Raw genomic sequence first — 47942 nt, 5'->3', positions numbered from 1 at the left:
GGTCGCCGATGCTCCGCATGGACTCCCTCCTCCGCCTTGCGATGCACGCACCCCGACGCCGCGCGCTGATCCGACGCGAATTGTCAGACACGCCCTAGACCCCCTCCCCCGGCGCTGCGGGCGGCCCGCCCGCAGCGCCCCTTCCCCCTCGGAGAGGAACTCCCCCACATGTCATGGTCCTTGAGCAGACGCCCCAGGCGGCGCCCCAGCACCCGCCGGGGCCTGCCCCTGCTCACCGCCGCCCTGCTCACGGTCGGCTTCGCGACCGCCCAGACGGCCGTCGCCGCCCCACCGGCCCCCGCCTCCGGCGCGTCCGGCAACTGGGTCACCTGGGACGGCAGCAAGCTGTCGTACGCCGCGGACGCCCAGGGCAACCGAGTGCCCGACTACTCCTTCGCGGGCTACGCCGGCGGCGGCGTGCCGCTGCCGCAGGTCGCCACCAAGGTCACCGTGCCGCCGCCGAGCGGCGGGGACGACACGGCGGCCGTCCAGAGCGCGATCGACCAGGCCGGCGCCCTCCCGCTGGACGCCGACGGCTTCCGCGGTGCCGTCCAACTCTCGGCCGGTCAGTACCAGTTGGCGGGAACCCTGAGCATGGGCGTGAGCGGGGTGGTGCTGCGCGGCGCCACCGCCGACTCGGCCGACACCAGCCTGGTCGCGACCGGCGCGACCTCCCGCACGCTGATCCAGCTGGGCAGCACCAGCGCCAACTACACCGTGGTCGGCAGCGCCCAGAACGTCACCGACTCCTACGTCCCGGTCGGCGGCACCGTCCTCACCCTCGCCGACGCCGGCGGCTTCGCGGTCGGCGACCAGGTGGTGGTGGAGCGCCCGACCACCCAGGCCTGGATCGACGCGATGGGGATGACCTCCTACTGGAGCCCCAACTGGAGCCTGCGCAGCGAGCGGACCGTCAAGGCCGTCAACGGCAACCAGATCACCATCGACGCCCCGCTGACCACCGCACTTGAGTCCCAGTACACCCAGGCGACCGTCTACCACTACACCTACCCGCGGATCAACCACGTCGGCATCGAGAACCTCAGCGCCGACGGCCAGGCGATGACCGCCGACCCCGACTACGCGACGGACTTCTACAACTCCAGCCTCTCCGAGGTGAACGCGGTCGAGGACGGCTGGATCACCAACGTCTTCACCCACCACTTCGGCCAGAACGGCGTCACCGGCCTCAACTCCCAGAGCCGGCGGATCTCCGTGGTGCACACCGGCGCGCTGGACATGGTGGTCAACACCGCCACCTCGGCCCGCTCCGACGGCTACACCCTCCAGGGCCAGGAGAACCTGATCCAGGACTGCCGGTTGAGCGGCACCAAGGTGCACGCCTTCGAGACCGAGGCCCGGCAGTCCGGGCCGAACGTGTACTCCAACTGCACCGCCACCTCGACCCAGACCTCCTTCGACTCCGGCGGCCACCAGCGCTGGGGCGGCGGCACCCTGTACGACGACGTGAGCATCGCGGGCGGCTCGCTCAACATGCTCAACTACGGCAGCCAGGGCACCGGCCACGGCTGGGGCGACGGCAACAGCACCGCGTGGAACTGCAACGTCGGCAGCTACACGATCATGAGCCCGCCGACCGCGCACAACTGGGCGATCGGCTGCACCGGCACGCTGGGCAGCGGCAGCACCGGTGAGATCCAGAACCCGGGCGCCAACGTGCTGCCGCAGAGCCTCTACAACGAGCAGCTCGCCGAACGCCTCGGCTCCACCCCGCCGCCGCCCACCGACGACTTCTCGCTCTCCGTCGCGCCCACCTCCGGCTCCACCGCCCCCGGCCAGTCCGCGACGGCGACCGTCGGCACGGCGGTGACCGGCGGCTCGGCGCAGCAGGTCACCCTGTCCGCGAGCGGCCTGCCGGCCGGCGCCACGGCCTCGTTCAGCCCGGCCACCGTCACGGCCGGCGGCTCCGCGACCCTCACCCTCACCACCGGCGCCACCACCCCGGCCGGCAGCTACCCGGTCACCGTCACCGGCACCGCCCCCTCCGGCAGCCACACCGCCTCCTACACCCTCACCGTCACCGGCTCGGGCGGCACCTGCACAGCGGCCCAGCTGCTCGGCAACCCCGGCTTCGAGAACGGCGCGACCACCGCCCCCTGGACCACCACCTCCACCCTCAACCTCAACCCGATCACGGCCGCCACCACCGCCCAGCCCGCCCACTCCGGCAGCTGGATCGCCTGGTTCGACGGCAACGGCAGCGCCGACACCGACACCATCGCGCAGACCGTCGCCATCCCGGCCGGCTGCACCGGGACGCTCAGCTTCTGGCAGCACGTCGACACCACCGAGAACACCACCACGGCGACCCCGGACACCTTCACCGTCCAGCTGCTCGACTCCGCCGGGACGGTGCTGACCACCCTCGCGACCTACTCCAACCTGGACGCCACCAGCGGGTACGTCCAACGTTCCCTGGACGTCTCGGCCTACGCCGGCCAGACCGTGACCCTCAAGTTCAGCGGCACCGAGACCGACGCCAACGGCGGTACCACGAACTTCGTCATCGACGACACCGCCCTGACCGTCCCCGCCACCGGCTCCACCACCCCGCCGCCCGCCACCGGCTCCGCGTACGTCAGCGCCGCCTCCGGCCGCTGCCTGGGCGACGCCGGCGCGAGCGTCACCGCCGGGACCACCGAGGTGATCTGGGACTGCACCCACAGCGCCGACCAGACCTGGGTCTACGACGCCACCGCCAAGACCCTGAAGAGCAACGGCATGTGCCTGGACGCCTTCGGCAAGGGCACCACCGCCGGCACCGCCGCCGACCTCTACACCTGCAACGGGCAGGCCAACCAGCAGTTCGCCGTGAACGCCGACGGCACCGTCACGGCGGTCGCCTCCGGGCTGTGCCTGGACGTGGTCGGCAACAAGACCGCCAACGGCACCGCACTCGACCTGTGGACCTGCAACGGCCGGCCGAACCAGAAGTGGACCACCGCCTGACCACCGCCCCCGGGGCCGGCCGCACGCGGTCGGCCCCACCCATGTCCCGACCTCGCCGGAGTGTCCACACCGTCGCCGCCGAGCCGTCAGTGATCGTTCAACCGCGAACCCTACGCTCCGGTAACCACCGATCATCTTGGAGAGCCATGAGCCGCCGGACCACCCGCAGGCCCCTTCGTCGCACCGCCGTCGCCGCGGCGGCGGCCGCCCTGGCGCTGAGCCCCCTCGCCCAGGGCACCGCCCTGGCCGACACTCCCGTGCGCACCGGCCTGGACAGCCACATCTCGGACAACCCGTACTCCCCGGCGCAGTTGACCGCCCAGCTGACCGCCTCGGTGGCCGCGGCGATCAAGAACCAGCAGGCGAACGGCAGCTTCGAGATCCCCGGACGGACCAAAGACGTCGGCGACAACTCGCTCGGGGTGACCTCGCTGCTCGCCTACCAGTGGTCCAGCACCGGGCAGAGCGACGCCAGCCTGGTCGGCCCGGTCCGGCGCAGCGTGGACTACTACCTGAACAACCGGGTGTACACCACCGACAACACCGGCTCCGGCAGCTGCGTCACCGTGAAGAACAGCGGCGACCCGTACGCGATCTACGGCCTGGGCTCCGACAACTCGCCGACCGGCGACTGGCCGACCACCGTCTGGGCGCTGCTGCACGCCGTCAACACCCTGCAGTACGGCCAGGGCCTGCTGACCGCCGACCAGTACGACCGGCTGCTCACCCTCGCCCAGGGCTACTGGAAGTGGCTGACCGTCGACACGAAGTTCAACTGCCAGCAGGCGCAGAACCAGGCGATCGGCACCGTCGACGGCGGCCTGCTGCTGGCCAACCTGCTGGACCGCGCGGGCAACTCCGCCGCCGCCTCCACCGTCCGTGCCAAGGCGATGGACCTCTACACCAACACCATCCGACCGGCCCGGGGCAGCGACCGCGGCTACCACTTCTTCCAGGAGCACAACTCCGGCTTCGACCAGAACTACGGCGCCATCGCGCTCTCCTTCGTCACCGAGGCCTACTTCGCCAGCGGCAACCCGGTCTTCCTCCAGGACGGCGAGGAGCACGCCCGCTACCTCGACCTGCGGATGTCCACCGACGGCTTCGACTACGGCGGCCCGCGCCACAACGAGGCGCGGGACAACTCGGCCGACGCGCTGGGCCTGCGCTTCTACAGCAACGACCTGCACGACGACCTCGGCCGCTACCTCACCATCGGCGGCAAGGCGTTCACCCCGACGGCGAGCGGCGTGCCGATCGGCCACTTCGCCTTCGACACCGTCTGGCTGCTCGCCCACCCCTCCACCTTCGCCACCGCCGCGCAGAGCCCGGTCAACTCCCCCTACAAGCTGCGCCAGGGCGCGACCAGCATCGTCTTCGACCCCAACCTCAGCCCCTACCTGGTCAGTTCGGGGCAGAGCCAGGTACTCGGCGCGGTCGACGACGGCCAGACCCACGGCATCGGCCCGTCCTACACCGACTCCACCGGCGCCACCTACCTGTTCACCCCGGTGGCCGGCCAGGCCACCTCCACCGAGCTCAACCCGGCCGGCTACTCGCTCAAGCTGGTCACCCAGCCGAGCACCGACGGCAACGGCGCCACCCTCACCACCCGCACCGCCTACCTCTCCGACGGCAGGAACCTCTACCTGGTCTCGGCCGGCGACGCCGGGACGGTCGGCAACGACGGCCAGTTCGGCTACCTGTTCGGCCTGCCGTACCTCACCACCCAGTCCGGCACCGCGGCCACCCAGCAGAAGATCCTCGGGGTCAGCTCCTCGGACGGCCAGAGCCTGTCCTTCGGCGCCGACGGCTCCTCGCTGACCACGGCGGGCACGGTCGGCGCGGGCGGCCTGCAGCTGGCCGGCCCGGCCGGCGTCACCGTCTCCAACCCGACCGTTCCCTCCGGCGGCGACCCGATGGACTACTTCAACAGCTCCGCGAGCCTGCGGATGCCCCTGGAGCAGTACAGCCTGGCGCGCGACCCGGGCAAGGACACCGACCGCGGCTGGAACACCACCCAGCGCACCAACCTGCTCCAGGCCCCCGCCCCGGCCGCCCAGCCCGGCCAGAACCTGGTCACCACCTCCGGCTGCTACGGCCCGACCGGCGGTTGCCCGGCCGCCCTCACGGCCAACACGGTGACCACCGACGCCTTCGCCTTCGGCCTCCTCGACGCGGGCCAGCAGCTGCTGGGCGTCCAGGTGTCCGCGCCGACGCTGGTGTTCATCAACCGCACCACCGGCGAGACCGTCCGCCAGCCGCTCTCCTGACGTCCACCGCGACGCCGTCGGCGGGCGGGCCACCTCACCGGCCGACGGCGTAGCCCTGCATCCCGCGCGGATTGGCGCCCGCCGACAGCACACCCGTCTCGGGATCGCGGGCGACCGCACACAGCCGCCCCTCCGACCAGGGCCCGCCGACGGTGACCTGGTGCCCGCGCCGGCGCAGCCGCTCGACGGTCCCCGGGTCGAACCGGGACTCCACGAACAGGCTTCCGGGCCGGCTGCGGCGGGGGTGGAAGGAGCTGGGGAAGCCCTCGGTGTGCCAGTTGGGCGCGTCGATGGCGCCCTGGAGGTCGAGCCCGCCGCGCACGAGCGGGCGCAGCGCGGCGGCGAGGAAGAAGTGCAGGCTCCACTGGTCCTGCTGGTCGCCGCCGGGGGTGCCGAAGGCCAGCACCGGTCGGTCGCCGCGCAGGGCGAGCGAGGGCGACAGGGTGGTGCGGGGCCGGCGGCCGGGGGTGAGGGTGCTCGGCAGGCCCGGGGTGAGCGTGGCCATCTGCAACCGGGTGCCGAGCGGGAAGCCGAGGCCGGGGACGACCGGGTTGGACTGCAGCCAGCCGCCGCTCGGGGTGGCGGAGACCAGGTTGCCCCAGCGGTCCACCACGTCCAGGTGGCAGGTGTCGCCCCGGGTGGCACCGTCGCTGCCGACGGTCGGCTCACCGGCCCCGGGCGCGTCCGCCAGGTCCTCCCCGTGCAGCACGTACTCCGCGAGGCGGGGTTCCCGTCCCTCCGGGCTGCCGGGCCTGAGGTCGTACGAGGCCTGGTCCCCGATCAGGCCGCGCCGGGCGTCGTTGTACGACGGCGACAGCAGCGCCCCGATCGGCACCTCGGCCGCGTCGCCGTACCAGGCCTCGCGGTCGGCCATCGCGAGCTTGGTGCCCTCGACCAGGGTGTGCACGTACTCGGCCTCGTCGAGCGACCCCAAGTCCTCCGGCAGCAGGGCGAGTTGCTGGAGGAACACCGGCCCCTGGCTCCACGCCCCCGGCTTGGCGACCGTCCACCCGTTCCAGCTGTACGTCACCGGACCCTCGTAGTGCGCGCTGTACCCCGCCAGGTCGTCCCCGGTCAGGGTCCCCGCGTGGCGCTCGCCCGAGCTGTCCATCGCGGGCCGGGCGGCGAAGGCGGCGAGTGCCTCGGCGATGAAGCCCTCCCGCCAGATCCGCCGGGCGGCGTCGATCTGCGCCTCGCGCCCGCTCCCGGCGGCTTCCGCCTCGCGGAGCAGCCGCCGCCAGGTCGCGGCGAGCGCCGGGTTGGTCAGCAGTGCGCCGGGCTGCGGCGCCCGCCCACCGGGCAGGTAGAGCTCCGCCGAGCTGGTCCACTCCTTCTCGAACAGCTCCCGCACCGTCTCGACGGTGGACCCGACCTGCCCGACCGCCGGGTGTCCGTACTCGGCGTAGCCGATGGCGAAGCGCAGCACCTCGGCGAGGCTCCGGGTGCCGTGGTCGCGCAGCAGCAGGAGCCAGGCGTCGAAGGCCCCTGGCACGGCGGCGGCCAGCGGTCCCGTCCCGGGGACGAGCGAGAGCCCGAGCGCACGGTAGTGCCCGACGCTCGCCCCGGCCGGGGCCGGGCCCTGCCCGCAGAGCACCCGCACCGGCCCGTCCACCGGCGCCAGGATGATCGGCACCTCCCCCGCGGGCCCGTTCAGATGCGGCTCGACCACCTGAAGGGTGAACCCGGCGGCCACCGCCGCGTCGAAGGCGTTCCCGCCGGCCTCCAGCACCGCCATCCCGGCCGCCGACGCCAACCAGTGCGTCGACGACACCATCCCGAAGGTCCCCTGCAACGTCGGTCGGGTCGTGAACATCGCCATCCCCTCCGTGCCCGTACGGCTGGTAGGAATCCTGACCCGCCACCGCCCGTCTTGTCACCACCGCCCCGCCGGCCGCGTCACCCGGTGAGCGTCTGGGTGCCCAGCACGGTGAGCAGCGCGAGCCGCTCGGCGGCCTCGGTGCCGGGCTCGGCCGTGTAGACCATGATCCGCAGGTCGCTGCCCGCCACGGTGAGCACGTCGCAGTCCAGCGTCAGCGGGCCGACCCGAGGATGGTCGATGATCTTGTGCGCGGCCTCGTGCCGCCCGACCGTCCCGGAGTCCCACAGCTCGGCGAACCGTCCGCTGCCCGCGTACAGCTCCCCGACCAGCCGCCGCAGGCGCGGGTCGGCCGGGTACCGGTCGGCGGCCGCGCGCAGGTCGGCGACCAGGGCGGCCTCGAAGGCGCGCCGGGACTCCGGCGTGTGCCGGGCCCGGCTGCCGGGGCCGAGGAAATGCCGCCACACACCGTTGCGTTCGCTGCCCCGCCACCCGCTCGGATCGCCCATCAGCGCCGCGTACGGCGGGTTGGCGGTCAGCAGGGTCCAGGTGGCGTCGTAGACCGCCACCGGTGTCCCGGCCAGCCGGTCCAGCAGCCGCTGGACGCTCGGGCCGAGGTGGGTGGGCACCGTCTCCGGGCCCGGCGGCGCCAGTCCGGCCAGCCGGAACAGGCGGTCGCGCTCGTCGTCCGACAGCCGTAGCGCCCGGGACAGGGCACCGACCACCTGGGCCGAGGGGTTGGCGGCGCGCCCCTGTTCGAGCCGGGTGACGTAGTCGGCGGAGATGCCCGCCAGCAGCGCCAGCTCCTCCCGGCGCAGCCCCGCGGCCCGCCGGTGCCCACCGCTCGGCAGCCCGGCGGCCTCCGGTGCGCACCGGTCCCGCCAGCGCCGCACCGCCCGTCCGAACTCCGCGTCCGCCATTCCTGCCATGCCCGCCAGTCTGCCCTCCGTGCGGGCCGGTCTGCCTGGTACCGCTGGTCCCAGGACCATGGGACGGCTGGCTGCCCGCGCCGCCCCGGCGAATGCTGGGGGCATGACGACAACACTGATCACCGGAGCCAACAAGGGCCTGGGCTTCGAGACCGCCCGCCGACTCCTCGCCGCCGGCCACACCGTCTACCTCGGCTGCCGGGACGCCGAGCGCGGCCGCCGGGCCGCCGAGGAGCTCGGCGCCCGGATGGTCCTGCTCGACGTCACCGACGACGCCTCGGTGGCCGCGGCGGCCCGGGCGGTCGAGGCCGACGGCGGGCTGGACGTCCTGGTCAACAACGCCGGCATCGAGGCCCGGGGCGAGGACAACGCGGTGGTCGGCCCCGCCGAGGTGACCGGGGAGCTGATGCGGCGGGTCTTCGACACCAACGTCTTCGGCCCGGTCCGCGTGCTGCACGCCTTCCTCCCCCTGCTGCTGCGCTCCGCTGCCCCGGTCGTGGTCAACGTCAGCAGCGGCCTGGCCTCGCTGACCCGGGTCAGCGAGCCCGGCACCCCGACCCACGCCTACCCGGGGGTCGCCTACCCGGCCTCGAAGACCGCGGTCAACATGATCACCGTGCAGTACGCCAAGGCCTTCCCGGCCCTGCGGATCAACGCCGTGGAGCCCGGCTTCACCGCGACCGACCTGAACGGCAACACCGGCGTCCAGTCCGTGACCCAGGGCGCCGAGATCATCGTCCGGATGGCCCAGCTGGGCCCGGACGGCCCCACCGGCGGCTACTTCGACATCCACGGCCGCCTCCCCTGGTAGGGCCGGTCCGGGCCCGGATCGCTACTCCTCGGCGTCGGGCAGCCGGTCCTGGCCGACCAGGCGGTGTCCGCGTTCCGCCGACTCCCGGACGGCGGCGAAGCCGTAGCCGCGCATCTCCTCCTCGTAGGCACGCAGTGCGGCGGTGAGCGGGCGGCCCCCGGCGGCCTCGGTCAGCCGGGCGGTGAGCACCCGGGCGTCGCGCAGGGCGGTGTTGGCGCCGACGCCGAGGGTCGGGCTCATGGTGTGGACGGCGTCGCCGAGGAGGGTGACCGGGCCGGTCGGCCAGGCGGGGACGGGGACGCTGCTGCGGACCGTGACCGGGAAGACCGAGGCCGGGTCCTGGCGGGCGACCAGCTCGGCGAGCGCCGGGTGCCAGCCGTCCAGCAGCGAGAGCGTCAGCGCCTGCCGGCCGGCCCCGTCCAGTCCGAACAACTGCTCGTCGGTGCACGGCAGTTGCTCCCGGCGGGCACCGAACACGCAGGCCAGGTAGGCGGTGTCCGGGCTGAGCGGGATCCCGGGCGCCAGCCGGGCGGCCGCCTCCTGCTGGGGTTCGCGGTAGCGCACCGGGGCGAGCCCGAGGAAGCGGCGCTGCGGGCCGAGGACGGTGGTCCACAGGCCCAGCAGTTCCGCCGGGAGCAGCTGTTCGGCGTCGGCCAGCGGCACCTTGCCGTACAGCAGCCGCAGTCCGGCGTCGACCACCCGGGCCCCGGGCAGGTGCTGCCGCCGGGTCACCGAGTTGACCCCGTCGGCGCCGACCAGGACGTCCCCCTCGGCGCTGCTACCGTCCGCGAAGTACGCGGTGACCGAACGGCCGCTCTCGTAGCGGGTGAGGGCGCTGCCGTAGTGCACGGCCCCGTCCAGCCCGGCGAGCAGGATCTGCCGCAGCGTCCGGCGGTTGACCGCGAGGCGCCCGCCGCCGGGCAGGTCGGCGGCGGGCGGCTGCTCCTGGGCGTGCAGCAGGCCGAGCCGGTGGTCGTAGGCGGCCGTCCGACCGCCGGGGGTGCCGGCGGTGGCGGCGAACAGCTCGAAGGCCGGGGGCGTCAGGACCGCCCGGAGCGCGGTGATGCCGTTGGAGTCGATCCGGATGCGGTAGCCCTGGTCGCGGAACTCGGGGCCCGGGTCCTTCTCGTGGACGGAGAATCCGATCCCCGCCCGGCGGAGCCCTTGCGCGAGGGCCAGGCCGCCCAGGCCGCCCCCGGCGATGATGACATGAAGATCCGACACAGCCGTGTCCCTTCTCGATCGTGAAAACGAGGAAGGGACGCACCGGTTGTGCCGCGACGGGCACTGTACGAGCGGCGGACCGCCGTCCGGACTACCTACCGGACCGTGGCTTTCGTACGTCCACCGGCACGGTAGCACAACCCCCGTGCTGCGGAGGCCCGTTGCGCCGCGACCGCCTCCGGGGCCGGAGTCTTACCGAAGCGTGACACGACGCCCGGAGCGGCCGTCCGGGCCGGGGTCGGGCGGTAACGTCGCCGGTCATGAGGATTCTGGTCACCGGCGGCGCCGGGTTCATCGGTTCGGAAGTCGTACGGACGCTGGTGGCGGCGGGCCACCGGGTGCGGGTGCTGGACGCGCTGCTGCCCGCCGTCCACCCGTCCGGGGTGATGCCCGGGCTGCCGGGCGGGGTGGAGGCGCAGCGGGGCGACGTGCGGGACGCGGCGGCCGTCGAGCGGGCGCTCGCGGGGGTGGACGCGGTCTGCCACCAGGCGGCGATGGTCGGCCTGGGACTGGATCTCGACGACGCGCCGGACTACGCGGGCTGCAACGACTTCGGCACGGCGGTGCTGCTCGCCGCGATGGCGCGCGCGGGCGTGCGGGACCTGGTGCTCGCCGGGTCGATGGTGGTGTACGGCGAGGGCCGCTACCGCTGCCCGCTGCACGGGGAGGTCTCCCCCGGGCCCCGGCGCCCGGAGGACCTGGCGGCCGGGCGGTTCGAGCCGCCGTGCCCCCGCTGCGGGGCGGAGCTGGCGCCCGGGCTGGTCGCGGAGGACGCCCCGGCCGACCCGCGCAACGTGTACGCGGCCACCAAGCTGGCCCAGGAGCACCTGGCCTCCGCCTGGGCCCGAGCCTGCGGGGGCCGGGTGCTGACGCTGCGCTACCACAACGTCTACGGGCCGGGCATGCCGCGCGACACCCCGTACGCCGGGGTCGCCTCGCTGTTCCGTTCGGCGCTGGCCCGGGGAGAGGCGCCCCGGGTGTTCGAGGACGGCGGGCAGCGGCGGGACTTCGTCCACGTCCGGGACGTGGCGGCGGCCAACCTGGCCGCGCTCGGCGTGCTCGGCGGCCGGCTCCCGGGCAGCGTCCGGGCGTACAACGTGGGCAGCGGCGAGGTCCGCACCATCGGCGAGCTGGCCGCCGCGCTCGCCGCCGCCCACGGCGGGCCGGCGCCGGTGGTGACCGGGGAGTACCGGCTCGGCGACGTCCGGCACATCACTGCGGACTCCGCCCGGCTGCGCGCGGAGCTCGGGTGGCGGCCCCGGGTGGCCTTCGCCGACGGGATGGCGGAGTTCGCGGCGGCGGCGCCCCAGCCGGTGTGAACCACGGCGTCTGAGCCGCGGAATCCGGGCCCCGGCGGCCGTCGCACCCCGGCGACGGCCGCAAGGCGCGGGCGGCGACCGTCAGGCGCGGGCGACGGCCGTCAGGCGCGGGCGGCGGGCAGCACGATCTCGAAGCAGCAGCCCCCGGCGATGTTGCGCACCCGGGCCTGCCCGGCGTGGGCCTCGACGATGCCCCGGACGATGGCGAGCCCCAGACCGGCGCCGCCCTCGCCCCGCTCCCGGGCCCCGCCCGGGTCGGCCGGGCGCGGGGTGCGGGCGCTGCTGCCGCGCCACCCCGTCTCGAACACCCGCGTCAGGTCCTGCTCCGGGATGCCGCCGCAGCCGTCGGCGACCGAGAGCACCACGGCGTCCTCCTCCCGGCGGGCCGAGACGGCCACCACGCCGTCCTCCGGGGTCGAGCGGATCGCGTTGACCAGCAGGTTGCCGAGCACCCGGGTGATCTCCCCGGCGTCCACCTCGACCGGCTCGGCGGCGACCTGCCGCCCCTCCAGCCGGACGCCGCGCTGGCGGGCCAGCGGGTGGGCCCCGGCGAGCGCGTCGTCGACCAGGTCGTAGACGGACACCCGGGACAGCGACAGCGAGAGCGCGCCCGCCTGGATCCGGGACAGCTCGAACAGGTCGTCCACCATGCCGGTGAGCCGCTCGACCTCGGTCCGCATCCGGTGCAGGTACTGCTCCGGATGTTCGGCCACGCCGTCCTCCAGCGCCTCCGCCATCGCCCGCAGCCCCGCCAGCGGGGTGCGCAGGTCGTGCGAGATCCAGGCGATCAACTCCCGGCGGGAGGTGTCCAGCGCCTGGGCGCGGGCCCGGGACTCGGCCAACCGGGCGCTGGTGGCGGCGAGTTCGGCGCTGAGCTGGGCCAGCTCCAGGCCGAGCGGATGCTCCGGTGCGGAGAACCCAGTGTCGCTGCCGACGGTCCGGGCGGCCTCGGTCAGCGCCCTGCTGCCGGACACCACCTGGCGGCCGAGCAGGGCGGCGATGGCGAGCGAGACCACCGACGCCATGCCGAGCACGGTGATCACCACCCCGAGGTCGTGCCGGGACAGGAACATCGCCTGGGCGACGACGAAGGTCCCGGAGGTGACCGCGAGCACGGTGACGGCGGCGACGCAGAACAGCGAGAGCGCGAGCGAGCGCCGCCGCACCAGCCGGACGGCCGCCCAGCCGAGCAGACCGGCGCCGCCCGCGCCGAGCGCGGCGTACAGGGCGATCAGCAGCAGGTCCTTCACGCCGCCCCACCCTCCTCCGCCACGGGGTCCGCCGCCGGGTCGAGCCGGTAGCCGACGCCCCAGACGGTGGTGATCAGCACCGGCGCGGCCGGGTCGTGCTCGACCTTCTCGCGCAGCCGCCGGATGTGGACGGTGACGGTGGACAGGTCACCGAAGTCCCAGCCCCAGACCCGTTCCATCAGCTCCTGCCGGGAGAACACCGTCCGCGGCTGCCGCAGCAGGAACGCCAGCAGATCGAACTCCCGTATGGTCAGCAGCAGTTGACGACCGGCGCGGTGGACCGTCCGGGCCTGCGGGTCCAACGTGATGTCGCCGCAGACCACCGGCCCACCGGAGGACCGGGCGGCACCGGCACCGGCCCCGGCACCGGCTGCCCGGGAGCGGCGCAGCACCGACTGCACCCGCAGCACCAGCTCCCGGGGACTGAACGGCTTGGTGACGTAGTCGTCCGCGCCCAGCTCCAGGCCGAGGATGCGGTCGCTCTCGTCGCCCTTGGCGGTGAGCAGTACCACCGGCAGGTCGGCGCCGTCCTCGTCGGAGCGCAGTCGGCGCAGCACCTCCAGGCCGTCGATCCCGGGCAGCATCAGGTCCAGGACCAGCAGGTCCGGGCGCCGGGCACGGGCCAGTGCGAGGCCCTGCGGGCCGTCGTCGGCCAGCTCGACGTGGTGGCCGGCCCGGGTGAGGTAACCGGCCACCACCTCGGACACGGTGGGGTCGTCGTCGACCACCAGGACGCGGCCGGGCGAGGGCGGTCCGGCGGCGCTGCTGCGGCTGTCGTTCACCTCGCCGAGGATACGGGCCGCCGGGCGCCGCGCAGCGGCCCGCCGGGACCGACGTCCGCATTCCGTAAGAACCGGCTGGGGAGCCCGCCGAAGACCCCCGGGGGCCTCCGAAGGTCCCCCGAACGGGCCCCGCCGGTCGGGCGTAGCACTTCCGTAAGGGCGCGGTTCGGCTCCACCGGGACCACCCGCGGTTAGCGTGACCGGCGTGACTCCTCCCCTCCTCCCCTCCCCGGTCGTCGACGTGGTGCTGCCCTGTCTCGACGAGGCCGCGGCCCTGCCCTGGGTGCTCGACCGGATCCCGCCCGGCTGGCGGGCGATCGTCGTGGACAACGGCTCCCGGGACGGCTCGGCCGACCTCGCCCGCTCGCTCGGCGCGACCGTGGTCGAGGAGCCCCGGCGCGGCTTCGGCGCCGCCTGCCACGCCGGGCTGCGCGCCGCCACCGCCGACCTGGTCTGCTTCCTGGACTGCGACGGCTCGCTCGACCCCGCCCAACTCCCCCGGGTGGCCGACCCGGTGCTGGCCGGCACGGCCGACCTGGTGCTCGGCCGTCGCCGCCCGGCCACCGCCGGGGCCTGGCCGCCGCACGCCCGGCTCGCCAACGCCGTGCTGGCCCGCCGGTTGCGCTCGCGCACCGGCGCCCCGCTGCACGACCTCGGCCCGATGCGGGCCGCCCGCCGGGAACGGCTGCTGGCGCTCGGCCTGGGCGACCGCCGCTCCGGCTACCCGCTGGAGATGGTGCTCGCCGCCTCGGCCGCCGGGCTGCGGATCGCCGAGACCCCGGTCGACTACCTGCCGCGCGCGGGCCGCTCCAAGGTCACCGGCACGGTGCGCGGCACCCGCCAGGCGGTGCGCGACATGCGAGCGGTACTGGCCGCGCCGCCGCCCACCCTGCTGGTGATCGCCAAGTCCCCCGTCCCCGGCCGGGTGAAGACCCGGCTCACCCCGGTGCTCTCCCCCGCCCAGGCGGCGGACCTCGCCGAGGCCGCGCTCGCCGACACCCTGCACACCCTGGCCACGATGCCGGCCGGCCGCCGCCTGCTGGTCCTGGACGGCGCGCCGGGCCGCTGGCTGCCGCCGGGCTGGGAGGTCGTCCCGCAGTGCGGCGGCGGCCTGGACCGGCGGCTGGCCGACGCCTTCGCCCACGCCGCCCGGCTGGCCCCGGCGGCGCCCGCACTGCTGGTCGGCATGGACACCCCGCAGCTGGACGCCGCCACCCTGGCCGAGCCGCTGTCCGCCGCCCGGCGGCCGGGCACCGACGCCTGGTACGGCCCGGCGGCCGACGGCGGCTTCTGGGCGCTGGGCCTGGCCCGGCCGACCCCGCAGCTGGCCGCCCGGCTGCTGCACGACGTGCCGATGTCCACCCCGGACACCGGCGCGGCCCTCCTGCGACGGCTGGCGGAGGCCGGACTCGACGTCCACCGGCTGCCGGAGCTGCGGGACGTGGACACCGTCGACGACGCCCGAAAGGTCGCCGCCGAGGCCCCCGGCAGCCGCTTCGCCGCCCGGCTCCACTCGCTCGACACCGCTCCCGAGGTGGCCAGTTGACGGTCGCCGCGCCCTGGGTGGACGACCCCTTCGCCGAAGCCGTCCGGACCGGCCGCGGCCCGCTGTGGCTGCGCCGCGAGGACGGCCGGCGGCTGCACCTGGACATCGAACGCTGGTGCGCGCCCGCCGACGGCGCCGACCACAGCCTGCTCCTGCGCTGCGCCGGCCTGGCCGCCCCCGTCCTCGACCTCGGCTGCGGCCCCGGCCGCCTGGTGGCCGCACTGCTCGCCCTCGGCGTGCCGGCCCTCGGCGTGGACGTCACCGGCGCCGCGGTGGACCGCACCCTCGGCCTCGGCGGCCCGGCGCTCTGCCGCTCCGTCTTCGACCGCCTGCCCGCCGAGGGCCGCTGGGGCGCCGCACTGCTCGCCGACGGCAACCTCGGCATCGGCGGCGACCCGGACGCGCTGCTCCGCCGGGCCCGCCAACTCATCGCCCCGGACGGGCTGTTGCTGGTCGAGGTGGACCCGGAGGAGGTGGACGAACGCACCGTCGTCCGGGTGGAGGGGCCGGACGGCCGGCTCGGCCCGGCCTTCCCCTGGGCCCGCCTCGGCGTGCTCGCCACCCTGCGGCGGGCCCGCGCGGCGGGCCTGGTGGAGGCGGAGCGCTGGACCTCGTACGGGCGGCGCTTCCTCGCGCTGCGCCAGGGGTGAGGGCTACCGCGCCTGATCCACCGGCTGCGGCTCCTCGGCCTCGTCCGCCAGCCACCCGGGGTGTTCGCGCTCCGCCCAGCCCCGCTCGACCAGGCCGGTGCGCATGCCGAGCCGCGACTCGCGGTCCCGCCAGGCCATCCGGACGTGCCCGGCGACCACGACGGCGATGGCCGCGGCCAGCCAGTCGTGCACGAAGGTCGCGCCGGTGCGCCAGGCCGGCGGGGTCAGGTGGGTCAGCCACATCAGCAACCCGGTGCCGACGATCACCAGGATCGAGCCCAACGTCCATTGGGCGTACAGCTTCTGGCCCGCGTTGAACTTGCCGGCCGGGCGGTGCGCGGCCCGGCTGCGGACGGCCCGCAGCCAATGCCAGTCCGCCGGGGTGAACCGGCTCAGCCGGGAGAGGTCCGCGCGCACCGCCCGGGAGAGCAGGCCGAGCAGCAGCGGCACCGGCAGCGCCAGCCCGCACCACACGTGGACGGTGACCACCAGCGGCCGGTTGCCGACCAGTTGGGCGAGCGGCGCGAGGTAGAGGCAGGCCGCAGTGGCCAGGCAGACGCCCATCAGCGCGGCGGTGGTGCGGTGCATCCAGCGCTCGGTCCGGGTGAACCTCCGGACCAGGTCAGCTCGTCGGTGCATCGGCCCGCCCGTTCGAACGGCCGACCCAGGCGTCGACGTCATACCCGTTGTCCTCCCAGTACCCCGGCTGGACCGCGTCGGTGACGGTGATGCCGGAGAGCCACTTCGCCGACTTGTAGAAGTACATCGGCGCGACGTACAGCCGCACCGGTCCGCCGTGCTCGTGGCTGATCGGCTTGTCCTGGAGGCGCAGCGCGACCAGCACGTCGTCGCGCCGCGCCTGCTCCAGGGTGAGGCTCTCGCTGTACGCGCCGTCGAAGCAGTCGAAGCGCACCGCCTTGGCGCCCGGCCGCACCCCGGCGGCGTCGAGCAGGTGGGCCAGCGGCACGCCTTCGAAGGGGGTGTCCGGCACCCGCCAGCCGGTGACGCACTGCACGTCCTTGACCAGCCGCCGCTGCGGCATGGCCTGGAGGTCGGCCAGCCGGTGGGTCGCGGGGCGGTCCACCAGTCCGCCGACGGTGAGGGTGTAGTCGTCGGCGTTCCGTTCGGGAACGGAGGTCACCACCGAGTAGTACCGGAACCCGTTGTTGCCGGGCAGCAGGCCGCTGAGGCCGCTCGGGTCCCGCTGGGCCAGGTTGGACTCGACCCGCTGCAGGTAGGGGCCGGCGGCCACGCCCGCCGCGCCCAGTCCGAGCAGCCCCAGCACGACCCGGCGGCCCACCGGGGTGCCGCCCGGGGGTTCCACTTCTTTCGACACGCGTTTCGTCACGTGCCGATTCGAGCAGGTCGGACCGGGTCGGGGCCAGTGCCGGGGGCGTACCGTCAGGCTTTCGTCATCTCCGGCGACGCCTCCGGTGCCGCCGCCCCGCGCACCGGTTCACCGCCGAGCAGCCCGCGCAGCGCCGACACCACCAGCACGACGGCCAGCGCCGCCCCGTACGCGGCCCGCTGGACCTCCTCCCCGCCCTCCAGGTACAGCACCTGCCCGGCCGCCGGGACGGCCAGCCACTCCCAGCGCCCGTCCAGCCCGACCAGCGCCACCACCAGCAGCCCGTACCAGGGGTAGCTGGGCGCCACCACCAGCAGTGCGCTGCCGGTCACCAGCAGCGCCCCCCGCCAGGGCCGGGCCGGGTCGCCGCGCCGCAGCACCCACAGCGCCACCGCCCCCAGCACCAGGGCCGCCGCCCACGGCGCCAGGCTGTCGGGCAGCAGCGCCCGCAGCAGGCCGAAGCGTTCCAGGTGCCCCTGTTCGTACCCCTCCTCCTTCAGGTAGCCGGGCAGGAACCCGAGGACGCCGACGCCGGAGGCCGCGACGTACGGGAGGTACACCGCCACGAAGGTGCCGAGGGCGGCGGCGAGCAGCAGCAGGTCGTGCTTGGTCGGGCGCCGGGCCAGCAGCCCGGAGACCGCCCCGGGCAGGGCGAGGGCGGGCAGCAGCTTGGTGGCGACCGCCGCACCGAGCAGGACGCCACCGGCACCGGCCCGGCGGCGGGCCGCGCAGCCCAGCCCGGCCACCATCAGCAGCGCCCCGAGGGTGTCCACATGGGCGTCGTTGACGGCCCAGATCGTCAGGCCCGGGAACCAGCCCCACAGTGCGGCCCGCCGTCGGCGCCCGCCGACGGCCAGCAGGACGCCGGTGGTGGCCACCGCCAGCAGGGCGCCGCCGACCTGCACGCCGCGCACTCCCCCGCCGAAGGGGTGCTCGGCCAGGAACCAGGCCTCCGCGACGGGCGGGTAGATGGTGTGCACATCGGACCGGTTGATCAGGATGCAGTCCCCGGCCGCCGTCCGGTGGTGGTCCCAGCCGGTGCAGTCGCCCCCGGCCGGGAACAGGCCCGGGTCGCGCAGCCGCCGCAGCGCCGGGTCGTCCGGAGTGTGGGCGTACGGGGAGATCCCGGCCGCCTGGACCCGCCCGTCCCAGACGTACCGGTAGGCGTCGTCGCTGGTGCGCGGGGGTGCCAGCAGCCCGACCCCGGCGACCAGCAGGCTGCCGGCCAGCATCAGCGGGACCACCTGGCGGTCGGGCACCCGGCGGAGCAGCAGCAGCGCGAGCGCGAAGAGCACCGCGTCGAGGAGGTACCAGTCGCTCAGCCGGTCCCGGTCCCCGAGGGTGCCGCCGACGGTCACGGTCAGGGCGAGGAGCGTCGTGAGGGCGGCCAGGGCGAGGACGCAGGGCAGGGTCCGGGTGAGGGTGGGCCGGTCAGTCACCCGGGACACCCGGCAGGCCGGTCGTCAGGCCGTCCAGGGCGTGCGGGCAGGCGCACTCCCGCTCGACGGGCAGCGCCTCCAGCGCCTTGAACAGCACGGCGCGCAGCCGGTCGACGTTGCGGGCGAAGACCTCCAGCACCTCGGTGTGGGTCACCCCGTCGCCGTGCTCGACTCCGGCGTCGTGGTCGGTGACCAGCGCCAACGAGCTGTAGCAGAGCCCGAGTTCGCGGGCGAGGACGGCCTCCGGGTGTCCGGTCATGCCGACCACGGACCAGCCGTTGGCGGTGAACCAGCGGGACTCGGCGCGGGTGGAGAAGCGCGGGCCCTCGATGACCACCAGCGTGCCGCCGTCCACCGGCTCCCAGGCCGCACTGCGCGCCGCCGCCAGCAGCGTCCCGCGCCCGGCCGGGCAGTACGGGTCGGCCATCGCCACGTGCACCACCCCGGGGATGGTGCCGTCCGGCAGCGGCTGCCCGTCGTAGTAGGTCTGCACCCGGCCCGAGGTGCGGTCCACGAACTGGTCCGGCACCAGCAGCGTCCCGGGCCCGTACTCGGGCCGCAACCCGCCCACCGCGCACGGCGCGAGGACCTGCCGCACGCCGAGGGAGTGCAGCGCCCACAGGTTGGCGCGGTAGTCGATCCGGTGCGGCGGCAGCTTGTGCCCGCGCCCGTGCCGAGGCAGGAAGGCCACCCGGCGGCCGGCCACCTCCCCCACGAAGACCGCGTCACTGGGCGGGCCGTAGGGGGTGCCGACCCGCACCTCCTCCACCTCGTCCAGCAAGGCGTACAGCCCGGAACCGCCGATCACACCCAGTTCGGCCCGGGGGTTTTCCTGACGCTTCATCATGTCCACCGTCTCTCATCAGGGGAACCGCCCGACCACTGTAGGAGCGGGCCGGCGGGGATCCGTCCAGGTGGCGCCTTACGAATCGCGAACGTCGCGCCCGCGCCGAGGTGGGCGGGCGCGCCGGATCCGGATCGCCAGGACGACGGCGGACAGACCGAAGAGCACCCCGGTGATGGCGAGCCACCGCCCGAGGTAGACCCCTTCCGAGAGCCCGGTCGCCCCGGTGTACGGCACCGACAGATCGAGGATCAGCGGGAACCAGACGAGCAGCAGCAGGCCGGACAGGAACACCGGCACCCGTAGGTGGTTGATCCAGCCGACGCCCGCGGTCCGCGCGGGCGCCCGGCGGCGCAGCACCGACCGGGCCGAGAGGTCGGCGATCGAGTACAGCGGGAGCAGCACCAGGTCGTGGGCGACGGCCGCGCCGACGAACCAGATCGCCACCGCGAGCGGCCGGTCGACGACCAACCGTTGGACGGCGTAGCCGGTGAGGGCGAGCGAGGCGAGCAGTGCGAGCAGGTGCAGCGGGCCCGCGCCGTACCAGCGGGAGATACCCGTCCGTCCATCCATCATCGGCTCCGGAAGGTCAGTCGGCGGACCCACTTGGTGTTGTTCACACCGGGGTTGGCGGGGACGATGATCCGGGCCGGGTAGCCGTGGTCCAACGCGAGGTCGACCCCGTTGACGTGCAGGGCGAGCAGCGAGAGCGGGTCGCGGACCTGGTTGCCGCGTAGCACCACGGAGGAGTACGGGCCGGGCGGCTGCACCGAGTCCACCAGGACGTCCGCCGCGTCGGGCACCCCGGCCAAGGCGGCGAGGTCGGCGAGCCGCAGTCCGCTCCAGTGCTGGTCCTCGGTGGACCAGCCCTCCACGCAGGCGATCGGCAGCAGGGCCGGCCACTGCGGCATCGCCAGCAGCTGCTCCCGGGTGAACACCTGCACCGGCCCGGCGCCGTGCAGTTCCAGCCGCCAGTCCGGGCCGACCATGGCCGGCGAAACGCCCACCGACGCCGCCGTCTTGTTCACCTGGAAGCCGTTCGGGCCGTTCGCCGGAGGGCGGTTGTGCGGTGCCAGCAGCGCGGTGCGGCGCAGCCGTCCGCCGATGCTCTGCCCTGCCGTGACCACCAGCAGGGCCAGCGACCCCGCGCCCACCAGGGCGAGCGCACCGCGCCGGGCGATCGTCGGCGCGGCCGGGGCCGTCGCCACCAGGCCGTCGGCATCCGGCGGTTCGGGCTTGGTCCCGGCCACGCCGGTGCGCAGCTCCCGCCAGAGCGGGCGCGAGCGCAGGGCGCGGACCAGCCGGCCGAACTTCAGCCCGACGTGGACGGCGAACGCGGCGATGAACACCCACGCGCCGTAGAAGTGCAGGGTGTAGAAGGACCCCGGGAAGACGTAGTACAGCTGGATGTTGAGGATCCCGGTCACGAACTCGAAGACGGCCCCGCCGACCAGCATCAGCAGCGACAGCCGCTCCAGCGCGTGGGCGGGGCTGCGCACCGGCGGCCACTCGAACAGTTTCGGGATCACCGACCACAGCTTGCCGAGCACCACCGGCACCAGCACGACGCCGAGCGTCACGTGCACGCCCTGGGTGAGCCGGTAGAGCCAGTACGGCCGGGTCGGCCAGTCGAACAGGTAGAAGCCCAACAGGCCCTTGTCCGGCGTCTGGTCGTTGAGCGGCCCGAGGTCGGGGTTGTAGGCGGCGTAGGACAGCGCCCCGGTGACGAACAGCACCGGGATCCCGACCAGCAGCACCAGCCCGAACACCGAGGTCAGCCACGGCCCCCGGATCGGACTGCGCCAGAACCCGGCCCGGAACGGCCCCGGCGGCGCGGGCAGCCGCCCCAGCCCGCCCGCCACCGCGGCCGGCACCCGGCCAGCCCTTCGGACGACCGAACGCAACCCGCCACGTTTCCGGGGCCGTTCACCCGCACGCTTCGCCGCCACCGCCGACCGCCTCCGCCCGCTCGGATACCCCTGCCGCACGCCGGGGGCTCTCCGCACCACCGCACCAGGCCAGTTGGCCGCGACTCGCGGGACAGCCAACCACCCGCCCCGAACCGCTCCCCCCGAAGCCACACGCGACCGCGCCCCACATCACCCGGACGGCTGCGTCGCGGGCGTACTCCGGTGGTCGACTTACCCGTTCGGGTGAACATCGCTTCGCACACATCCTGCTCCCCGGTCCGGTGTCCGAGATTCGTGGTGGACCAACACCCCGCCGAGCCCCGAAGGGCCCCTCGTGGCATCGAGCAAACCGATGGATATCAAGTTCGAGCCGGGACACGCCGCCCTGCCGTACAAGAACAGGGTCGAGTCCGGCACGGAGGAAAATCCTGGCACCATGGATCCACGAGACCCGGACGATTTGAACAGGAGGGCAAAGCCCGACGCCAAGATCAAGGTCGCCCTGACGAGGCACCACCTCTTCCCCGGCAGCAGGGCGATTCGATACTGGAACTATGCGGTCGACCACTACTACAAGGACGACCGGGAGCCACCGCCGAAATCTGTTTCCGAGTTCCTCGGGGAATTGCGCAAGCAAACCGGCATCCTACCCCTGAAGGGCATCGAGAGCCAACAGAAACTAGACGACTTCTTGGCCGAGCTCCAGAACAAGGAGTTCCACCACGACAGCAACACGAAAGGGGAATGCGCCACCCAGCTGGAAGAGTTCGGTCAGATCTTCTTCTGGTGCCCGGGGAACTTGGTGATCGGACCCAGCAAGGCGGGGCCGAAGAATCCGGCAGGGCGCGTGGACGACCCGGGCGAGGACCCGGAGGCGTTCTTGGTCGATGAACTGGAGGACCGCCGCGCCAAGAGCGCAGCCAGACGGCTCTTGGCACTCTCGGACCTCACAGCCCCAGGAGAGGGGGTGGACGAGGACAAGAACCCGACACTGGCGAATGACAAACTGCCTTACCTGCTGGAGTTCTATCAGACCTATCGCTACCTCTTCAGTCGCGCCAAATACCCCCAGGACGTGACGGATGCCGCCTGGAGCAGGATCCCCGAGAACTGGTACTACGTCACGAAGCCTACCGGTCCGGACTACATTCCAAGCAATGCCGACTACATCCGGAGCACCGCCAAGAAACCCCTGCGGCAAGCACGCAGCCGGGATACGCGGTGCCCTCCGAAGGAGAAGCTGGAGAAAGCACCCCGGACACGCGTGTTCCGCGCGACCACCGTACCGACATCGACGGCGAGCTCCCTTTCGATCTCCGTCAAGGGATCCACCGTCACGCTGACCCTGGACGACCCCTCTGCCGACGGCACCACGTTCCGACGCTACCGGGGCGGTGCCACGGGAATCAGCATGAGCAATCTCCTGAAGTGGGCCGAAGAGGAATGGCACGTCAAACCCGACATTCCACCGTTCATCCAGAGCCTGGCGCTCCACGACGCCTCCTTCGAAGTCGCAACGGACGACCCCTGGAAATCCTGGAAGATCGGCCTCGGCGTCACGCTGGACATCGCCGGGGTGAAGGCGGACGCCGTCGTGACCCTGGAGTGGGCCACCGGCGGTTCCGTAGCGGTGACGACGCACCTGGCGCTGCGGGACCACGCCTCCGCGGATTCCCCGATGCTCATCTTCTCCGGCGGCCTCACCAGGAACAAGACGAACGACACCTGGGAGCTGGGGGCCTCCCTGGCCACTGCGGAGCCGGTGGAACTGAGCACCCTCGCCCGCCGGTTGGGCATCCCGGATGGCGAGATCCCGGACATCGTGAAGGAGATCGCGCCGGCGATCACCGAGGCCGACCTCCGCTACACCCGGGGCCCGAAGGCACAGGACCTCGCCGTCACCGTCAAGACGGAGCACGGGGTGCTCGCTCTGGCCACCCTGAGCTGATCGCCCTCCGGGCCCGCAGCGGGGCCTGCGTCAACCCAACGCCGCCGTCGGCTCGTTCGAGCGAATCCGGCTCGAATCCCCCAGCTGATACGAATACGAACAAGTCTCACGTGGTCATGTGGGGGCGACAGTTCCAGGACTCGGAAGGACAGAACCGGTGATCCTCGCGAAGGGCCCGTCCGATCATGCTTCTCCGCGAAGGGCCGGCCCGTGACCGGTCTCGACCCCCTCCCCGTCAACCGGCCCCCAGCGGATCCGACCGTCCGTGCGACACCGCTCTGCTTCTCCGTACAGGGCTGGAACAACATCCCGCTCAACGCGGGCAGCCGGGACACCGTCGAGCTGATCGTCGTCAACCACGGCAAGGAGCCCGTCCGGTGCGCCCGAATCGCCGTGACGGTGCCAATCGGTGAGGGTCAGGGCGACCTGTGTTCATCGGACAAGGACCTGCCGGACGCGGACAAGGTGGTGATTCCGCCCGGCTGGACGGCGGCTACCCTGTCGAAGCCGGAGACCTATGCGTTCGAGTCCTCCGACGACACGACCATCGCACCGTACGGGACCACGACCGAAGCGGACCAGGTCAGCTTCCGCTTCCCGGACGTGAAGCTCAACCGGACCCCCGGCAAGGCGGACCTCCGGGTCACCGCCTGGACAGCCGTCGGCACCCAGGACGAGGTCGAGCCACACTCCTCCGAGGTGATCCTGACCAAGCTTCCGCACGGGTTCTTCTTCGACTACCTGGCGCCCGCCGATCCGTCGGTCGCCCTGGGGCAGTCCACCAAGCTGCTGTGGTCGGCCGAGGGCGTACAGGGCTACTCCCTGAACTCCTACGACCATGACGCCGACAATCCCGGGAAGGACGACCGGGAACTGAGCACCGGTCACCTTTCCGGGACCACCGGCTACACCTTGGAGGCCTTCGCCGGCGGCGGACTTTCCCACCGGCACCAGGCGATCGTCGAGGTCGTGGCACCGACCACCCCCCTCACCGACGTCACCGTCCGGGAGGCCCTCCTCCTCGGCGCCGCGTACGCCTCGGCGCTCGACCAGGAGTACCGGGCCAACCAGCAGCAAGGCCAACCGCTGGACCTCGCCGAGCCGGCGGACGGCGACCGGTGGGCGGTCCTCGCGATCACCGAGACCGACGGCCTGGTCCCCGACCTGAAGCCCCCGGTCCTCGACGTCGTCATGACCGACATCCACGGGGGCGCCCCGGTCGTCGGCAGTCTCCGGCTGGACGGCACCGACTCCCCGCTCGGCCTGAAACTGCCCGGTGGGTCCCCCTTGCGCGTCCAGGCCCAGGACGGCTGGAAGACCTGGCAGGGCGGCACCCTCAACGCTCGACTCAAAGTCCTGATCAGTGAACCCCGGATCCTTCCCATCAGCCCGGTTCCGCCACCGCAGCCGTCACCGTGAGAGCTCCTGCCCGCACCGATCCGAACGGAGCCCGAGCCGTGCCCGGCACCGAGCTGTCCATCAGCGACTTCACCCCCGCCGATCCCCTGGTGGCGCACGGCTTCGGCACGGCGCTGACCTGGCGGATCACTTCGACCGCGCCCTTGAGGAGTCTTCATGTCCTGTCGCGCGTGAGCCGGCCCGGCCCCTCCGTCCCGATCGGCCTGCCGCTGAACGCCACGAGCTTCGCCACCCGCGGCCTGATGGAAGCCACCACCTTCCTGCTCACCGCCGAGACGACCGACGGCGCCACGGCCTCAGCGTCCCTGACGGTCCTGGTGGCCGCCCCCGACCGCGATTTCCGCCGCCTGACGGTCAAGCGGACGCTCTACGTCGAACCTCCCCCCGAGTGACCCGCCGGTACCCCGCGAAACGCCGCCGATCCCGAGGATTCCGCTGTGTCCGATGACCAATCCCTCTGCACCCTGACGACCTCTCCCCCGGAGTTCGTCTCGTCGACGACCGGGTTCGCGTCGATCGTGGACCTCCACCTGGTGTTCTCCGTACCCCGGTGGGATCCGTCCACCGAGATCACGGTGACGTTGCCCATCGGCAGCGCCCCGGGAGATCTCCTCCCCGACCAGGCCGCCGCCGACGCGATCAGCGTCATCGTCAGCGACAACAGGAACGAACGCGACGGCCGACCAGTGTGGCGGGTGACCCGCAAGGCTTCTCAGGGCCGGTACGCGATCACCTGCCGGCCCGATTCGGCTGTCGGCGCTTTCCTCCGGCTCTCCCTGGCCGGCGTGCGGATCAACCAGGCCCCGGGCGAGGCCAAGATCGATTTCTCGGCCTCCAACGACGCCGGGCACGTCACGCCGGACCTCCCTCCGCTGGTGAAGTACCCGTCGGGGTTCTACTTCGGCGACCTCACCTGCCCCGACCCCGCCCTCAACGGCACCGCACGGCTGCACTGGCGAGCCCGTGACGTCCACACCGTGGACGGGTTCGTTCTGGAGGGGAACGGCTCCACCCGCACGTTGGACAGTGACGCACGCTCCGTGGCCGTCACCGGGCTGGCGAACGAGACCACCTTCACCCTGACCGCGACGGAGCGGGAGTCACCGGACACACGGCACGCGCTCACGGTCACGGTCCCCGTGCCCACGACGGACGAGACGCTCACCCAGCTCACCGTCGGCGGCACCATCACCTTCCCCGGCCGGAACGAGGTGAACAGCCGCACGTACGTCCTGGAGCCGTCCGGGGCAGCGCTGGACTTCACCGCACCGGCTGACGGCTACTACACGATCGAGTTCACCACCGCCTACCGCGTCCTGCGGCTGCTGCCGATCCTCCGGGAGCCCGGTGTCACCGGCACCCACGACGTGAAGATCACCGTCACCCATGCCGGCCAGGCCACGACCTTCACCCGCCGTACCAGCGACGGCAGACCTGCGAAGGCACAGCCGTTCAGCTTCTTCGCCCCCGCCGGGGCCAAGCTCACGCTCCTCGCCGAACCGGACCGGGTGGAGCAGCTCTGGCGTTCGACGGCGACGGAACTGAAAGTCACCTGGCAGGGCCCGAACGACAAGTCCGGGTGGCCCGAACAGCCTTCCGGCCTCCTCGACCACCTTCTCCCCATGGCCGTGTTCCCCACCTTCGCCGCGGATCCGGGGCAGGTCACCGCCGTGCTGAGCGGCGAGGACAGGGTCACCTGGAGCGGCCCCGACGGCACGTTGCAGAACGTTCAGGTCCCCGGTCTCCGGTACGTCCGCGTGCAGACCGACACCATGACGTGGACCGGGGAGGAATTCGCGACATCGGGCGTCTGGGTCAGCGGGGACGCGGGGACCTGGGACCTCCGCTCGGGAGTCCCCTCCGACCCCGCTGCCAGATCGGCCACCCTGTCCATGGGCACCGGGACGGACCGGTACCAGGACCCGAACCTGGAGAAGGGGCAGGGGCCGCAGTACACCCGCCAGTGGGAATGGGGCCTGCGGGTCGAGAACGGGAAGCTCCTCGCCTACCAGGACATGAAGGGGGCCGACCAACCCACCACCTGGAGGTGCGAGCTGACACCCTTCAAGACCGACACCCCCGTCCCGAAATTGAAGGGCTGCACCCAGACCCCCGAACTCCCCACCGTCTGCTGGCAGGACGGCGAAGGAACCTACGCGACGGGAGTGGACTGGAAGAGCACGGCACCGACCTCTGCGGCACGACCGATCGAGTTCTTCCATCACCTCATGGGAGACCTCGTTCTCATCGGCGAGCAGGACGGCACGATCGGCATGGCGCAGGACACCCAGCCAGTGCCACTGCCCTGGAACTGGAAGACCTTCGGCATCGGGGTCCCGCTGACGAGCCTGGACTACCCCTCCGACTCGGATACCGGGGCGTGGTACATCACCCAGGACTCCGTCTACGACCTGAAGGGGAACCCGGTCCGCTGGCCTGACCACACACTTCCCTACCTTTCCGACGACAGGGTCACGATCGACCGTGACGGCGTGCAGGGGCTCTCGGCCGAGCTGCACCGGAAGTCCCCGTGGTGAGGCGGGCGACGGCACGCGGCCTCCTCCCGTGTCCCGCCCTCCGGGCCGAGACGGCACACCGTCCGAGCGGAGCGGGCCGGTGACAGTGACCACGGGTGACGGAAAGCGGGTCCGGCTGGTCGCCGCGGCGCTGGACCTGGAAGCCCTCGGGCTGCGGCTTCCGCTGATCGACTCGCTACTGCCCTCCTCCTACGGCCTGGGCGTCGGCGAACTGCGCATGGGGTACCTGTCGCAGAACCTGGACGACGCCAGGAGGCAGCGCCTGGCGGCGCTGCTCCCGACGGGTCCGCAGGTTCCCGAGGGCGTGCGGACCGGCCCCTACCTGGAGCTGGACGCACTGTTCGGCGGTGTCCGGCACCCGTTCGGCCTCGGCACCGGCACCCGTCCCGCACCGTCGCTCACCGCCACCACGGCGGACGGCGCTGCCGCGGGAGCCGGGGCGGCCGCCACCGCGTGGTGGGCGGCGAACCGTACGTTCGGCCCCGTGCAGCTGGTACGCATCGGGGCGGGCTACGCCGAGGGTCGGGTGCACCTGCTGGTGGACGCCTCCGTCAGCGCCGGCGGTGTGGAGTTGGCGACCCGGGGACTGGGCGCCGAGCTGCCGCTCAAGGCCCCCCGGACACCGGTCTTCCACCTCGACGGGCTGGGGCTGGGTCTCGACCGGCCCCCGATCACGGTCGCCGGGGAGTTCGTCCGCTACAAGCAGGACGCGAATTCCAAGTACGCCCTGGCCCTCGGCGGGGAGGCGGTGGTGGGCACCCCCGCCGTGAGCGTCACCGCCCTCGGCTTCTACGCCCAGCCCAAGGACTCGGCGGATCCGTCGCTGTTCGTCTTCGGGGTCCTGGACCTCAAGGAGAAGGCCATCGGACCCCCGATGTTCCGGGTCCAGGCACTGGCCGCCGGCTTCGGCTACCACTCCGTGGTGCGCACGCCGACGATCACGGAGGTCTCCTCCTTCCCGTTCGTGACGATGCTCGACGGGCAGCAGCCCCCGAACGACCCACTGGGAGCACTCGACAAGCTCCTCGGAACCGGCGGCACCGAGGCCTGGGTGACCCCGTCCCGGAACGGCATCTGGCTGGCCGCCGGTCTGCGCGCACAGGTCTACGAGCAGGTCGACGTCGCCGCGGTGGCCGTGGCACAGTTCGGCGACGACTTCGTCGTCGGCCTGTACGGCCGGGCCTAGGCCGCGTTCCCCAAAGGGAGCACCACCCCGTGGGCGCAGCTCGCGGTGGACCTGCGGGCCGAATACCGGCGCAGCACCGACACACTGGCGATCGACGCGGTCGTCGCGGACGGCTCGTTCATCCTCGATCCCGCCTGCAAGCTGCGGGGCGCCTTGGCCGTCCGCCTGTGGTTCGGCGACAGTGCCCACCCCGGCGACTTCATCGCCACGGTGGGGGGCTACCACCCGCGGTTCCGCGCCCCGGGCCACTACCCGCGGGTGCGTCGGCTCGGGTTCGACTGGAGTGTCGGGAGCGGCGTCCACGTCACGGGCAACTGCTACGCGGCCCTGGCCCCGCATGCCTTCATGGCCGGTCTGAACGCGTCGCTGAGCGGCGACTGGGGCCCGGCCTCGGTGCACGCGAGCGTGTACGCGGACGCGTTGATCGAGTGGGATCCGCTCTACTTCGACGTCGACTGGGGCGGCAGCATCCGTGCGGAGGCCGGCCCGTTCTCCCTGGAACTGTCCGCGGACGGCAGGGTGTGGGGTCCGCCCGTCGGGGGCCGGGCCCGTTTCAAGATCGGCTGGTGGACGGTCCACGTCGACTTCGGCTCGGACTCCGGTGGCGCGACGGTCCTGAGCGCCGACGCGTTCCGCCGGCAGATGCTGCCGGCCGGGGACAGCAAGGTGGTGCACCTGGCGGCCCTGCGGGGCCTGTTGCCCTCCGCCCCCGGCAAGGGCGGGCACGCAGCCGAGGTGTGGACGGCGGCGCGCGGCGGATTCCGCTTCGGTGTCCGGACCGCGGTGCCGGCGGCCTCGGTCACGGTCAACGGCACGGAGGTGGGGCCCCAGCCGTCGAAGTCCCTGCACATCCGTCCCATGGCGGACGGCGGTGCGACACCGCCCGCCTACGACTCCTGTCTGGTGGTGAGCCTCACCGTCGGTGGGAAGCAGGTAACGGTCGACACGGCCGGTGACGACGAGTCGTGGCAGGCGGCCGCCACGAGCGTGGGTGTGCCGGCCGCGCTGTGGGGCGCCGGGGCACAGAGCCGGTCCGATCCCGGTCTGATCGACGGTTACGCGACCGGCGTCGAGGTCTGCTCGCCCACGAGGGTCCACACCGAGCCGACCGTTCTCCCCGAGCAGGCGTTCACGGTGAAGCGGTTCGCGGTGGACCTTCCGTCGCCGCAGGACCCGAGCAGCTTCCCGCCGCAGGACCGGAAATCCGGCGATCCCTCACCCCTGAAGGTCGTCGCCGACGACATCGCCTCCTCGGCGTCCGCCCGGCGGCGAACCGGTCTGCTGGCCGGGCTCGCCCACCGCACCACCCCGATCCCGGGGTTCAGCTGCCCTCCCGACGCCGGCCTGCAGGCGTTCGCCCGGCACTGCGCGGACTACCTGGACGCCGAACCCCAGCTGGTGGAAGGAACGAAGCGCACGTGACCGACCGGAAGGCCGGCGTCGGCCTGTACACCGGCTGGCGGCCGGCCCTGCGGGGAGCCGAGTACACCGTCTCCGCGACCCACACCGTCACCCGGACGGGTGAGAGCTCGCCACTGTGGACGTTCAGGTCACCGGATCAGACGCTCGTCACCGGCACGCCCCGGTTCTCGGTGTCCGGCGCGGACGTCTGCGGCTGCTTCCCCCCGCCCGGGGGGTCGGGCGAGTACGGATACCTGCTCCCGTTCGTCTCCTTCGGCGACCCCTACCTGCCGTGGGAACACGAGCTGCTGCCGGGCGGCCACACCGACCCGACGTGGGCGGAGCGGCCGTGGATGGCGCTGCTGGTCATCGCCGAGGACGAACTGGACGCCGGGGACATCCACACCGGCAAGGCCGTCGACCTCCTGAAATCGTCCTCGGACACCCGCGTGCCCGACCTGGAGCTCGGCGACGGGTCCGCGCAGACCTCCTGCACGGTGATCGACCTGCCGGCCGACCTGTACCGGGACCTCCTGCCCGCACCCGAGGAGCTGCACCTGTGGGCCCACGTCCGTGAACCACGGGAGAAGAGCACCGGGCAGGACGACGGGACGCAGGACGCCGTCCACGCCCCGCCCGCCACGGCCACCCTGGTGGCGGCCCGGTTCCCCAGAACCCCCGGCCGCCACACCGCCCATGTCGTCTCGCTGGCCGGCCACGAGGGGACCCTCACCTCCCCACCTCCGGCGGGCTCGACCGTCAAGGTGCGCATGGTGTCCCTGTTCTCGTGGACCTTCACCACCCTCGACCCCGCCGAGGTGAAGGGCCGGGACGACGACCGCGCCATCACGGCGCTCAGGGAGGACCTGCAGAGGAAGGACGGCAGCCATGGGCGGCTGCGCGTCCCCGGGCCCGAGAATCCCGCCGACCCGGTCGAAGCACGCCTGTACGCCGGCTACAGCCCGGTCCGCCACCGCCTGGTGACGGGCGAACAGACCCTCGCCTGGTACCGGGGCCCCTTCGTCCCCGGACCGACCGAGCCCGCACCGGAGCACACCCCGTACGCGTGCGCGGACGAGGCACTGATCTACGTCAAGGGCGACGGTGTGTTCGACATCAGTCTGGCCGCCGCCTTCAACCTGGGCGCCCAGCTGGTGATGTGCCGCAACGACCTCTTCGACACCATGCTCACCTGGCGCCACACGGCCGGCGCCCTCGCCCGCGCCGCCGCCCTGGCCACCCACCCCCAGTCGGTCGCCCGCCCCCTCAATCCCCTCGGCACCCGATCCGGTGGTCCGGTGCCCCCGCCACGGGCCGAGGGGATCAGACGGCTGACGGCCCCGCAGCGCCTGCGGACGGCCTTCGACGCCGCCATGGTCGACGGCCTGGGCGTCCGTCTGACCGACCGGCTCCACACCACCCCCGTAGCAGGAACGGCCGCCCGCCCCGAGCCCACGGGCGGGAGTACGGCGTCCGTACCGAAGCACCTGGCGACGCTGCTGGCCGATCCCGGGTGGCGCGAGCCCCTGCGCCAGGCCCTGTCCGCCGACCTGGCCGCAGCGGCCTCCGCCCACCCCGATGCCGCCGGTGGTGGACCGGCAGGGTCGCAGACCTGGCAGTGGGACCCGGCGGCCATGCTGGCCCTGGTACCGACCTGGTACCTGCTGCCGCTGCCCGACGCGGTCCTGCCGCCGGACAGCGCCCGGTTCTTCCACATCGACGGCCACTGGCTGAACGCCTTCGCCGACGGCATGCTCTCCGTCGGCGCCCACACCCACGCCGACATCCAGCTCACCGACCTCCTCAAAAAGGTGGTGTTCAGCTCCGGGGACGGCCCCGGGATCCCCGGCTGCGGGCTGCTGCTGCGCTCACCCCTGGTCCGTTCCTGGCCCCCGGCGCCCGCCCCGCACAGCACCGCTCCCCCGACCTCCGCCACCCCGACGGGACCGGGGCCGGGAAAGCAGCTCGGCCTCACCGTCGAGGGCGCAGCCCTCACCTCCTGGCGACTGCTGAGCGCCGAGACCCTGCTCCTGCTGTTCGACCGCACCCCCACCGTCGTCCACCTGCGTCAGCCCGCCCACGTCCTGGAGCTCGGCCTCGACAGTGCCGAGGGCGGACTCACCCTCCGGAACGCGGACGGCGGCGTCCCGGCGAACCCGACCACGCTCAAGGTGTTCGGCACCGACACGTACGTCCGGCCGTCGACCTCGACGCGACGCCGGGGACAGGTCCTGGAGCCCGGCCCGCTCCTGGACGACATCTGCGCCCACCTGGGCACCGGCACGGCCCGCAACTCCGAAACCCTCGCCTTCCAGCTCCTGCACGTTCCGGTCCAGTTGGACATCACCCCCGGAGAGACCCGCTGAGATGACCGAGCCCGCGCCCCTGATCGTCCCGATCGACGTCGACGCCCTCCTGGTCAACAGCTCCAACGTCGACGACGTGCACAGCCGCACCCCCGACTTCCATGCGCTGGCCGAGCACGGGCCGGCCGACCCGGGAAACACGCATCCGGCGGAACCGGGCGTCTACGTGCAGTGGCAACTGCCCATCGCGCTGCGCACCGGTCACATCGATCCCACCGGCCCCGGCGGGATGCGCTTCCCGCTCATCCCGAACCGATGGCTCGTCATCCGCCACAGCTTCACCAGCCACCCCGACGGCTCCACCACCCCGCCGCCCGACGTCCGCTCCTGGCTCCTGCGCGGCGACGAGCCCGCCGTCGACGACTCGGCCGCCGTCCTGCCCGGCCGCCCCGAGGGCGGCGGCTTCCCCCGCAACGCCCGCTACGGCCGCGCACACCCGCTCGGCACCGGCACGCCCCTCCCCGAGGAGCCCGCCACCAAGCCCTTCCTGACCGTCGACAGCACCGGCCTGCCCGCCTTCGCCCAGTACGGGCCCTACAACCGGAACATCCTGTCCTTCCACGACACCCAGGCCGACCTGGAGGCCGTCCCGAACAGGGCGAACGGACACGAGATCACCGTCAGCTACCTGGTCGTCGGCTGGTACTCCGACCGGTCGGCGGACCCCCTGGGGGCCACCACCGCGAAGGACCTCCCGGCCCGGCTCGCGTCACTCCACTGGACCCTCCCGAAGGACGTGCCCGTCCAGGACCCCGCCGGCACCCTCTACGTCGGCAGGGTCCTGGGGCTGCCCTGGACCGCCGACCTCGACCCCGCCCACCTGACGTTCCCGGACGGTGGACCGGTCGACCTGGAGGGCCGGCCCCCGCTGCCCACGGTGACGCTCGCCGTCGGGCACTCCACCGTCGAGGCGGCCACCGCGCTCTTCGCCCAGGACGACCTGCTCACCCCCGACGACGCGGCCCTGTTCGAGGCCTTCTGCTACGACCTGCTCGACGCCTCCAACCGCCCCCACCTGCCCGAACACGACACCGAGCCGGCGCTCGACCACGCCCTGGACTACGCGCGCCACACCCGGGAGTTCCGTGCCCTCCCGGGCGGCCACCGCTGGCACCTCACCGCCGTCGAACCCACCGCCGGGCTCCCCGCCGCGCCCGTCCCCCTCAGCGACAAGGAGCAGCAGACCCTCGACGACCTCAACCGGGCCCAGGCCCGCCTGGACGGGCTGGTCCGTCGGCGCAAGGACCTCGTCACCCGTCTGAAAGGCCTGTGGTGGATCACCAGCCCCTACGACCGCTTCGCCCCGAACCCACCGCAGCAGGGCGTCAACGACTCCCTGAGGAGCCTGGCCGCCCGGATCGCCGACCTCGACCACGGGATCAAGGACTGCGTCGCCGCCCTGCCCGCCGACACCACTCCCCGCGGTCTCACCGACTGGGGCGGTAAGCACGGCATCGACACCGCGCACCACCGCCTCCAGCCGACCCCGTTGCCAGCGTTCCACGCACCGGCCAATCCCGTGGTGACCGTCTCCCACCTCCAGGACCGCCGCCGCAGCCGGGAACACGACGGCTTCCTCGGCGGCCCGCTCCCCGTACGCCCGGCCACCGCACTGCCCTCGGCCACCGCACCCGCCTTCCCCCTGCCGGACACCTCCCCGACGTCGTTCGACGCCGTCCGTCCCCAACTGCCGGGCCTCGCCGCCGAGTTCTCCGCTCAGCTCGCCGGAGTCACCGAAGCCGTCCGGACGAAGGGCGGCCAGGCCCGCGACACCGACCTCACGGCCGTCACGCCGGACCTCCCCTACGTCCGCTGGTGGCACCAGCCCTGGCTCCCCGTCATCCTGGAGTGGGAGGCCGACCTCTACCCGGCCGAGGCCACCGACTGGGCCTTCGCCCCCGGCACACCCGCCCTCAGCCGCTACACCCACGTCAGCCGCACCCCCCGCACCGATGCCCGTGCCACGGCGGTCCGCCGCACGGTCTCCGGCCACACCTACATCCAGCCCCTGCTCGAAGCCCACGCCCGCTACCGCCTCCAGCACGCCGCAGCCGTCAGCCCCGACCCGCGTGCCAGGGACGCCCACCAGGGCCTCTTCGACAGGATCACCGCCAACGAGTGGGACGTGCAGTCCTTCACCCTCGCCGGCGTCAACGAGACCCTCGCCTGCCGCCGCCCCGACATTGGGCTGCGCACCCGCAGCGCCGACGCCCCCGGTGACACCGACGACCTCACCTACGCGCCGCCCACCTCCGGCTACGTCACCCCGCCCCAGAGCGTCCTGGCCGCCCGCACCGGCCACCTCCCCCGTACCGCCGAAACCCCCATCCTGGCCGGCCGACAGGACAAAGCCGCTCTCGGCGACAGGACGTTCCCGCAGCAGCGGGCCGCCCAGCTGTGCCTGACCTCCCTCACCATCACCGACAGCTTCGGACGCACCATCAGCCCGCTCGTCAAGGACCAGGGGCACATCACGGTGCGCGCCCCCTCCCTCACCGTCACCGACGCCACCCGCAGCTACGCCGTCGACGGCCAGCCCGCCTCCGACCTCGTCGACCTGCCTCCCCGCCTCCACCAGGGCGCGCGGCTGCGCTTCGACCTCCTCGACGCGGCGACCCGCGTCCCCCTGGTCGAGCTGGACACCCCCGACTCCGGCGACCCCGTCCACGGCTGGATCCTCGCCACCCGCTCCGGCCGCCGCCACTCGCTGCTGTGCTACGAACCCGACGGCCGGCCCCTGTTCGACCTGCACTGCATCGACGCGGGCGTCGCCCGCTGCCGCCCCCTGCCGGGCTCCCGCTACACCGGCCCCCACGACACCCCCGCCGGCACCCCGTGGAACGCCACCGCCCCGCTCAGGGACTTCGCCGCCGACCACCCCGCACTCGCGGCCTTCCTCAAGCCCCTCGTGCCCGCCCCCGGCAGCGGCGGCAACGGTGCGCTCGCCGCGCTCCTGGACTCCGTCCAACAGGGCCTCGACACCATCACCCCGCCCGCCCCACGCACCGCCGACCGCGGCAACCTCGCCTTCGCCCTCGGCCGCCCCTGCGCGCTCATGACCGCGCGCCTGCGCCTGGAGCTCGACGGCCCGCCACTGCCCGCCGCCACCCCGGAAGCCCTCGGCAACCCGAAGCCGACCGTTGCGCCGGCCACCCGCCGGCCCGTCCTGCTCGGCGACCCGCACCTCGTCGGCGACGGTCTGCTGGGCTACTTCACCCACCCCACGGCCACCGGTCCCGCCGACCACTCCCGCTTCCACACCCACCACCCGGCCGACCCCGCCGGCTTCACCCTGCCCCCCAGCGCCGAGGACATCACCCTGGTCGCCCAGGACATCACGCGCGCCACCGACACCGATCACCCCGAGGCGCCCGAGGACACCCTCGTCACCCTGCTCGCCTGCCCCCACAACAGCGTCCAGGCCGTCACCGACATCGTGCCCGCCGTCAGTCTCACCCTTCCCCCCGCCCACACCGACCGGGCCCTCGCCCGGATCCGCACCGCCTTCCCGCTCGGCCCCGTCCTCGCCCCCGTCCCCTCCGGGCAACGCACCGACCTGATCATGCCCCAGCCCGAGCACGGCACCTGGACCTGGGCCGAACCCACCGCCCCCACCGCATGGACCACCCACGGCGTCACCTCGCCCCGCCCCACCGACCAGGCCCCGGGGCACGTCCCCGAGGCGCACACCGGCTACCTCCTGCCCGGCCCGGGCGACCCCGTGGCCGGTGACCACGGGGGCCGGTGAGCCGGTGGTCGAACCGAGGCCAAGGGGTGGTGTCCGTGCTGGGACACCACCGGCCCGGCCGTCCTCAGACCTTCCGCGCCGGGCCGGGTGCCGCGCACTCGTCGACGAAGGCGAGGCAGGCCGCGAGGTACTGGCGGTAGACGTCCGGCGTGTGGTGGTGCTCCTTGCGGGGCGGGCCCTCGATCCACCGGTGCCAGAGGCCGTCCGGGGCAACGAACGGAGCCGCCCGGTCCGTGCCGAGCGCGGCGTCCAGGTGCAGCAGTGCGCCGATGGCGGCCGGCTGGTCGTAGTAGAGGTCGGGGCGGCGCAGGTAGTGGTCGAGGTAGGAGACCAGGAGCTCCGCGTCGGCGGCGGTGCCGAAGGTGGCGAGGGTGACGCAGTACGCCGAGCCCGCGAAGGGATTGGGGCTGGCGAGCAGGAGTTCGCCGAGGCGCTCGCGGAACTCGGTGCGGCGGGCGACGGCGATCAACCAGGCCGTCGTCTTGCGCTCGCGCCATCCGCTGCCGAGCAGCACGCCCAACTCGCGGGGTGTGATCTCCGCGGCGGCCTCGCCGAGTTCCCGGGTCACCCTGGCGCGTTCCGGCCCGGTCCCGCGCAGGTAGTTGCCGCCGAGCCTGAGGTAGCGGCGGTCGGGCTTGACGTAGCGGTCGATGAGGCGTTGCCACTCGGGGTCCTGGAGGTAGTCCACGAGCCGCATCCTGCCGCGCGCAGTCCAGTCCGATCATCCCAATTTCATGGTCGGATCCTTCGGGTGCGGCGGATCACCCTCGTCGTTGGTGTACATCGGCGGAAGAGTGGATGAAACCGTGCCTCCACTGCGGCGGACCAGCCCGGAAGCCGCGAGCATGACAGGCATGGATCGCTTGCTGCGCTGTGCGGTTGCCCTCCTGTTGGCCGTGCTCCCGGCCGGCCTGCTCGCTCCGCCAGCCCGGGCCGGGACCGACGGGGGCTGGGCGCCGCTCGCGCCCGGGGTGGCGTACCGGGAGCTGACGGTGCGTACCCCGCACGGTGAGGCGCGGGTGTACGCCGTCCGCGCCGACCTCCGGCAGCCGGGGGTGCGGGCGGACCTGCTGTTCCCCGGCGCGGTGGCCGACCGCGCGCCGCTGACCCGGCTGGCCGGGGTGCGCGGGGCGGTGGCGGCGGTGAACGGGGACTTCTTCGACATCTCGGAGGAGCAGCACCCGGGGGTCGAGGCCACCGGGGCGCCCTCCGGTCCGGCCGTGTTCCGGGGGCGGCCGCTGAAGGCGGCGGTCCCCGAGGCCCAGCGGTTCGGCTGGCGGCCGCCGCCGGGGGACGACGACCGGGACGTGCTGGGGGTCGGCGTGGACGGGGTGGCCCGTACCGACCGCCTGGAGCTGCACGGCTATGTGTGGACCCCGTACGGAAGTTGGCCGCTCGGGGGGCTCAACCAGTACGCCCTGCCGGTCGGATCGATCGGCGTGTTCACCGCCGACTGGGGCGCACGCTCCCGGGCGCGCGCCGTCTGCGGGAGCGACGAGTCACGCGCGGACCCGTGCAGCACGGACACCTGGGAGGTGACGGTCCGCCACGACCGCGTGGTGTCGGTCTCCCCGACCCCGGGCAGCGGCCCGATCCCCGAGGACAGCACCGTGCTGCTCGGGCGCGAGGCCGGCGCCCGCGCACTGGCCGACCTGCCGCTCGGCACCCCCGTCGCCGTGGACTACCACCTCGCCCCGACCCGGCCGGTGCCACTCGTCTTCGCCCTCGGCGCCTACCCCGTGCTGCGCGGCGGCCACCCGTTGCCGCAGCTGGACACCGTCGACGTCGAGCCGCGCAGCGCGGTCGGGCTGTCGCACGACGGGCGGGTGCTGACCCTGCTCGCCACCGACGGGCGCGAGGGCACCTCCACCGGCCTGACGGTCAGCGAACTCGCCCGGGTGGTGGGCGACCTCGGCTGCCCGGACGGCGTCTACTTCGACGGCGGCGCCTCCTCCACCCTGGTCGCCCGCGACCCGGCCACCGGCGACCTCACCGTGCGCAACCACCTCGACCACGGCCAGGAGCGGCGGATCCCCAACGGCATCGGCATCTTCGCCGGACCGGGCCCTACCTCCGACTGAGTCGGTAAAGACGACAGAAGGTGTCGGGTATCGCCGGGAGAGTGGGGCCGCCGGTCCGTGCCGCGGAGGTGCGGACCGGGACGGACGACCACACGAACGAGGAACCGACATGCGCGAGACACCCGACGACCTCCGGCGGCTGCAGGCCCTGCTCGACGCCTCGCTGGCCCGATCGACGGCCCACCTGCGGTCGATCATCAGCAGCGAGCGGACCATCACCGCCGAGCAGCTCACCAGCGTGCTCACCGGGATGTGCACGCTCGCGCTGTCGACCGTGACGGCGAAGGGCGAACCGCGGATCAGCGCGGTGGACGGGCACTTCCTGCGCGGGAAGTGGCACTTCGGGACGGCCCGCGGGGCCGCCAAGGCACGCCACCTCGCGGCACGGCCCGCCGTCAGCGCGGCGCACCTGCGCGGGGAGGACCTGGGGGTCTTCACCCACGGCACGGTGGAGGCGCTCAATCCGCTGGACGGCCGACCGGCCGCCGACTGGCCGGAGCTGCTGGCGTACTTCCAGGAGTTCTACGGGGCGGACACCTTCGACTGGGAGCGGGACGTCGTCTACTACCGGGTGCACCCGTCCTGGATGACCGTGTTCGCGCCGGACTTCGACAAGCTGCGGGAGGCCGGGGCGGCCGGGCTGCCGCTGCTGGACGGCCGGGGCTGAGGTCCGGCGAGAATGGGGGATCAGCGTCAACGGAGGCGGAAGGGAGACGAGGTGCGCGCGAGCCGGGCCATCGCGCTGCTGCTGCTCCTCCAGTCCCGTCGGACGATGACCGCCGCAGAGCTGGCGACCGAGCTGGAGGTCTCCGAGCGCACCGTGCAGCGGGACGTCGCCACCCTGGCCGAGGCCGGGGTGCCGGTGTACGCCGAACGCGGCCGGGCCGGGGGCTACCGGCTGGTCGACGGCTACCGCACCCGGCTGACCGGCCTGGAGCGCGCCGAGGCCGAGGTCGTGCACCTGGCCGGGCTGCCGGGCCCGCTGCACGACATGGGGCTGGCCGGGCCGGCGCTGGCCGCCCGGCTGAAGGTCGCCGCCGCGCTGGGCGACGCCCCCGCGGCCGCCGTCCGGCGGTTCCACCTCGACGCGCCGGCCTGGTTCCGCGCGGCCGAACCCCCGCCGCTGCTCGCCGAGGTGTCCCGGGCCGTGTGGGAGGACCGGGTGCTGCACGCCCGGTACGCGGCGCGCGGCGGCACCCGGGACCGGCGGCTGGAGCCGTACGGCCTGGTACTGAAGTCCGGGCAGTGGTACCTCGTGGCGCGCGGCCCGTCCGGTCGGGTCGGCTCGTACCGGGTCGACCGCTTCGAGACCGCCGAGGTCGGCGACGAACGGTTCGAGCGTGACCTGGACTTCGACCTGGCCGGCTACTGGGACGCGGCGGCGGTGGAGTTCACCCGCACGATGCTGCGCGAGCGGGCCGTGGTGCGGCTGAGCCCGCTCGCGGTCGAGCGGTTGGCCGTCCTGCTGGAGCCGACCGCGGCCGCCGACGCCCTCGCCACCGCGGGCCCGCCGGACGCCGACGGCTGGGTCACCGTGACGCTGCCGGTCGAGAGCTGGGAGATCGGCTACTTCGACCTGCTGCGCCTCGGCCCGGAGGCCGAGGTGCTCCGGCCGCCCGCGCTGCGGGCCCGGCTGGCCGAGGCGACCCGCCGGGCGGCCGGGCTGTACGACTGACGGGCCGGCTGTCGTTCAGGAGCGCGGCGCCGCCGGCGGAGCGCCGGTGACAGCGGCGCGGTAGAGGGCCCGGGTGGCGGCGCCGAAGTGGGCGCTGTACGAGACCTGCGGGGTGTTGCCGCCGGTGTGGAAGCCGCCGATCAGCCCGATCACCGCCCAGCCGCCGAACCAGGGCAGCAGCATCGGCCCACCGCTGGTCCCGCTGGTGAAGGCGTCGCAGGCGATCCGCGGGAAGGTGCCCGGCTCGGCCGGGTCGTCGCTGACCCACGCGGTGGTCCAGCTCCAGCAGCCCAGCGGCTTCTCCGCGCCGGCCGGGTACCCGATCATCCGCACCGGGGCGTGGAAGTACCCGGTGTCGGTGAGCAGTTGGACCCCGCCGGTGGCGTCCTCCAGCCGCTCGCCGTCCTGGTTGGGCCCGGTGACCGCGAAGGCGAAGTCGTACTCGGCCCCCGCGTGCGGGCCCTGGTCGTAGTACTCCTGGGCGACGTACACCCCGTTGCCGACGACCGGGAAGACTCCGAACGGCTTCTCGCCGTCGTGGTACTGCGGCACGAAGCCCAGGTGCCGCAGCGGGGACGTACCGGCGTAACCCTTGAGGCAGTGCCCGGCGCTGAGGACCAGGTCCCGGCCGGGGCTGCGCACCACCGAGCCGCTGCAGGTGCGGCCGGCGCCGGTGGCGTCGGTCCAGAAGAACGCCCCGGCCTGCGGGATGCCGTCGAAGCTCCGGCTCGGCGGGATGTACTCCCCCGGCTGCGGCCCGTCCGTCGCGGGCGCCAGGGCGACCGGCCGGTCGGCGTCGACCGGCAGCGCGGCCGCCATCCGGGCCGCCGTCCAGTACGTCCCCAGCTCGGACGCCGCCGGGTCTGCGGCCACGGATGCTGCGGCCACCGGTGCCGCGGCGGACGCCGCCGGGGCGAGCCCGGCGACCGCGATCAGGGCGGCCGCGACAACGGCGGCACGACGAACGGATCTCACCCTACGCATCGTCAATTCCCCTTTCACAGACCGACATTGACATGCCCATCATCCAGTCCGGACCACCGGAACGCTCCGCCGGAGCACCGAAAAGGGCGAATCGTCGTCGGCCCGATGGCGGGTCGCCCACTCTTGTTTATCTGCATCCATGCAGCTAATGTTTCCATACATCTACTGCACACAAGCAGAGAGTGAGGCCCGGCATGACCACCGAGGACCGCAGCGCCGTGATCGCGGTGACCGACGCGCTGAACGAGGCCTGGGCGCGCCACGACGCCGACGCGTTCGGGACGCTGTTCACCGAGGACGCCAGTTACACCACCTTCGTCGGCACCCACTACCGCGGCCGCCGCGACATCGTGGAGAGCCACCGGACGCTGTTCCGGAACTTCCTCAAGGGCACCCGCCTGGCCGGCGAGATCACGGACGTCCGCTTCTACGGCCCGGACACCGCCGTGATCACCGGCCGCGGCGACACCTTCAAGGGCCGGCCGCCGAAGAAGCTGACCAAGGTCCAGACGACGACCCTGGTCCGGGAGGCCGACGGCCGGTGGCGCATCGCCGCCTTCCACAACACCCGGCGCAAGCCCCTGATGGAGCGGATCTCCTTCGCCTTCGCCCCGCGGACCAGGCCGGGTGCCGCTCACTGACGAACGGCCCCGGCACGGTCGCCCGGCACCCCGGGCTGGAAGAATGCGCTGGGCGAGCACCCGTCGAAGCCGCCCAACCGCGCACAGCAAGGAATCGGTCCCGGATGGAAACACCCAGCAACCTGCCGGAGGACGCCGGAGAGGTCTTCCGGCGCTACCTCGGGGCCGTGGTCCTGCACAGCCAGGCCAGCGCCGACGCCGTCGGGCTCGGCGCCACCGACGCCTACGCGCTCAACGCCCTCCAGCTCAAAGGGCCGATGACCTCCGGTGAGCTGAGCGTGCGCACGGGGCTGACCACCGGCGCCACCACCCGCCTGATCGACCGGCTGGAACGCGCCGGGTACGTCCGGCGCAGCCACCCGGCCGAGGACCGGCGCAAGGTGATCGTCCAGGCCGTCGCCCAGCCCACCGAGCTCGACGCCGTCCTCGCCCCCGCCCGGCGCAGGCTCGGCCACCTGTTCGAGGGCCTCACCGCCGAGCAACTCGCCACCCTGTTCGACTACTTCGGCCGCGCCGCCGAAGCCCTGGAGGAGGCCACCGAGGAGCTCCACGCCACCCGCTGAGCGAGCAGGCTGTCCCGTGCGGGCCCATTCCGCACGGTCTCATTCCGTACGGGCCCCGCGTCGGCCCGTCCAGTGCCGGAGGCGGGCCAGGCTCAGCTCGACGGTGTTGACGGAGTCCCGGATCCGGTCGCGGTGCCGGCCGTGGCCGACCAGGTCGCTGAGGTGGTCGCGGACCTCGGCCACCAGGTCGCCGATCAGCACCAGCACGGTGGCCGTGGTGACCTCCTTGCCGGTCACCGAGCCGATCGCCCAGTCCGCCTCGGCCCCGAGTTCGACCAGCAGCACCAGCAGGATCAGGGCGACCCAGATCGCCGTCTTCTTCAGGAACGCGACCAGGTTGACGCTCTCCAGCCGCACCGCGAGCCCGATGCTGGCCACCACGACCACGCCCGCGGCGATGGCCAGTGCCTGCCAGGACTGATGGCCCAGGTCCAGCCCGAGGGCCAGGACCACCAGGACCCACGCGGTGCCCTGGATCAGTGCCCGCTCGGTGTACGGCGGTACCGCCGCGTGCCCGCCGGCCAGTGCCATCCCCAACTCCCCCTCGACCGCAGACAGATGCTCTCTGCGAGTGCAACGCCGGAGACGCCCGCCCGGCAGCGCCGCCGGTGTTAGGGCACCGTCAAGCCGGGCGCGCGCAGCCAGCGGTGCGCCCCCGTACGCGCCCCTGCGCCGCTTCGGCGCGAGCGGCCCTGGGCAGCGTTCCCTGGCGGGGGATTCCGATCGGAGGAGGACGGTATGCACCAGAACGACGGCCGGCAGCCCGGGAACGCACCCGGCAACGGGGACGGCGACCCCGACGAGCGCTACCGCCGGTCCAACGCCCTCCTGGTCGACGAGGTCCTCGGCTTCCTCTTCGCCGCCGCCCTGCGCGCCGCCGCCGAGGTCGGCGTGGCCGACCACCTCGCCAAGGGCCCCGGCACCCCCGCCGACCTGGCCGCCGCCACCGGCACGGACGCCCGCAACCTGTACCGGCTGCTGCGGCTGCTGGCCACCCGCGGCCTGGTGGCGGAGGACGAGTCGGGCCGCTTCGCACTCACCGAGGCCGGGCAGGCGCTGCGCAGCGACGTCCCGTACTCCGCGCGGGCGGCGATCCTGATGCTCAGCGACCGCACCTTCTGGCTGCCCGCCGGGGAGTTGACCCGCTGTCTCACCGAGGGCGGCTCGGCCTTCGACGAGATCTTCGGGATGCCGTTCTTCGACCACTTCGCCCGGGACGCGCGCACCGCCGCCGTCTTCCACGACGGCATGGCGGCGATGTCCGACGCGGAGAACGCGATCCTCGCGGCCGGCTACGACTTCCCGTCGACCGGCACCGTGGTGGACATCGGCGGCGGCCACGGCGGCCTGCTGCTGGAGGTGCTGCGCCGCAACCCCGCGCTGACGGGCGTGCTGTACGACCGCCCCCACGTCCTGGCCGGTCACCGCCTGGGCACGGCCCCGGAGGTCGAAGGCGGCTGGTCCCTCGCGGAGGGCGACTTCTTCGAGGCCGTACCGCCCGGTGACGTCCACCTGCTCAAGCGGATCACCCACGACTGGGACGACGACCAGTGCACGACCGTGCTGGGCCACTGCCGCCGCGCCCTGCACCCGGGCGGCCGGGTCCTCATACTGGACGCGGTGGTCCCGCGCGGCAACGCCCCGCACCAGTCCAAGGCGCTGGACCTGCTGATGATGGTCTCCCTCACCGGCCGCGAGCGCACCGAGGAGGACTTCGCCGAGCTCCTCGCGAAGTCCGGCCTGCGGCTGTCCCGCATCATCCCGACCCCGACCGTCCTCTCCGTGGTCGAGGCCGTCCCGGCCTGACGCCCCCCCCGGGCCGGCCACCGCGCCGGACCCTTCGAGCAGGGCGGTCTCCAACTCGGCCAGCGCCCGCCACCAGCCGTCCACCAGGGCTTCCGGGCACGGCAGTCCGGCATCCGGGTGGAAACAGACCCCAGCCTGCTCGCCGTCACCGCTCAGGACGACGGCGAGCAGGTGGCCGGGGGTGAGCGGGCCGCGTGCCAGGAACGAGACGACCCGCAGCCCCTCGGGCGGGGTGTGGGCGGGCAGCGGACAGGACGAGACGATCGCCGCGCTGTAGCCGGGGGCGCTGAACAGCCGCACGGCCGTCCGGGCCACGGACGCGGGCAGGTACCGGACGGTGTCCTGTACGGCGTGCCGGGCGGTGACGGTCCGGTGGTGCAGGGCCCGGATGACGCGGGCCAGCCGCTCGGCAGGGGGGACGCCCTGACCGGGCAGCAGCAGCCGGGTGGAGAACAGCCGGTTGCCGTGCTGGAGGCCGTGCCAGGTCTGTTCGGTCGGGTGCCGGGCGTCGAGCGGGACGAGCACCGGCAGCTCCGCCAGGTCGAGGCCGCAGGCGGTGGCCCAGTGGGCGACCGCCGCCCCGACGGCGCCGGCGAAGACGTCGTTGGCGGTCCCGCCGCTCCGGGCTCCGATGGCCTTCAACCGGGCCAGGGGCAGGTCGACCACCCGCATCGGTCCGGGCCGGCCGGTGAGGAACGGGAACGGTCCGGGTCGGTGCGCGAGTCCCCGGGTCACGTCGGCGGAGGTGCGGGCCGCGAGCCGGACCAGGTCGGCGGTGTGGCGGCGGGCCGCCGGTCGGGGGCGCACCGGGGCCGGCCGCGGGGTGCAGCCGAGCAGCGCGAGCCCGGTGCGGGCGGCGGCCAGGCCGTCCTGGAGGGCGTGGTGCACGGTGTGGACGACGGTGAACCCGGCGGCGCCGGGGGTGTGGACGATGCGCAACCGCCAGGCCGGACCCGGAGCGTCCAGGGGTTCGTCCAACCAGGTCCGGGCCAGGGCCTGTCGGTGGTCGGCGTCCACCGCCTCGACGACCGCCACCTGCTCGGCCGCGTCGAACGGATCCGGCGCCCAGCGGCGGGCACCCGCCGGCCCGTGCAGGCGCAACGCCAGGAACGGCAGGCGGGCCACCAACTCCTCGGCGCGACGGCGCAGTTCGGCGGCGGTCGGCACGGGGCCCAGCACGGTGTACTGGAAGGCCATCTCCCAGCGGGTGGTCGGCGGGTAGCCCTCCATGGCCGCCAGGAACGCCACGTCCAGCGGGTGGGGGCGACCGGTCACCCCGCCGCCGTCCCGGCCAGGGCGGTGACGCGGTCGGCCGCCTGCTCCAGGCCCGGCACGACGTGGGCGACCAGGTGCCGGTGCGGGCTGTTCCCGATCGGGTCGATCAGCACGCTGTGCGGGGTGGCGGCGAACAGGCCGAGGTCGTTCGGCCCGTTGCCCACCACCAGCACCCGGTGCGCCGGCAGGTCCAGCGTGCGCAGCACGGCGCGGAACTGGCGGGCCTTGAGCGCGGCCATCTCCGCCTCGTCGGCCGCGTACATCTCCAGGTCCGTCAGCACTCCGTCGTGGCCGTACCGCAGGCGTCCGCCCCCGTGGGCGAGGGCGGCGCCGAGCCGGCCGGCGGTGGCGTCGGCGTACTCCTGCGCGGAGGAGGTGATCAGCACCAGCGGCACCCCCGCCGCGCGGAGCGCGCCAAGGAAGCGGTCGGCACCCGATCGGAGCGGCACACCGCCGAAGGCCTCCGCCAGGCGCTGACGGGTCGCACCGGCCCACAGGGTCCGCAGCGCCTGGCGCAGCGACTCACCCGTGAGCGCGCCGGCCCGGTAGGCGCGGTACAGCCGGGCGTGGGCCGAGACCGGCACGCCCAGGGCCCGGGTCACGGCCAGGGCGGAGCTGGTGGCGGTCAGGGTGCCGTCGATGTCGCACACCACCGCCCCGAGACCCACCCGCGCGGTGTCCTGGCCCTTCACCGACCCGGGCCGTTCGCGGCGGCGCAGGCCCGGTAGTAGCCGACCGGCATGGTGGCCAGTGCCTCCAGGCCGGTCCGCCGGTCGGGGTCGGGGACGGCCTGCGCGATCAGCTCCAGCGCCCGGCGGGTGTGCAGTTCGACGGCGTCCAGGGCCCGCTGCCCGGCGCCGGTGGCCGCCGCGAGCTCGGTGGCGCGGGCGGTCCGCTCCGGGCTCAGCGGGGGTGCGGAGGAGTAGAGGGCGGCGAGTTCCCGCCCCGCCGGCCCCGGGTCGGCGAGCGCGTCCACGGTGACCAGGGTCCGCTTCAGGCTGGCCAGGTCCGAGCCCGTCCGCTTGCCGGTCCTCGCCTCCTCGCCCCACACGCCCAGCAGGTCGTTGACGTACTGGAAGGCCACTCCCGCCGTGGTGAAGGCCTCGGTCAGCTGCTCCACCACCGCCGGGGCGGCGTGCGCGGCATGGGCGCCCAGCCCGGCGCAGGCGCCGAGGAAGATCCCGGACTTCTGCCGGCTCATGGTCAGGCACTCCGCCATGGTGACGTCGTCCCGGGTCTCGAACGCGGTGTCGGCGTCCGCGCCCTGGCACATGGCGGCCACCGTCGTGCCCAGCAGCGTCCCGGCCGCCGCGGGCAGTTCCGGGTCGGTGCCGAGCACGCTCGTGCCGAGGGCGAGCAGCGCGTTCCCGGTCAGCAGCGCGGTGGGGGTGCCGAACACCGACCAGACGGCCGGGCGCCCGTGCCGGACGGCATCGCGGTCCAGGACGTCGTCGACCACCAGGGTGAAGCCGTGGACCAGCTCGACGGCGGCCGCGGCGGGCAGGGCCGCGGCGGTGTCCGCCCCGAGCGCCTCCGCCGTGGCGAGGACCAGCGCGGCCCGGATCGCCTTGCCGGTGGCCGCCCGGGCGGGGGTTCCGTCGGCGTCGGTCCAACCGAAGTAGTAGCGGCCGGCGTCGCGCACCGCGCCCGGTGGCAGGCCGTCCACGGTCCGGCGCAGCACCGGATCGACCAGGCGGCGCGCCTCGGCCAGATGGGCGGCCGGGACCTGCCCGGCGGGGGTCGTGGGGGTCGTGGTGGTCATGCCGCGTTCTCCTCCCAGTCGGCGACACCGGGCAGCGCCCGGTCCGTCATCGCGGTCAGCAGCGCCCGTCCGGTCCCGGTGAACGGGCCCCGGGCCGCCGTGTCCAGGGCCGCCCGCCGCCGTTCCAGCACCATGGCGCGCACCCGGGCGACCGCTCCGGTGGCCGTGAGCACGGCCCGCAGTTCGGCCAGCTCGGCGTCGGTCAGGCCGGGGCGACCGAGCAGCCGCGCCATGGTCGCCCGCTGGGCGGCCGTGCCCGCCTCGGCGGCCAGCGCGACCACCGCGGTGCGCTTGCCCTCCCGCAGGTCCTCCCCGCCCGTGTCGGCGGCGGTGACGTCCTCCAGGTCGTCCTGGAGCTGGAACGCCTCCCCCAGCGACCGGGCGTAGCCGGCGAGCGCGTCCGTGCCCGCCCGGTCGGCCCCGGCCATCGCCGCCCCGATCAGCAGCGGGCCGCGCACCGTGTAGGCGACGGTCTTCGCGTCGATCACGGCGAACGCCTCCTCGACGGTGCCGAAGGGCTCGGACGGCTCGGCCAGGTCCAGGAGTTGCCCGGTCAGCAACTCCTGCCGCATCAGCCCCAGTTGGGTGCGGGCCGCGGCGGGCACCCCGGGTTCGTGCAGACGTTGGAAGCACTCGTCGGCCCACAGGGCCGCCAGATCCCCCAGCAGCACGGCGGCGCTGATGCCGTACCAGGCGTCCCCGCCGCGCTGCGCCGCGCAGGCCCGGTGCACCGTGGGCCGGCCGCGGCGCAGCGCGGAGCGGTCCACCACGTCGTCGTGCACCAGGGCGTGGCCGTGCAGGAGTTCCAGTCCGACCCCGATGTCCGCCAGGCGCGGGTCCGGGGGACCGTCGCTGACGGCCCGCCACCCGATCCGGCAGAACAGCGGCCGGACCCGCTTGCCCGGGCCGCCCAGGAAGGCCCGCAGGGCGTCGACCGGCGCGGCCGGTCCCCCGGCGCCGGGCTCACCGGAGAGCCGCTTGGCGTCCAGGAACGCGTGCAGGGACCGGTCGACGGCCGCATGGGTGGCGGCCAGCCAGTCGCGGGCGGCGGTCGTCTCCGCCACCGGCGTCAGCCGGGGTACTGCTGCTGGTGCGCTCATGCCGTGGACCGCCCCCTCCCGTCCGCCGCGACGCGTTCGGTCGCGTACGGGACCATCCCTTCGGGCACCCGGTCGGTGCCCGGCGCACAGCCCCTCGCCGCGCACCCGGCCGAGCCTGCCCCACCGGTCCCACGCCATTCGCGGCTACTCGCGTGCCCCACCTGTTCGAGTGGTTACTGTGCGATTTTCCGACCGTACGCTGGGGCTGACTGGTAAGGGGACGGCGGCGGGGGGGGGGGGGGGGGGGGGGTTGCGGCCGAACCCCCCCCCCCCCCCCGCGCCCGGGGGGCCCCCCCCCCACATGGGGGGGCCGGGGGGGGGGGGGTGCAAACACCATAA

Annotated in this window: 35 protein-coding genes and 2 pseudogenes; 20 read left to right on the top strand and 17 right to left on the bottom strand. The window is 73.8% G+C overall.

Annotation, left to right across the window (positions count from 1 at the left end):
* Positions 1–168: 168 nt before the first annotated feature.
* Both ACIP4P_RS29280 and ACIP4P_RS29275 read left to right on the top strand, forming a co-directional pair.
* A complete protein-coding gene (locus ACIP4P_RS29280) occupies positions 169–2970 on the top strand; it encodes a ricin-type beta-trefoil lectin domain protein (RefSeq protein WP_400923496.1) in 2802 nt (933 codons plus the stop codon).
* Positions 2971–3116: 146 nt separating this feature from the next.
* Positions 3117–5243: a hypothetical protein gene (locus ACIP4P_RS29275; protein ID WP_400923494.1), complete on the top strand. Its 2127-nt coding sequence runs from the start codon at positions 3117–3119 to the stop codon at positions 5241–5243.
* Positions 5244–5277: 34 nt separating this feature from the next.
* Here ACIP4P_RS29275 and ACIP4P_RS29270 read toward each other — a convergent pair whose 3' ends face one another.
* Together ACIP4P_RS29270 and ACIP4P_RS29265 are read right to left on the bottom strand one after the other, a co-directional pair.
* Positions 5278–7056: a gamma-glutamyltransferase family protein gene (locus tag ACIP4P_RS29270; RefSeq protein WP_400923492.1), complete on the bottom strand. Its 1779-nt coding sequence runs from the start codon at positions 7054–7056 to the stop codon at positions 5278–5280.
* An 83-nt stretch (positions 7057–7139) separates the two neighbouring features.
* Complete coding sequence (locus ACIP4P_RS29265) at positions 7140–7979, bottom strand: helix-turn-helix transcriptional regulator (protein ID WP_400923508.1); 840 nt, start codon at positions 7977–7979, stop codon at positions 7140–7142.
* A 112-nt stretch (positions 7980–8091) separates the two neighbouring features.
* Here ACIP4P_RS29265 and ACIP4P_RS29260 point away from each other — a divergent pair, with 112 nt between their 5' ends.
* Positions 8092–8799, top strand: a complete 708-nt coding sequence (locus ACIP4P_RS29260; protein ID WP_400923490.1) for an SDR family NAD(P)-dependent oxidoreductase — start codon at positions 8092–8094, stop codon at positions 8797–8799.
* Positions 8800–8820: 21 nt separating this feature from the next.
* Here ACIP4P_RS29260 and ACIP4P_RS29255 read toward each other — a convergent pair whose 3' ends face one another.
* A complete protein-coding gene (locus ACIP4P_RS29255; RefSeq protein WP_400923488.1) occupies positions 8821–10023 on the bottom strand; it encodes an FAD-dependent oxidoreductase in 1203 nt (400 codons plus the stop codon).
* Between the two features lie 260 nt (positions 10024–10283).
* On the opposite strand from ACIP4P_RS29255, the gene ACIP4P_RS29250 reads away from it, so the two are divergent.
* Positions 10284–11342 (top strand): NAD-dependent epimerase/dehydratase family protein, encoded by a 1059-nt coding sequence (locus tag ACIP4P_RS29250; RefSeq protein ID WP_400923486.1) that lies wholly within the window; start codon positions 10284–10286, stop codon positions 11340–11342.
* A 101-nt stretch (positions 11343–11443) separates the two neighbouring features.
* On the opposite strand, the gene ACIP4P_RS29245 is transcribed toward ACIP4P_RS29250, so the two are convergent.
* Complete coding sequence (locus tag ACIP4P_RS29245; RefSeq protein ID WP_400923483.1) at positions 11444–12592, bottom strand: sensor histidine kinase; 1149 nt, start codon at positions 12590–12592, stop codon at positions 11444–11446.
* The gene (locus ACIP4P_RS29240; protein ID WP_400923481.1) at positions 12589–13374 is read right to left on the bottom strand and encodes a response regulator transcription factor; all 786 of its coding nucleotides are present in this window, start codon (positions 13372–13374) and stop codon (positions 12589–12591) included. Before ACIP4P_RS29240 ends, ACIP4P_RS29245 begins: the two co-directional genes overlap by 4 nt.
* A gap of 205 nt (positions 13375–13579) precedes the next feature.
* Between ACIP4P_RS29240 and ACIP4P_RS29235 the strand changes: the two are divergent.
* The 3 genes and pseudogenes from ACIP4P_RS29235 to ACIP4P_RS29225 all read left to right on the top strand — a co-directional run.
* Positions 13580–14260, top strand: a pseudogene (locus ACIP4P_RS29235) (glycosyltransferase family 2 protein); the annotation flags it as partial.
* Between the two features lie 132 nt (positions 14261–14392).
* Entirely contained in the window at positions 14393–14920 is a 528-nt protein-coding gene (locus tag ACIP4P_RS29230; protein ID WP_400923506.1) for a DUF2064 domain-containing protein, read from the top strand.
* A complete protein-coding gene (locus tag ACIP4P_RS29225) occupies positions 14917–15570 on the top strand; it encodes a methyltransferase domain-containing protein (protein ID WP_400923479.1) in 654 nt (217 codons plus the stop codon). The genes ACIP4P_RS29230 and ACIP4P_RS29225 overlap by 4 nt, the downstream gene beginning before the upstream one ends.
* Positions 15571–15573: 3 nt before the next feature.
* On the opposite strand, the gene ACIP4P_RS29220 is transcribed toward ACIP4P_RS29225, so the two are convergent.
* The 6 genes from ACIP4P_RS29220 to ACIP4P_RS29195 form a co-directional block, all read right to left on the bottom strand.
* The gene (locus ACIP4P_RS29220) at positions 15574–16209 is read right to left on the bottom strand and encodes a cytochrome b/b6 domain-containing protein (protein WP_400923477.1); all 636 of its coding nucleotides are present in this window, start codon (positions 16207–16209) and stop codon (positions 15574–15576) included.
* Positions 16193–16906 carry a molybdopterin-dependent oxidoreductase gene (locus tag ACIP4P_RS29215; protein ID WP_400923475.1) on the bottom strand — a complete coding sequence of 238 codons (714 nt, stop codon included), beginning with the start codon at positions 16904–16906 and terminating at the stop codon, positions 16193–16195. The genes ACIP4P_RS29220 and ACIP4P_RS29215 overlap by 17 nt, the downstream gene beginning before the upstream one ends.
* 65 nt (positions 16907–16971) lie before the next feature.
* Entirely contained in the window at positions 16972–18357 is a 1386-nt protein-coding gene (locus ACIP4P_RS29210; RefSeq protein WP_400923473.1) for a hypothetical protein, read from the bottom strand.
* The gene (locus ACIP4P_RS29205) at positions 18350–19201 is read right to left on the bottom strand and encodes an S-methyl-5'-thioadenosine phosphorylase (protein ID WP_400923471.1); all 852 of its coding nucleotides are present in this window, start codon (positions 19199–19201) and stop codon (positions 18350–18352) included. Before ACIP4P_RS29205 ends, ACIP4P_RS29210 begins: the two co-directional genes overlap by 8 nt.
* 78 nt (positions 19202–19279) lie before the next feature.
* Complete coding sequence (locus tag ACIP4P_RS29200; protein WP_400923469.1) at positions 19280–19774, bottom strand: hypothetical protein; 495 nt, start codon at positions 19772–19774, stop codon at positions 19280–19282.
* Positions 19774–21075, bottom strand: a complete 1302-nt coding sequence (locus ACIP4P_RS29195; protein ID WP_400923467.1) for a molybdopterin-dependent oxidoreductase — start codon at positions 21073–21075, stop codon at positions 19774–19776. Before ACIP4P_RS29195 ends, ACIP4P_RS29200 begins: the two co-directional genes overlap by 1 nt.
* Positions 21076–21463: 388 nt before the next feature.
* Here ACIP4P_RS29195 and ACIP4P_RS29190 point away from each other — a divergent pair, with 388 nt between their 5' ends.
* The 7 genes and pseudogenes from ACIP4P_RS29190 to ACIP4P_RS29160 all read left to right on the top strand — a co-directional run bounded on the left by ACIP4P_RS29190 (position 21464) and on the right by ACIP4P_RS29160 (position 35716).
* On the top strand, positions 21464–23059 hold the full coding sequence (locus tag ACIP4P_RS29190; protein WP_400923465.1) for a hypothetical protein: 1596 nt from the start codon (positions 21464–21466) through the stop codon (positions 23057–23059).
* A 210-nt stretch (positions 23060–23269) separates the two neighbouring features.
* A complete protein-coding gene (locus ACIP4P_RS29185) occupies positions 23270–24478 on the top strand; it encodes a hypothetical protein (protein WP_400923463.1) in 1209 nt (402 codons plus the stop codon).
* 38 nt (positions 24479–24516) lie between these two features.
* Complete coding sequence (locus ACIP4P_RS29180; RefSeq protein WP_400923461.1) at positions 24517–24870, top strand: hypothetical protein; 354 nt, start codon at positions 24517–24519, stop codon at positions 24868–24870.
* Between the two features lie 45 nt (positions 24871–24915).
* A complete protein-coding gene (locus ACIP4P_RS29175; RefSeq protein ID WP_400923459.1) occupies positions 24916–27015 on the top strand; it encodes a hypothetical protein in 2100 nt (699 codons plus the stop codon).
* A 217-nt stretch (positions 27016–27232) separates the two neighbouring features.
* A pseudogene (locus ACIP4P_RS29170) lies at positions 27233–29623 on the top strand (DUF6603 domain-containing protein).
* The gene (locus tag ACIP4P_RS29165) at positions 29620–31968 is read left to right on the top strand and encodes a hypothetical protein (RefSeq protein ID WP_400923457.1); all 2349 of its coding nucleotides are present in this window, start codon (positions 29620–29622) and stop codon (positions 31966–31968) included. Before ACIP4P_RS29170 ends, ACIP4P_RS29165 begins: the two are co-directional and overlap by 4 nt.
* 1 nt (position 31969) lies before the next feature.
* A complete protein-coding gene (locus ACIP4P_RS29160) occupies positions 31970–35716 on the top strand; it encodes a hypothetical protein (protein ID WP_400923455.1) in 3747 nt (1248 codons plus the stop codon).
* Positions 35717–35780: 64 nt separating this feature from the next.
* Here ACIP4P_RS29160 and ACIP4P_RS29155 read toward each other — a convergent pair whose 3' ends face one another.
* Entirely contained in the window at positions 35781–36404 is a 624-nt protein-coding gene (locus ACIP4P_RS29155; protein WP_400923453.1) for a DUF6000 family protein, read from the bottom strand.
* Positions 36405–36570: 166 nt separating this feature from the next.
* Here ACIP4P_RS29155 and ACIP4P_RS29150 point away from each other — a divergent pair, with 166 nt between their 5' ends.
* From ACIP4P_RS29150 to ACIP4P_RS29140, 3 genes are all read left to right on the top strand, one after another.
* The gene (locus ACIP4P_RS29150; RefSeq protein WP_400923451.1) at positions 36571–37797 is read left to right on the top strand and encodes a phosphodiester glycosidase family protein; all 1227 of its coding nucleotides are present in this window, start codon (positions 36571–36573) and stop codon (positions 37795–37797) included.
* A gap of 109 nt (positions 37798–37906) precedes the next feature.
* A complete protein-coding gene (locus ACIP4P_RS29145) occupies positions 37907–38464 on the top strand; it encodes a pyridoxamine 5'-phosphate oxidase family protein (protein WP_400923449.1) in 558 nt (185 codons plus the stop codon).
* 51 nt (positions 38465–38515) lie between these two features.
* Entirely contained in the window at positions 38516–39472 is a 957-nt protein-coding gene (locus ACIP4P_RS29140; RefSeq protein WP_400923447.1) for a helix-turn-helix transcriptional regulator, read from the top strand.
* A gap of 15 nt (positions 39473–39487) precedes the next feature.
* Here the strand turns inward: ACIP4P_RS29140 and ACIP4P_RS29135 are convergent, their stop codons facing one another.
* Positions 39488–40447, bottom strand: a complete 960-nt coding sequence (locus tag ACIP4P_RS29135) for a trypsin-like serine peptidase (protein ID WP_400923445.1) — start codon at positions 40445–40447, stop codon at positions 39488–39490.
* A gap of 203 nt (positions 40448–40650) precedes the next feature.
* On the opposite strand from ACIP4P_RS29135, the gene ACIP4P_RS29130 reads away from it, so the two are divergent.
* A complete protein-coding gene (locus ACIP4P_RS29130; RefSeq protein ID WP_400923443.1) occupies positions 40651–41097 on the top strand; it encodes an SgcJ/EcaC family oxidoreductase in 447 nt (148 codons plus the stop codon).
* Positions 41098–41201: 104 nt separating this feature from the next.
* A complete protein-coding gene (locus ACIP4P_RS29125; protein WP_400923441.1) occupies positions 41202–41660 on the top strand; it encodes a MarR family winged helix-turn-helix transcriptional regulator in 459 nt (152 codons plus the stop codon).
* A 39-nt stretch (positions 41661–41699) separates the two neighbouring features.
* Here ACIP4P_RS29125 and ACIP4P_RS29120 read toward each other — a convergent pair whose 3' ends face one another.
* Entirely contained in the window at positions 41700–42191 is a 492-nt protein-coding gene (locus ACIP4P_RS29120; RefSeq protein ID WP_400923439.1) for a hypothetical protein, read from the bottom strand.
* Positions 42192–42398: 207 nt separating this feature from the next.
* Between ACIP4P_RS29120 and ACIP4P_RS29115 the strand changes: the two genes are divergently transcribed.
* Positions 42399–43466 carry a methyltransferase gene (locus ACIP4P_RS29115; RefSeq protein ID WP_400923437.1) on the top strand — a complete coding sequence of 356 codons (1068 nt, stop codon included), beginning with the start codon at positions 42399–42401 and terminating at the stop codon, positions 43464–43466.
* 1271 nt (positions 43467–44737) lie between these two features.
* Here ACIP4P_RS29115 and ACIP4P_RS29110 read toward each other — a convergent pair.
* From ACIP4P_RS29110 to ACIP4P_RS29100, 3 genes are read right to left on the bottom strand one after another with little or no spacing between them, the layout of a single operon-like run.
* A complete protein-coding gene (locus ACIP4P_RS29110; protein ID WP_400923435.1) occupies positions 44738–45433 on the bottom strand; it encodes an HAD family hydrolase in 696 nt (231 codons plus the stop codon).
* Positions 45430–46503 (bottom strand): polyprenyl synthetase family protein, encoded by a 1074-nt coding sequence (locus ACIP4P_RS29105; RefSeq protein WP_400923433.1) that lies wholly within the window; start codon positions 46501–46503, stop codon positions 45430–45432. Before ACIP4P_RS29105 ends, ACIP4P_RS29110 begins: the two co-directional genes overlap by 4 nt.
* A complete protein-coding gene (locus ACIP4P_RS29100) occupies positions 46500–47603 on the bottom strand; it encodes a polyprenyl synthetase family protein (RefSeq protein ID WP_400923431.1) in 1104 nt (367 codons plus the stop codon). Before ACIP4P_RS29100 ends, ACIP4P_RS29105 begins: the two co-directional genes overlap by 4 nt.
* Positions 47604–47942 lie beyond the last annotated feature (339 nt).

The organism is Kitasatospora sp. NPDC089509 (assembly GCF_044749365.1).
Lineage (GTDB): Bacteria > Actinomycetota > Actinomycetes > Streptomycetales > Streptomycetaceae > Kitasatospora.
The sequence above is the reverse complement of the archived record's forward strand: the minus strand, read 5'-3'. Positions and strand labels throughout refer to the sequence as shown.

Excerpts from the sequence above, each read along its gene's own strand:
- ACIP4P_RS29280 (WP_400923496.1), top strand. The coding sequence starts at position 169 with ATGTCATGGTCCTTGAGCAGACGCCCCAGGCGGCGCCCCAGCACCCGC.
- ACIP4P_RS29275 (WP_400923494.1), top strand. The coding sequence starts at position 3,117 with ATGAGCCGCCGGACCACCCGCAGGCCCCTTCGTCGCACCGCCGTCGCC.
- ACIP4P_RS29270 (WP_400923492.1), bottom strand. The coding sequence starts at position 7,056 with ATGTTCACGACCCGACCGACGTTGCAGGGGACCTTCGGGATGGTGTCG.
- ACIP4P_RS29265 (WP_400923508.1), bottom strand. The coding sequence starts at position 7,979 with ATGGCGGACGCGGAGTTCGGACGGGCGGTGCGGCGCTGGCGGGACCGG.
- ACIP4P_RS29260 (WP_400923490.1), top strand. The coding sequence starts at position 8,092 with ATGACGACAACACTGATCACCGGAGCCAACAAGGGCCTGGGCTTCGAG.
- ACIP4P_RS29250 (WP_400923486.1), top strand. The coding sequence starts at position 10,284 with ATGAGGATTCTGGTCACCGGCGGCGCCGGGTTCATCGGTTCGGAAGTC.
- ACIP4P_RS29230 (WP_400923506.1), top strand. The coding sequence starts at position 14,393 with ATGCCGGCCGGCCGCCGCCTGCTGGTCCTGGACGGCGCGCCGGGCCGC.
- ACIP4P_RS29220 (WP_400923477.1), bottom strand. The coding sequence starts at position 16,209 with ATGCACCGACGAGCTGACCTGGTCCGGAGGTTCACCCGGACCGAGCGC.
- ACIP4P_RS29205 (WP_400923471.1), bottom strand. The coding sequence starts at position 19,201 with ATGAAGCGTCAGGAAAACCCCCGGGCCGAACTGGGTGTGATCGGCGGT.
- ACIP4P_RS29200 (WP_400923469.1), bottom strand. The coding sequence starts at position 19,774 with ATGGATGGACGGACGGGTATCTCCCGCTGGTACGGCGCGGGCCCGCTG.
- ACIP4P_RS29190 (WP_400923465.1), top strand. The coding sequence starts at position 21,464 with ATGGATATCAAGTTCGAGCCGGGACACGCCGCCCTGCCGTACAAGAAC.
- ACIP4P_RS29160 (WP_400923455.1), top strand. The coding sequence starts at position 31,970 with ATGACCGAGCCCGCGCCCCTGATCGTCCCGATCGACGTCGACGCCCTC.
- ACIP4P_RS29150 (WP_400923451.1), top strand. The coding sequence starts at position 36,571 with ATGGATCGCTTGCTGCGCTGTGCGGTTGCCCTCCTGTTGGCCGTGCTC.
- ACIP4P_RS29145 (WP_400923449.1), top strand. The coding sequence starts at position 37,907 with ATGCGCGAGACACCCGACGACCTCCGGCGGCTGCAGGCCCTGCTCGAC.
- ACIP4P_RS29130 (WP_400923443.1), top strand. The coding sequence starts at position 40,651 with ATGACCACCGAGGACCGCAGCGCCGTGATCGCGGTGACCGACGCGCTG.
- ACIP4P_RS29125 (WP_400923441.1), top strand. The coding sequence starts at position 41,202 with ATGGAAACACCCAGCAACCTGCCGGAGGACGCCGGAGAGGTCTTCCGG.
- ACIP4P_RS29120 (WP_400923439.1), bottom strand. The coding sequence starts at position 42,191 with ATGGCACTGGCCGGCGGGCACGCGGCGGTACCGCCGTACACCGAGCGG.
- ACIP4P_RS29115 (WP_400923437.1), top strand. The coding sequence starts at position 42,399 with ATGCACCAGAACGACGGCCGGCAGCCCGGGAACGCACCCGGCAACGGG.
- ACIP4P_RS29105 (WP_400923433.1), bottom strand. The coding sequence starts at position 46,503 with ATGACCACCACGACCCCCACGACCCCCGCCGGGCAGGTCCCGGCCGCC.
- ACIP4P_RS29100 (WP_400923431.1), bottom strand. The coding sequence starts at position 47,603 with ATGAGCGCACCAGCAGCAGTACCCCGGCTGACGCCGGTGGCGGAGACG.